The sequence below is a fragment of the Dickeya chrysanthemi NCPPB 402 genome (genome assembly GCF_000406105.1).
GTDB classification, from domain to species: Bacteria; Pseudomonadota; Gammaproteobacteria; order Enterobacterales; family Enterobacteriaceae; genus Dickeya; species Dickeya chrysanthemi.
Genome location: NZ_CM001974.1, coordinates 4,255,635 through 4,300,468, shown reverse-complemented (window position 1 = coordinate 4,300,468; position 44,834 = coordinate 4,255,635). Strand labels below are relative to the sequence as shown.

Annotated in this window: 43 protein-coding genes and 1 pseudogene (1 of these 44 only partly in view); 15 read left to right on the top strand and 29 right to left on the bottom strand. The window is 56.0% G+C overall.

Translation table 11 applies throughout. The features are described from left to right. Nucleotides 1-79: 79 nt before the first annotated feature. The 7 genes from DCH402_RS19035 to DCH402_RS19005 all read right to left on the bottom strand — a co-directional run bounded on the left by DCH402_RS19035 (nucleotide 80) and on the right by DCH402_RS19005 (nucleotide 6,539). The gene (locus tag DCH402_RS19035; protein WP_071604745.1) at nucleotides 80-301 is read right to left on the bottom strand and encodes a P-loop NTPase family protein; all 222 of its coding nucleotides are present in this window, start codon (nucleotides 299-301) and stop codon (nucleotides 80-82) included. 109 nt (nucleotides 302-410) lie between these two features. Then, nucleotides 411-1,172: an amino acid ABC transporter ATP-binding protein gene (locus DCH402_RS19030; RefSeq protein ID WP_040002840.1), complete on the bottom strand. Its 762-nt coding sequence runs from the start codon at nucleotides 1,170-1,172 to the stop codon at nucleotides 411-413. Between the two features lie 8 nt (nucleotides 1,173-1,180). Beyond that, nucleotides 1,181-2,275: an amino acid ABC transporter permease gene (locus DCH402_RS19025; RefSeq protein ID WP_040002839.1), complete on the bottom strand. Its 1,095-nt coding sequence runs from the start codon at nucleotides 2,273-2,275 to the stop codon at nucleotides 1,181-1,183. Between the two features lie 9 nt (nucleotides 2,276-2,284). Next, the gene (locus DCH402_RS19020; protein WP_040002838.1) at nucleotides 2,285-3,463 is read right to left on the bottom strand and encodes an amino acid ABC transporter permease; all 1,179 of its coding nucleotides are present in this window, start codon (nucleotides 3,461-3,463) and stop codon (nucleotides 2,285-2,287) included. Nucleotides 3,464-3,535: 72 nt separating this feature from the next. Beyond that, nucleotides 3,536-4,561, bottom strand: coding sequence for an amino acid ABC transporter substrate-binding protein (locus DCH402_RS19015; RefSeq protein ID WP_040003749.1), 1,026 nt, complete (start codon nucleotides 4,559-4,561; stop codon nucleotides 3,536-3,538). A gap of 514 nt (nucleotides 4,562-5,075) precedes the next feature. Then, nucleotides 5,076-5,741, bottom strand: coding sequence for an amino acid ABC transporter permease (locus DCH402_RS19010; protein WP_040002836.1), 666 nt, complete (start codon nucleotides 5,739-5,741; stop codon nucleotides 5,076-5,078). Between the two features lie 27 nt (nucleotides 5,742-5,768). After that, on the bottom strand, nucleotides 5,769-6,539 hold the full coding sequence (locus DCH402_RS19005) for an amino acid ABC transporter substrate-binding protein (protein WP_015848158.1): 771 nt from the start codon (nucleotides 6,537-6,539) through the stop codon (nucleotides 5,769-5,771). Between the two features lie 250 nt (nucleotides 6,540-6,789). Between DCH402_RS19005 and DCH402_RS19000 the strand changes: the two genes are divergently transcribed. Beyond that, nucleotides 6,790-7,932 (top strand): endonuclease/exonuclease/phosphatase family protein, encoded by a 1,143-nt coding sequence (locus tag DCH402_RS19000; RefSeq protein ID WP_040002835.1) that lies wholly within the window; start codon nucleotides 6,790-6,792, stop codon nucleotides 7,930-7,932. 77 nt (nucleotides 7,933-8,009) lie between these two features. On the opposite strand, the gene DCH402_RS18995 is transcribed toward DCH402_RS19000, so the two are convergent. Continuing rightward, nucleotides 8,010-8,903, bottom strand: coding sequence for a LysR family transcriptional regulator (locus DCH402_RS18995; protein ID WP_040002833.1), 894 nt, complete (start codon nucleotides 8,901-8,903; stop codon nucleotides 8,010-8,012). Nucleotides 8,904-9,182: 279 nt separating this feature from the next. On the opposite strand from DCH402_RS18995, the gene DCH402_RS18990 reads away from it, so the two are divergent. Together DCH402_RS18990 and DCH402_RS20810 are read left to right on the top strand one after the other, a co-directional pair. After that, complete coding sequence (locus DCH402_RS18990) at nucleotides 9,183-9,578, top strand: (R)-mandelonitrile lyase (RefSeq protein ID WP_040003748.1); 396 nt, start codon at nucleotides 9,183-9,185, stop codon at nucleotides 9,576-9,578. Between the two features lie 86 nt (nucleotides 9,579-9,664). Beyond that, a pseudogene (locus DCH402_RS20810) lies at nucleotides 9,665-9,984 on the top strand (terminase TerL endonuclease subunit); the annotation flags it as partial. A 381-nt stretch (nucleotides 9,985-10,365) separates the two neighbouring features. Here the strand turns inward: DCH402_RS20810 and fis are convergent. From fis to acuI, 11 genes are all read right to left on the bottom strand, one after another. Further along, nucleotides 10,366-10,662, bottom strand: a complete 297-nt coding sequence (gene fis, locus DCH402_RS18980) for a DNA-binding transcriptional regulator Fis (RefSeq protein WP_012883002.1) — start codon at nucleotides 10,660-10,662, stop codon at nucleotides 10,366-10,368. A gap of 23 nt (nucleotides 10,663-10,685) precedes the next feature. Continuing rightward, nucleotides 10,686-11,651 carry a tRNA dihydrouridine synthase DusB gene (gene dusB / locus DCH402_RS18975; RefSeq protein WP_040002831.1) on the bottom strand — a complete coding sequence of 322 codons (966 nt, stop codon included), beginning with the start codon at nucleotides 11,649-11,651 and terminating at the stop codon, nucleotides 10,686-10,688. A 332-nt stretch (nucleotides 11,652-11,983) separates the two neighbouring features. Continuing rightward, nucleotides 11,984-12,871, bottom strand: coding sequence for a 50S ribosomal protein L11 methyltransferase (gene prmA / locus DCH402_RS18965; RefSeq protein ID WP_040002828.1), 888 nt, complete (start codon nucleotides 12,869-12,871; stop codon nucleotides 11,984-11,986). Nucleotides 12,872-12,885: 14 nt separating this feature from the next. Then, a complete protein-coding gene (gene panF, locus DCH402_RS18960) occupies nucleotides 12,886-14,337 on the bottom strand; it encodes a sodium/pantothenate symporter (RefSeq protein WP_040002826.1) in 1,452 nt (483 codons plus the stop codon). Beyond that, nucleotides 14,327-14,569 (bottom strand): YhdT family protein, encoded by a 243-nt coding sequence (locus DCH402_RS18955; RefSeq protein WP_040002825.1) that lies wholly within the window; start codon nucleotides 14,567-14,569, stop codon nucleotides 14,327-14,329. Before DCH402_RS18955 ends, panF begins: the two co-directional genes overlap by 11 nt. 375 nt (nucleotides 14,570-14,944) lie before the next feature. Beyond that, the gene (accC, locus tag DCH402_RS18950) at nucleotides 14,945-16,288 is read right to left on the bottom strand and encodes an acetyl-CoA carboxylase biotin carboxylase subunit (RefSeq protein WP_038900061.1); all 1,344 of its coding nucleotides are present in this window, start codon (nucleotides 16,286-16,288) and stop codon (nucleotides 14,945-14,947) included. Between the two features lie 11 nt (nucleotides 16,289-16,299). After that, the gene (gene accB, locus DCH402_RS18945; protein WP_033577514.1) at nucleotides 16,300-16,764 is read right to left on the bottom strand and encodes an acetyl-CoA carboxylase biotin carboxyl carrier protein; all 465 of its coding nucleotides are present in this window, start codon (nucleotides 16,762-16,764) and stop codon (nucleotides 16,300-16,302) included. A gap of 35 nt (nucleotides 16,765-16,799) precedes the next feature. After that, nucleotides 16,800-17,252, bottom strand: coding sequence for a type II 3-dehydroquinate dehydratase (aroQ, locus tag DCH402_RS18940; RefSeq protein WP_040002822.1), 453 nt, complete (start codon nucleotides 17,250-17,252; stop codon nucleotides 16,800-16,802). Between the two features lie 239 nt (nucleotides 17,253-17,491). Next, nucleotides 17,492-18,091, bottom strand: coding sequence for a protein-methionine-sulfoxide reductase heme-binding subunit MsrQ (gene msrQ / locus DCH402_RS18935; protein WP_040002821.1), 600 nt, complete (start codon nucleotides 18,089-18,091; stop codon nucleotides 17,492-17,494). A gap of 67 nt (nucleotides 18,092-18,158) precedes the next feature. Further along, a complete protein-coding gene (msrP, locus tag DCH402_RS18930; protein WP_040002820.1) occupies nucleotides 18,159-19,160 on the bottom strand; it encodes a protein-methionine-sulfoxide reductase catalytic subunit MsrP in 1,002 nt (333 codons plus the stop codon). 185 nt (nucleotides 19,161-19,345) lie between these two features. Continuing rightward, the gene (gene acuI / locus DCH402_RS18925) at nucleotides 19,346-20,332 is read right to left on the bottom strand and encodes an acrylyl-CoA reductase (NADPH) (RefSeq protein ID WP_040002818.1); all 987 of its coding nucleotides are present in this window, start codon (nucleotides 20,330-20,332) and stop codon (nucleotides 19,346-19,348) included. A 152-nt stretch (nucleotides 20,333-20,484) separates the two neighbouring features. On the opposite strand from acuI, the gene csrD reads away from it, so the two are divergent. The 8 genes from csrD to tldD all read left to right on the top strand — a co-directional run bounded on the left by csrD (nucleotide 20,485) and on the right by tldD (nucleotide 33,042). Continuing rightward, nucleotides 20,485-22,431, top strand: a complete 1,947-nt coding sequence (gene csrD, locus DCH402_RS18920) for an RNase E specificity factor CsrD (protein WP_040002816.1) — start codon at nucleotides 20,485-20,487, stop codon at nucleotides 22,429-22,431. 314 nt (nucleotides 22,432-22,745) lie between these two features. Next, nucleotides 22,746-23,789: a rod shape-determining protein MreB gene (gene mreB / locus DCH402_RS18915; protein ID WP_012883014.1), complete on the top strand. Its 1,044-nt coding sequence runs from the start codon at nucleotides 22,746-22,748 to the stop codon at nucleotides 23,787-23,789. 101 nt (nucleotides 23,790-23,890) lie between these two features. After that, nucleotides 23,891-25,042 (top strand): rod shape-determining protein MreC, encoded by a 1,152-nt coding sequence (gene mreC / locus DCH402_RS18910; protein WP_040002814.1) that lies wholly within the window; start codon nucleotides 23,891-23,893, stop codon nucleotides 25,040-25,042. Then, complete coding sequence (gene mreD / locus DCH402_RS18905) at nucleotides 25,039-25,527, top strand: rod shape-determining protein MreD (protein WP_040002813.1); 489 nt, start codon at nucleotides 25,039-25,041, stop codon at nucleotides 25,525-25,527. Before mreC ends, mreD begins: the two co-directional genes overlap by 4 nt. Before the next feature lie 24 nt (nucleotides 25,528-25,551). Beyond that, nucleotides 25,552-26,145, top strand: a complete 594-nt coding sequence (locus tag DCH402_RS18900; protein WP_040002812.1) for a Maf family protein — start codon at nucleotides 25,552-25,554, stop codon at nucleotides 26,143-26,145. Next, on the top strand, nucleotides 26,135-27,604 hold the full coding sequence (rng, locus tag DCH402_RS18895) for a ribonuclease G (protein WP_040002810.1): 1,470 nt from the start codon (nucleotides 26,135-26,137) through the stop codon (nucleotides 27,602-27,604). Before DCH402_RS18900 ends, rng begins: the two co-directional genes overlap by 11 nt. Nucleotides 27,605-27,713: 109 nt before the next feature. Beyond that, nucleotides 27,714-31,550, top strand: coding sequence for an AsmA2 domain-containing protein YhdP (gene yhdP, locus DCH402_RS18890; RefSeq protein ID WP_040003745.1), 3,837 nt, complete (start codon nucleotides 27,714-27,716; stop codon nucleotides 31,548-31,550). Nucleotides 31,551-31,596: 46 nt separating this feature from the next. Further along, nucleotides 31,597-33,042 carry a metalloprotease TldD gene (gene tldD, locus DCH402_RS18885; RefSeq protein WP_040002809.1) on the top strand — a complete coding sequence of 482 codons (1,446 nt, stop codon included), beginning with the start codon at nucleotides 31,597-31,599 and terminating at the stop codon, nucleotides 33,040-33,042. Nucleotides 33,043-33,088: 46 nt separating this feature from the next. Here the strand turns inward: tldD and aaeR are convergent, their stop codons facing one another. After that, nucleotides 33,089-34,033 (bottom strand): HTH-type transcriptional activator AaeR, encoded by a 945-nt coding sequence (gene aaeR, locus DCH402_RS18880; RefSeq protein ID WP_040002807.1) that lies wholly within the window; start codon nucleotides 34,031-34,033, stop codon nucleotides 33,089-33,091. Nucleotides 34,034-34,368: 335 nt separating this feature from the next. Here aaeR and aaeX point away from each other — a divergent pair, with 335 nt between their 5' ends. From aaeX to aaeB, 3 genes are read left to right on the top strand one after another with little or no spacing between them, the layout of a single operon-like run. Further along, a complete protein-coding gene (gene aaeX, locus DCH402_RS18875) occupies nucleotides 34,369-34,572 on the top strand; it encodes a p-hydroxybenzoic acid efflux pump operon protein AaeX (RefSeq protein ID WP_015848132.1) in 204 nt (67 codons plus the stop codon). Then, nucleotides 34,547-35,527, top strand: coding sequence for a p-hydroxybenzoic acid efflux pump subunit AaeA (aaeA, locus tag DCH402_RS18870; RefSeq protein ID WP_081642190.1), 981 nt, complete (start codon nucleotides 34,547-34,549; stop codon nucleotides 35,525-35,527). The genes aaeX and aaeA overlap by 26 nt, the downstream gene beginning before the upstream one ends. Nucleotides 35,528-35,540: 13 nt before the next feature. Then, nucleotides 35,541-37,490: a p-hydroxybenzoic acid efflux pump subunit AaeB gene (gene aaeB, locus DCH402_RS18865; protein ID WP_040002804.1), complete on the top strand. Its 1,950-nt coding sequence runs from the start codon at nucleotides 35,541-35,543 to the stop codon at nucleotides 37,488-37,490. A gap of 6 nt (nucleotides 37,491-37,496) precedes the next feature. On the opposite strand, the gene DCH402_RS18860 is transcribed toward aaeB, so the two are convergent. Both DCH402_RS18860 and yjgA read right to left on the bottom strand, forming a co-directional pair. After that, on the bottom strand, nucleotides 37,497-37,997 hold the full coding sequence (locus tag DCH402_RS18860; protein ID WP_027713364.1) for a DUF1543 domain-containing protein: 501 nt from the start codon (nucleotides 37,995-37,997) through the stop codon (nucleotides 37,497-37,499). Nucleotides 37,998-38,091: 94 nt separating this feature from the next. Further along, the gene (gene yjgA, locus DCH402_RS18855) at nucleotides 38,092-38,640 is read right to left on the bottom strand and encodes a ribosome biogenesis factor YjgA (protein WP_040002802.1); all 549 of its coding nucleotides are present in this window, start codon (nucleotides 38,638-38,640) and stop codon (nucleotides 38,092-38,094) included. 190 nt (nucleotides 38,641-38,830) lie between these two features. On the opposite strand from yjgA, the gene pmbA reads away from it, so the two are divergent. Further along, nucleotides 38,831-40,171 carry a metalloprotease PmbA gene (pmbA, locus tag DCH402_RS18850; RefSeq protein ID WP_040002801.1) on the top strand — a complete coding sequence of 447 codons (1,341 nt, stop codon included), beginning with the start codon at nucleotides 38,831-38,833 and terminating at the stop codon, nucleotides 40,169-40,171. Between the two features lie 73 nt (nucleotides 40,172-40,244). Here pmbA and rnk read toward each other — a convergent pair whose 3' ends face one another. The 7 genes from rnk to lptB all read right to left on the bottom strand — a co-directional run. Further along, nucleotides 40,245-40,655, bottom strand: coding sequence for a nucleoside diphosphate kinase regulator (rnk, locus tag DCH402_RS18845; RefSeq protein ID WP_040002799.1), 411 nt, complete (start codon nucleotides 40,653-40,655; stop codon nucleotides 40,245-40,247). 179 nt (nucleotides 40,656-40,834) lie between these two features. Then, entirely contained in the window at nucleotides 40,835-41,107 is a 273-nt protein-coding gene (gene npr / locus DCH402_RS18840; protein WP_040002797.1) for a PTS phosphocarrier protein NPr, read from the bottom strand. Then, nucleotides 41,104-41,958 (bottom strand): RNase adapter RapZ, encoded by an 855-nt coding sequence (rapZ, locus tag DCH402_RS18835; protein ID WP_033570459.1) that lies wholly within the window; start codon nucleotides 41,956-41,958, stop codon nucleotides 41,104-41,106. The genes npr and rapZ overlap by 4 nt, the downstream gene beginning before the upstream one ends. A 191-nt stretch (nucleotides 41,959-42,149) precedes the next feature. Then, nucleotides 42,150-42,638, bottom strand: a complete 489-nt coding sequence (gene ptsN / locus DCH402_RS18830) for a PTS IIA-like nitrogen regulatory protein PtsN (protein ID WP_040002794.1) — start codon at nucleotides 42,636-42,638, stop codon at nucleotides 42,150-42,152. Nucleotides 42,639-42,727: 89 nt separating this feature from the next. Then, a complete protein-coding gene (gene hpf, locus DCH402_RS18825) occupies nucleotides 42,728-43,015 on the bottom strand; it encodes a ribosome hibernation promoting factor (protein ID WP_033577504.1) in 288 nt (95 codons plus the stop codon). Between the two features lie 24 nt (nucleotides 43,016-43,039). Further along, nucleotides 43,040-44,473, bottom strand: coding sequence for an RNA polymerase factor sigma-54 (gene rpoN, locus DCH402_RS18820; RefSeq protein WP_040002792.1), 1,434 nt, complete (start codon nucleotides 44,471-44,473; stop codon nucleotides 43,040-43,042). 48 nt (nucleotides 44,474-44,521) lie between these two features. Continuing rightward, nucleotides 44,522-44,834 carry the 3' portion of an LPS export ABC transporter ATP-binding protein gene (gene lptB, locus DCH402_RS18815; protein WP_040002790.1) on the bottom strand. 413 nt of this gene lie beyond the right edge of the window, so 313 of the gene's 726 nt are visible here — the last part of the coding sequence; its start codon lies beyond the right edge, outside the window — the gene reads right to left on this strand; the stop codon is at nucleotides 44,522-44,524.

The window sequence follows — 44,834 nt, the reverse complement described above, 5'->3', positions numbered from 1 at the left end:
CCATGGTCTCTCCTGCGGTGGCGGCATGCCGCGGCCGCGACAGTTCCCGCATCCACATTTTCTACATTCCCCCAGCCTCTCAGCCTCCGGCACCGGTGCTGCGGTGCAGCCAGTCGCGGATAAAGGCGGCAATCTGTGCCGGCTGATTGAGGTCCAGACAGGGCAGGGCGAGCGTCAACGGTCTGTCGCTGGCCACGGCCAGCGTGCAGGCATCGATGTCCGGCTCCTGATGATGTCCGGGCCGGTGGCGGTAAAGCAGGATTTTATCGACGGGTTCTTGTGGTTCTGGTGTCTCTGTCATTAATGCCCAGCGAGTATTGTGATGCCGTTATTCTTATGTTGATGTTGGAAAAAGTATTATGGACGTAAAAAAGCCCGCAATTAGCGGGCTGTAGAAACATTGGATGTGTTTAATGCAGAATTTGCGCCAGAAACGTTTGCGTACGCTCTGAACGTGGGCTGCTGAAGAAAATATCCGGCGGCGCCTGTTCGACGATCTCACCCTGATCCATAAAGATCACCCGGTTGGCAACAGTGCGGGCGAAACCCATTTCATGGGTTACACACAGCATGGTCATACCATCTTCCGCCAGACCCAGCATGGTATCCAGCACCTCTTTCACCATCTCTGGATCCAACGCCGATGTCGGTTCGTCAAACAACATAATTTTCGGCTTCATGCACAGTGAGCGGGCAATCGCGACACGCTGCTGCTGGCCACCGGAAAGCTGGCCTGGGTATTTGTGGGCGTGGGCGGCGATACGGACTCGCTCCAGATAATGCATTGCCAATGCTTCCGCTTCTTTTTTCGGCATGTTACGCACCCAGCTAGGCGCCAGCGTGCAGTTTTGCAGAACCGTAAGATGCGGGAACAGGTTGAAGTGCTGGAACACCATACCGACTTCGGTTCTGATTTTTTCGATGTTGCGGCTGTCATGATTAAGCTCAATGCCATCAACCACGATACGACCCTGCTGATGTTCTTCCAGGTGATTGATGCAGCGGATCGTGGTTGATTTACCGGAGCCTGACGGCCCACATAACACAATACGCTCGCCTTGCTTAACTTGCAGGTTGATGTCTTTCAGTACATGGAACTGCCCATACCACTTATTCACACTTTCCAGCGTGATCATGTAGTCGGAAGAAGATGCTAATGTGTCCTGGTTCATGGATAACCTCAATGGGACTTATGTCCAGTATCAAAACGTTTTTCTAAGTGCTGGCTATAGCGCGACATGCTAAAGCAGAAGATCCAATAGATAATGGCGGCAAAGACATAGCCTTCTGTGGACATACCCAGCCAGGCTGGATCAACCGTTGCCTGCTGGATACTGCTAAACAGGTCGAACAGGCCGATGATGATCACCAGACTGGTGTCCTTGAACAGGGCGATAATGGTGTTGACCAGGCCGGGGATCACCATTTTCAGCGCCTGAGGCAGAATCACCAATCCTTGCATGCGCCAGTAACCCAGAGCCAGAGACTGCGACGCTTCATATTGCCCTTTTGGCAATGCTTGCAAGCCGCCGCGCACCACTTCCGCCACATACGCCGACTGGAACAGGATGACCCCAACCAACGCGCGCAGCAGCTTGTCGATATTGGTGCCTTCCGTCAGGAATAGCGGCAACATCACGGAGGACATAAACAACACTGTAATCAGCGGTACGCCACGCCAGAACTCGATAAAAATCACGCATAGCGCACGAAGTACCGGCATGTTGGAGCGGCGTCCCAGCGCCAGCAGGATCCCCAACGGCAACGCACCGGCGATGCCGATGGCCGCGATAATGATGGTTAGCGTCAGGCCGCCCCACTGGCGTGTTTCCACGCGGGTCAGACCGCCAAAGCCACCGAACAGCAACCACCAGGCGATCAACGGATAGACGATACACCAGATGGCGATATAACGGCCGCGACGCGGTATGTTGCGCCAGAACATCGGCAGAATGCTGATCAGCGCCAGCACCAGTGCGAAGTTGATGCGCCAGAGTTCTTCCCGTGGATACAACCCGTACATGAATTGTTCGAAACGGGCGTGAACGAATACCCAGCACGCGCCGTCACTGGTGCAATCCGATCGTGTTGAGCCTGTCCAGCTGGCTTTTATGATGGCCCAATTCAGCAATGGTGGGATCAGCGTCCACAGTAGCCATAAGCAAACCAACGTTAAGATGCTGTTGGATATGCTGGAGAACAGGTTCCGCCGCGCCCAGGTGATGGCATAGTTAATGGGCGTCGGATGGGATGGAGTGTGTGTCGTCATAGTCATCCTGTTCCTTTAACGCTCAATTAAGGCGATTTTCCGGTTATAGATGTTCATCAGTAATGAGATCAGCAGGCTGATAATCAGGTAAACCGACATGGTAATGGCGATGGTTTCAATCGATTGGCCGGTCTGATTCAGCACCGTGCCTGCAAATAGCGACACCATATCGGGATAGCCAATTGCGGCGGCCAGTGAAGAGTTTTTCACCACGTTTAGGTACTGACTGGTCAAGGGCGGAATAATCACGCGCAGCGCCTGCGGCAGAATAACCTTACGCAGCGTAACCGGCTTGGGCAGGCCCAACGACAACGCCGCTTCATGTTGTCCGTGGGAAACGGATTGGATACCGGAACGAATGATCTCGGCGATAAACGACGAGGTATATACCGATAATGCCAGCGCCAGCGCTGCCAGTTCGGGGATCAGTACCAGGCCGCCGTTAAAGTTAAATCCTTTCAGTACCGGAAAATCCCCATGCAGTGCCTGGCCAAAGATCAAATGAGACAGCCCCAACAGGACTATCAGCATTACCAGCGGAATAGGCCAATAACGACGCTGCTGACCAGTCAACTCATGGTAGCGTTTATTGCGGCGATGCAACGCGACGGCACATCCCAGCGTGATGAGCAGCGCGAGGAAAGACGGTAGCGCTCCCGGTCCGAACTCGGCGGCCGGAATATATAACCCCCGGTTACTCAGGAAAAAGGTATCGAACGCGTTCACAGCCTGACGAGGGCCGGGTAGGTTGCGTAATACCGCGAAATACCAAAAGAAGATTTGTAGTAACGGCGGAATATTACGAAACGTTTCGATGTAAATTGTTGATAGCTTACGCAGTAGCCAGTTATCAGACAACCGGGACAGACCGACGATAAACCCCAGCAGCGAGGCGCAGATAATACAGATAGCCGACACCAGCAGCGTGTTCAGCAAGCCGACGACAAAAACGCGGGCGTAAGTATCGCCTTGTTCATAGTCAATCAGGTGTTGAACAATACCGAAACCGGCACTGTTATTCAGAAAGGCAAAGCCTGACGTAATCCCGCGCTGTGCCAGATTCGTTACCGTGTTGTGCAGCAGGTAGCCGACGGTAGTCACAACGATAACGACCGCCAGAATTTGGTACAACCAGGCGCGCACCGCTGGATTAGTCAGTGATAAATCACCTTTCACGGTTGGGCGTTGCAGCATGTTGGAGCCTCAGTGACAGATAAAGCAAGGGCACGGCTGGTTCGCAGCGCGTGCCCGTTTTAGCATCAGGGATTAGCGAACGGTAGGAGCGTACTGGATGCCGCCTTTATTCCACAGTTCGTTCAGGCCGCGCTTGATTTTCAGCTCGCTGCCCTGACCGACGTTGCGCTCAAATACTTCGCCGTAGTTGCCTACCTGTTTGACGATTTTGAACGCCCAGTCAGCCGGCAGTTTCAGATCTTTACCGAAGTTGCCTTCTTTACCCAACAGGTGCGCCATATCCGGGGTGGCTGGCTTGGCTGCCATCTGATCGACGTTCTGAGAGGTGATGCCCATCTCTTCGGCATTCAGCATGGCAAACAGTGTCCAGCGGACAATCGCGAACCAATCTTCGTCGCCGCGGCGTACTACCGGGCCCAACGGTTCTTTAGAGATCACTTCCGGCAGTACCACGAAATCGGCCGGTTTGCCCAGCTTGATGCGCAGGGCATACAGCTGAGACTGGTCGGAAGCCAACGTATCGCAGCGGCCGGAATCCAGCGCTTTAGCGCTTTCGTCGGAGCGGTCGAAGGTCACCGGGGTGTACTTCATGTTGTGGGTCTTGAAGTAGTCGGCTACGTTCAGCTCGGTGTCGGTGCCGGCCTGGATACAAACGGTTGCGCCGTCCAGCTCTTTAGCGCTTTTCAGCCCGGCTTTGTTGTGAGTCAGGAAGCCGATACCGTCGTAGTAGGTCACGCCTGTGAACAGCAGGCCCATACCGCCATCGCGAGAGGAAGTCCAGGTAGTGTTACGGGACAGCAAGTCCACTTCGCCGGATTGCAGCGCGGTGAAACGCTCTTTGGCGGTCAGCGGGGTGTATTTGACTTTGTTGGCATCGCCAAAAATGGCTGCAGCGACACCACGGCAGACGTCAACGTCGATACCGGAGTATTTGCCGTTGGCATCGGCATACGAGAAACCAGGAAGTCCATCGCTGATACCGCACTGCACGAACCCTTTCTTTTGAATGGCATCAAGGGTTGCGCCCGCGTGTGCCTGGTTGATGAAGGCAAACAGTGAAGCGCTGGCAACCAGCGTAGACATAATCACTTTTTTCATAATCATCGTATGTGCCTAATGTAATAGTAATGTGCTGTTGTGTGTTGGCGCAGTCATGGCCGCGCCTGCTCTGTCTGTCGATGGGTGACTTCGGCGCTGTATGCCGGACACCGTCATGTTAAGAAAGCAAAAACGATGCCAGCTTGTGATCACAGCGATACAGGCAGGAAACTAAATCGCCTGCGTAGTAAATCGGGATAAATGAGGGGTATAGCGGGATAAAGCAAAGGCATAGGGCGCACCAAAATGGCGTGATTGTTATTCGGTTGATCCAATTTGGTGCAACTCAGGTAAAAAACGGCGGTTAATGCGTTGATGCTGCCTCAAGGAGAGTAATGACCAGCGGCGGCGCTATCTGTTTTAGTGCAGCGCGTTCCGGTGAGCGGTAGCAGCCTTGTAAAGCCAATAACGGCGGTACAGCAGGGTTTTCGGGGGGATTAATCCGGAAGGAATGTAAGAAGGCAGACCATTCGGACTAGTCTGCCTGCCGGTTATCTGGTCTGTCGACCGGTCATCAATGTACCGTGTGGCGCTGGTAGTATTTTTCCAGTCGCGCCTGTAGTTTGCTCAGCACGGTGCTGAACATCAGGTAGATGAGTGCGGCTTCGATGTACAGGATCAGTGGTTCATAAGTGACCGATACGATGCGTTGCGCCGCCAGAAACATTTCAGGCACGGTGATGACGGCGGCCAGCGAGGTGTCCTTGACCAGTGAAATAAAGGTATTCGCCAGCGGCGGCAACGAGACAAAAACGGATTGCGGTACGATCACCCAGCGAATAGCCTGCGCGCCGCTCATGCCGAGCGAATAGGCGGCGTTCCACTGGCCTTTAGGGACGGAAAGAATAGCGCCGCGTACGATTTCCGAACTGTACGCACCGACGTTCAGGCTAAATCCAATCAGTGCCGCCGGGAAGGCATCCAGCGTAATACCGGCGTTAGGCAAGCCATAGAAAATCAGAAATAGCTGGACCAGCAGCGGTGTACCGCGAATCATCCACACGTAAAAGTCGCAGATCTTTTTCAGCGGTTTGGGGCCATACAGGCGCAATAACGCCACCAGTACGCCGATCATCAGCCCAAGAGCAAAGGAAAGAATCGCGAGAGGAACGGTGAAGGTCAGTCCGGCGGAAAGCAGACTCCAGAAGGAGTCTGCCATAAGTTGTAGCCATGATGGCATATCTACAATAGCTCCGATATCAATGCATTATTTGGAAACGTCTTGTCCAAAGTATCGCACAGAAATCGTCTTATAGGTGCCGTCGGCTTTGATTTGATCCAACGCTTTGTTCAGCGCGTCAACCAGTTGCGGCTGGTTCTTACGTACCAGAATGGCCGACGGATCGCCGCTTTCAGCGGTAGCAACCACTTTTACCTTGGCGTCAGGTTTGTGTTTTTTGAAGTCCAGGAACGACAGGTTATCGTTCAGGGTGGCTTCGGCACGGCCGCTCAGCACCAGCTCCAGCGACTGGTTGAAGCCGTCGGTCGGCACGATCTCCGCACCGTAGCTGGTAGCCAGCTTGGAGTAGTTGCTGGTCAGGCTCTGAGCGGATTTGTGGCCTTTCAGGTCGTTGAACGATTTGATGCTGGTGTTATCGCTACGTACGATCAATACCGATTTGGCATCGATATACGGGTTGGAAAAGTCATACTTTGCCTGACGCTCTTTGGTCACGCCCACCTGGTTGATGACGGCATCATAGCGTTTGGCGTCTACGCCGGCGATCAACCCGTCCCAACGGCCTTCGACGAACTCAGCTTTCACACCCAGTTTTTCCGCCACCGCGCGGCCGACATCTACATCGAACCCGACCAGTTTGCCGGAGGCATCATGGTAGGTATAAGGCGCGTAAGTGCCTTCAGTGCCGAATTTAATCACACCGGCTGCCTTGATGGCGCTGAGATCGTCCTGTGCATGAGCCAGTACGCTGGTAACCAGTAAGGCGCCGGTCAGTAATGCTAAGCGAGATTTTTTCATCATTGTTCCTGCCAGAGATGGCTGTTGCCGTTGTGAGTCAGAAATGCTGCGAATTTACGTGATGTCATGATGTTTGCCAAGTCCATAACGACATGGCTTATATCTGCTATGAATATAGTGAGCGCCGGTATTTTTTACCAATGAGCATCGCGGGACAGTGTGATATACGGTGGTAACAATCGGTAGCCAGACTAGAGGGTGTCCCGTAACTAGTTATTTCCCGCCATAGCCTGTCGCCTGAGGAGGAGCCATGAAGCTCAGACTTGCCAGCTATAACGTTGAAAACTTGTTTCACCGTACTGCGATTCTTAACCTGCCTGACCCGCAACAAAGCAGTGAATTACTGGAGAAGGTTCGCCAGTTACAAACGCTGCTGGATGATGATAAGTATGACGATGTCCTGAAAGACCGGGTTTTTACCCTGACCAGCAATCTCCAGCCGTATATCGACTTGCGGGTTGACGGCGGCTCGCTGGGAAGCTGGAAAAACGAAGCGGGCAAGACCGGATTTCGGATTAACAAGAGTTGCCGTGGGCGACGTGACTGGCTGGGCGAGCTGGTTTTTCGTGCCGAACCCTTTGGCGATCAGCAGCGGCAAAATACCGGGTTGGTCATCAAGGCGCTGAAAGCCGATATTCTGTGCGCAGTCGAGGTGGAGAATATGGCGGTGCTGCGTGATTTCAATCGGCAGATTCTGGCGGATCAGGTGTTTGCTCAGTATGTCATGATCGATAGCCCGAACGATCCGCGCGGTATCGATGTTGCCTGCCTGACTCGTCATCGCATTACCCAGTTGCGTACCCATATTTTTGATGCGAGCGCATCGTTTACTCCGCTGTTCAGCCGTGATTGCCTGGAGGTGACGATAGACGTCGGCCTGCTGCAGCCGGTGCATGTGCTGTGTAATCATTTCAAAAGCCAGAACGGCCGTAACGATGAAGAGCGCGAGCGGGCGGCCAAACGTCGGCTCGCTCAGGCGGAACGCGTTGCCGAGATTGTGCGCGGGTACAATTTGCAGCAGGAGTATGTCGTGGTGATGGGCGACCTGAACGAGGATGCCGCTAATCCCTGGCACAGTCTGACTCCGTTGTTTTCCATACCTGACTTACACCCGGCGATTGATCCTTCCCTGCCGGAAACGGCGCGTTATACCTATTATTTCTCCGGCGGAAAACCCCAGGAGCGATTAAACCAACTGGACTATATCTTCATATCTACGCCGCTACATCGCGCGAAGGTCACCTGCGGCATCGAGCGACGCGGTATCTATAACATTGATAAGATCGCCGCTAAAGAGGGCGCAGAACCGGTGACGCCGTTCCCGACGGTCACTTCCTGGGATACCGGCGCTTCGGACCACGCGGCAGTATGGGTCGAGCTGGATATCCGCTGAACACGCCCGGCATTCTGTGGCAGTGGCGAAGCAACGGCACTGCTGTGAACGAGACGGGCACCGCCTCGTTTCAGTCATCAGCCGCGATAGCGCAGCGCGTCGATAAACAGAGAAAAGGCGGCGGTGTGCTGTTTCCGGCTGGGATAGTACAGGTAATAGCCGGGAAACGGTTCACACCACGTATCCAGTACCTGAATAAGACGCCCTTCTGACACCGCCGACCGGATAGTGTCTTCCGGGACGTAAGCCAGCCCCAGCCCGGACAGTGCCGCGTCGATACGGTGCTGGAGGTTGTTGAATGTCAGTTGCCCGTCGACCCGCACACGGATTTCCCGCCCGTCTCTGGAAAATTCCCAGGCGAATAGTCCCCCCAATGTGGGAAGGCGCATGTTGATGCAGCGGTGCTGTTGCAGTGACTGCGGCGTGTCGGGACGGGGGTGGTGGGCGAAATACGCCGGTGAACCGACTACGGCCATACGCATATCCGGGCCGATGCGCACGGCAATCATGTCTTTGGCGACCTGCTCGCCCAATCGCACACCGGCGTCAAAGCGCTCGTGGACAATGTCCGTCAGCGTATTGTCGACGGTAATTTCCAGATGGATATCCGGATACTGGCTGAGAAAGGGTTTCAGTACCGGCCAAAGAACAAAATTCACTGCGTGCTCTCCGGCCGTCAAACGAATGTTGCCCGCCGCTTTATCGCGCATCTCCCCCAGATCTTCCAATGCGTGCTCAAGCTCGTTTAGCGATGGTGAGATGTTGCCGAGCAGGCGCTCACCGGCTTCGGTTAACGACACGCTGCGCGTAGTACGCGTTAACAGGCGAACGCCCAACCGCTCTTCCAGGCTGCGCATGGCATGGCTCAGCGCCGACTGAGAGATACCCAGCTTTGCGGCCGCCCGAGTAAAGCTCTTTTCCTGCGCAACCATACGAAACGAAATAAGATCGCTGAAATTTTCTTTAAGCACTGACCTGTCTCCCTAACGGCACAACGCGTGACACTATACTGAATAAATATATGAATTTAACTCATAGCTCCATGCGGATTTCCTTGTCTAGTCACTGGTTATCGGGCGCGATAGGTTTTTATCAGCGTTCTGCACCGGTGAGGGTACCGGCAATGGGCGAGGGCGATGTTGGCTGGCGCCAACCATACTGATAGCGACCTATGGCGCACAGGTTTTATGCCATATCCCATCGCTCTGTTGAGGTTAATGCCGGCAATCAGGCCGGAAGTAGAGGAAAAAATGAAGATTATTCGTAATGGTTCGCAGCCTTCCCGGCAGGGCCCGGAAGCGTGGTTTACCGGTCAGGTACGCATTGACGCACCGTTTCAGGCGACGGAGCCTGCCCGTGTAGGCGGCGCGACCGTCACCTTTGAACCCGGTGCGCGTACCGCCTGGCACACCCATCCGCTGGGGCAAACGCTGATTGTTATTCAGGGGCGGGGCTGGGTTCAGGAGTGGGGAAAAGAGGTTAATGAGATCAATCCGGGGGATATCGTCTGGATCCCTGAAGGGGCAAAACATTGGCACGGCGCAACGGCAGAAACTGCGATGACGCATATCGCGATTGCCGAGTCGCTTGACGGCAGCGTCGTCGAATGGCTGGAGCACGTCAGTGATGAGCAATATTCGAAATAATCCAGCAAATCTTGATATGGTTGCTATGTTGATACTACATCAAAGTTAAGAAGGTTATGACGATCACCTGCACCAGTAGCGGCCTTGGCGCAGAGCTGGTCGTTGAGCCACTCCCGCAAACCTACCTTAAATTCAGTCCGGTGGCGAAATCAGCAGAGGTATTCGTTAACCGTCGTGTTATCAGGCACAACGGCGATCCGGTGCTGGCGTGGGCGATGAGCAATGTGGTGATGGAGACCGACGCCAACGCCAACATTAAGCCGAACAAGAAGAAATCCGCCAATAAGATAGACCCTGCCGTCGCGTTCCGGATGTCGTTTGGTTCGTGGCAGGTAGAGCGTGAAGGGTTTTGCGTTTGATATGAGCGAAGAACAATAGCAGACTTGCAGAATTTACGGGTATTTAATGGGGCAGGGAAGCCCCATATAGTATTTACTAACCCCCAGCCGCCGAAACCCCGGCTTTAAAACCTTCTTCATAGGGAGCAGAGTCTAGTGGAGTCATTGGCCCAATTGGGGCTATAGGCGGTATTACATTCTCCTGGACAGATTTATAACCATCGCTGTAGCCGCGTGCGTACTCATCTTGATGACTCATAATCTCTATTTTCCTTAATAGTGGTGTGAACTATCAGGGCAAAACAGTTCAGCCTCATCCTCACGAAGTTTGTTCCCGTGTTTTTGCCACTGTGTAGTAACCTGTGGGGTACTCAGTGGGGTACAAATAACAAAAAACGCCTGCCATTTCTGACAAGCGTTTTTTAAAAACAATCGGTTATGAATTTAGATTAATTCATGCCGTATTTTTTCAGTTTCTTACGCAGCGTGCCGCGGTTGATGCCCATCATCAGGGCAGCGCGGGTCTGGTTGCCGCGGGTGTACTGCATCACCATGTCCAACAGCGGCTGCTCTACTTCAGCCAGTACCAGCTCATACAAGTCATTCACGTCCTGACCATTCAGTTGAGCGAAATAGTTCTTCAGTGCCTGTTTAACCGAGTCGCGCAGGGGTTTTTGGGTTACCTGAGCCTGAGAGTTTACAGTGGAAACGGTCAGTACGTCAGAATTCACGCGTTGTTCGAACATAGTTCTGTCAGCTCTTTTTCTGTTTACGCAAGATTTTCAAAATATGCCTTCAACGCCTCCAGCTGTTCGCTGGCGTCCTCTATGGCGTTGAATGTGCGCCTAAACTGGTCGTTTGGGGCGTGCTCCTGGAGATACCAGGACACGTGCTTACGTGCTATACGAAATCCCTTGCCTGGACCATAAAAGTCGTGCAATTCCCGTATATGCCCGATCAACAAGCGCTTGACCTCTGCCAGTGGCAGGGGCGGCAGCAACTCCCCTGTGTCCAGATAATGCTGGATTTCCCGAAAGATCCAGGGTCTTCCCTGAGCGGCTCGTCCTATCATCAAGGCATCAGCCCCGGTGTAATCAAGAACCGCTCTGGCTTTGCGCGGGTCAGTAATGTCGCCATTCGCAATGATGGGAATGGAAACACTCTGCTTAACTGTCCGAATGCTGTCGTATTCCGCCTCGCCATTGAACAGACACGCACGCGTGCGTCCATGAACGGTCAGCGCCTGAATACCACAATCTTCAGCCAATTGGGCAATCTCTACACAGTTACGGTGCTCCGGCGCCCAGCCGGTACGGATTTTTAGCGTCACCGGTACGTCTACCGCTTTCACCACCGCCGTCAGGATCTGTTTCACCAACTCCGGGTACTGCAACAGCGCCGAACCGGCCATCTTGCGGTTAACCTTTTTGGCCGGACATCCCATGTTGATGTCAATGACCTGCGCGCCGTTTTCCGCGTTGATTCTGGCGGCTTCCGCCATCTCATCCGGATCGCCGCCGGCTATCTGTACCGCCCGGATACCGGGCTCATCGCTATGTACCATGCGCAAGCGCGACTTGTCCGAACGCCACACTTCCGGATTGGAAGAGAGCATCTCGGAAACCGTCATTCCAGCACCCATCGCGTAACAGAGAGCCCGGAAAGGGCGATCGCTTACGCCCGCCATCGGGGCGGCAATCAAACGATTGGGAAGCTGAAATTGTCCAATGCGCATAGACAAAGAGTGACCATACTGTGCCTGCAAGGGCGCGTATATTACGCATTTTTTACGCGATAGGAAAGGCCAAACTTTGAGCAATTGAGCGGAACAGATCAAGGAAATGCTGCATTGCTTCTGCGCGGTTTTTATTTTCCCTTTGTTTACAGAGTGTTATTCCTACGCTGCCGATTTTGTGTACATGCCGGGGAAATTAAACATCCGCCTGAATATGCTGTTTCACCGCATAGAAATAGTGATTGATGGTAACAGTAGTCGGTTTGCCCAACGAAATATCGGCGTGGATCACCGGCCGAAACGGCGATGTTTCGGCTGGTGAAGGTAACGGATCACGCTGGTTTACGGATACCGGTAATACGGCACCACTCTTCTTTTTCCGCCACCGGGTCGAGCTGGAATCGCTCTGCATAGGCTTGCGCTACACTCTGCGCCTGTGAAGCCAGAATGCCGGACAGGCCGAGATGGCCGCCGGTTTTCGGCAGCACGCTGATCAGCGGCGCCAGCTCGCGCAGCGGGCCGGCCAGAATATTGGCTACTACCACATCGGCAGACAGATCGTTTGGCTGATCCTTCGGCAGATACAGATCCAGACGTTCAGACACGCCGTTACGCTGGGCATTATCGCGACTGGCCTGGATCGCTTGCGGATCGATATCGATACCGATGGCGCGGGCGGCGCCGAGTTTCAGGGCGGCGATCGCCAGAATGCCGGAGCCGCAGCCGAAATCGATGACGGTTTTGCCGTCCAGATCCAACCCGTCGAGCCATTGCAGGCACAGCGAGGTGGTGGGGTGGGTGCCGGTGCCGAATGCCAGGCCGGGGTCCAGCATCACGTTGACCGCGTTCGGGTCCGGTACGTCACGCCAGCTTGGGCAAATCCACAGCCGCTTGCCGAACTGCATCGGATGGAAGTTTTCCATCCATTCCCGCTCCCAGTCTTTGTCTTCCAACTGCTCGATTTTGTGTTGGAAACCGGCGCCGAGCAGCGGTTCCTGCTCCAGTATGGCAACGACCTCGGCCATATCGGTTTCGGCGTCGTACAGGCCGATGACATCGGTATCGCCCCACAGGCGGGTTTCGCCCGGCAGGGGTTCGAACACCGGCGTGTCATGCGTGTCCTGAAACGTGACCGAGACGGCGCCGCTTTCAGACAGCGCATCGCCCAGTTGCTCCGCATGTGCGCCGGACGTATTGATTTTCAGTTGAATCCACGGCATAGCAGCCTCTGACCTCAAAGTGATGAAGATGCGGTAACCGCAGGCGCGGGTTGACGCCCAACGCGATTACCCAGAATAAACGCCACCAGGCTTAACAGCAGCGATGGCACAATCGGATGAAAGCCGGCCAGTTGGAGATTGAAGCTGGCGAGCAGTGTATAGCTGACGGCGCCGCTGAACATCGAACTCAGCGCGCCGGCGGCGTTGGCGCGTTCCCAATAGAGGCCGAGTACCAATGGCCACAGGAACACCGCTTCCAGCCCGCCGAACGCCAGCAGATTCAGCCAGATAATCATTTCCGGCGGCCGCCATGACGCCAGCAGCACCAGCAGGCCGAGCATCAGGGTGGTAAAACTGGATAAATGCCGGATATAGCGCTCATCGCTTATTTTCTGAGGATAGACGCTCAGGTAAAGATCTTTCACGATCGTGGCGGAAGCCTGAAGTAAATGGGCGTTAATGTTCGACATGATGGCGGCAGTCGGTGCGGCCAGGAAGATCCCGGCGGCCAGTGGCGGCAGCACGGTGAGCATCAGTTCCGGCAACACCTGGTCCGGAATGGTCAGGTTAGGCAGAATGGCGCGCCCTAGCGCCCCGGCCAGATGCATACCCAGCATCAGCACGCTGATGACAATCGTCCCGATCAAGATGCCGCGGTGCAGCGCTTTGCTGTCACGGTAGGAAATGCAGCGCACGGCGGTATTGGGCAGGCCGATCACACCGAAACACACCAGTACCCAGAATGAGGCCATGAACGGTGCGGACAGGATCTGATTGCTGCCGTGCGGATCGACCAGCGCCGGGTTGATCTGCGCCAGTTTGTCGACGGCGGACGATAGCCCGCCTGCTGCGTAGATAACGCCTGCCAGCAGCAGCACGGTGCCGATCAGCATCACGATGCCTTGCAGCGCATCGTTCAGTACGCTGGCGCGAAAGCCGCCGAATGCGGTATAGAGCAAGATGGTAATACCGAAAATCAGCAGTCCGACGTTATAAGGCACATGCGCCACGGTTTCCAGCAACCGGGCTCCGCCGATGAACTGCACCGCCATTGCGCCGATAAACGCCACCAGCAAGCTCAGGCTGGCAAACCACACCAGCAAACGGCTGCCGTAGCGGGCGTACAACATGTCATTGAGGGTAATAGCGTTGTAACGGCGCGCCAGAATCGCGAATTTCTTACCGAGGATGCTGAGCGACAACAGCATCGTCGGCACCTGAATCATCGACAACAGTACCCAGCCCAGCCCGTATTTATAGGCAGCGCCGGGGCCGCCTATAAACGAGCTGGCGCTGACATACGTGCCGATTAACGTCATAGCCAGCACAAAGCCGCCCATCGAGCGATTGCCGATAAAGTACTCGGTGAGAAAATTACCTTGTTGGCGACGCCGCCAGGCATAGACCGACAGACCAAACACCAGTAACAGATAAGCAATCAGCGGCAGGATGACATCACTCTGCATCGTGATTCTCCAGTGAAATATCGCGGAAGATGACGCGCACCATCAGCCAGCACAAGCCGACGAACAGCAGCGGCAGTAAAAGACAGGCCAGTTCGAACCAGTGTGGCAAACCGGTCAGGCCGGGACGGTTGTCGGGTAGATAGGCAAAGAGCACCCAGGCCACCAGATAGGCCAGCGTCAACATCAGTGACCAGCGGGCTTCGCGGTGAGCCTGTAGAAAGCGTTTATCCATGATTTCCCCCTAAATCCAGCAGGAATCAGTGTGTATATCCGTCATACTTCAAGTTGCAGGTGCGTTGGCTTTATTACTCGGCCCATCCCTGGGCCTCGCCCTTTTAGGGCCGCAGCAAGCTGCGTTCAAATCTGCTCCCGGCAGATTTGTCGCTCACCCCAGTCACTTACTTGAGTAAGCTCCTGGGGATTCGCTGCGTTGCCGCCTTCCTGCAACTCGAATTATTTTGGGTTATAGATGACACAAAACAGGGGATTTTACGGCATGCCAGCCAATTGCCCAGCGAAAAATCGAGATATCGCACCAGAAAGCGGCGAATAGCGCAGAAATAAAAACGGGCCGGCATGGGCCGGCCCGTTTCATCGGTGCGGAAGATTACTGCAGGCCGAGTTTCTTCTCCAGATAGTGGATGTTGGTGCCACCATGCTGGAAGTTTTCGTCGGACATGATGCGCATCTGCAATTCCACGTTGGTCTTGATGCCATCAATGATCAGCTCAGCCAACGCATTCTTCATGCGAGAAATGGCGATGTCGCGGCTTTCGCCGTAGGTGATAAGCTTGCCTATCATGGAATCGTAATGCGGCGGTACGGTATAACCGGCATAAATGTGCGATTCCCAGCGAACGCCAAAACCGCCTGGCGCGTGGAAGCGGGTGATCTTGCCTGGGCTCGGCAGGAAGGTGTTCGGGTCTTCGGCGTTGATACGGCATTCCACCGCGTGACCGCGTACTTTCACTTCTTCCTGCTTGATGGACAGCGGCTGACCGGCAGCGATACGCAGCTGTTCTTTGATCAGGTCAACACCAGTGATCATCTCGGTTACCGGGTGTTCTACCTGAATACGGGTGTTCATTTCGATGAAATAGAACTCGCCATTCTCGAACAGGAATTCGAACGTGCCCGCACCGCGGTAGTTGATGTCTACGCACGCTTTGGCGCAACGTTCACCGATGTAACGCCGCAGATCGGCGGTGATGCCCGGTGCCGGCGCTTCTTCCACCACTTTCTGATGACGGCGCTGCATGGAACAGTCACGCTCCGCCAGATAAATGGCGTTGCCCTGACCGTCGGCTAATACCTGGATTTCCACATGGCGTGGGTTTTCCAGATATTTTTCCATGTAGACCATATCGTTGTTGAACGCCGCTTTGGCTTCTGCGCGGGTCATCGCGATGGATTGTTCCAGCTCTTTTTCGCTACGTACGACGCGCATACCGCGACCGCCGCCGCCGCCGGAAGCTTTGATAATGACCGGATAACCGATGCGCTTGCCGATGGCGCGGTTCTTATCCATGTCGTCGCCCAACGGGCCGTCAGAACCGGGTACGCAGGGAACGCCGGCTTTCTTCATGGCGCTGATGGCAGACACTTTGTCGCCCATCAGGCGGATGGTGTCGGCGCGCGGACCGATGAAGATAAAACCGGAACGCTCTACCTGCTCGGCGAAGTCGGCGTTTTCAGACAGGAAACCGTAACCGGGGTGGATGGCCACTGCACCGGTGATTTCCGCTGCTGCGATGATCGCCGGGATATTCAGATAGCTTTTTGGCGACGGAGCCGGACCGATACACACGGTTTCGTCCGCCAGCAATACGTGTTTCAGGTCGCGGTCCGCCGTGGAGTGCACCGCGACGGTTTTGATGCCCAGCTCTTTGCAGGCACGCAAAATGCGCAACGCAATCTCACCGCGGTTGGCGATGACAATTTTATCTAGCATGGTAAGCCTCGTTATTCGATGACAACCAGTGGCTCGTCAAACTCGACCGGCTGGCCGCTTTCAACCAGAATGGCTTTCACCACGCCTGCTTTGTCCGCTTCGATCTGGTTCATCATTTTCATTGCTTCAACGATGCACAGGGTATCACCCACTTTCACCTGCTGGCCGACTTCCACGAAAGGTTTGGCATCCGGGCTTGGCGTGCGATAGAACGTACCGACCATCGGCGAACGCACCACATGACCGCTGATGGCGGCCGGAGCGGCGGCTTCAGCAGCAGCGGCTGGCGCTGCCGCCGGTGCGGCGGCCGGAGCGAACTGCGGCATCGGCGCGTAAGCCTGTTGCATCATCGGATAACTGCCCGGTGCCGGAGTACGACTGATGCGTACCGACTCTTCGCCTTCGGAGATTTCCAGTTCGGCGATGCCGGATTCTTCAACCAGTTCGATCAGCTTCTTGATTTTACGAATATCCATGAATGTGGTTCCGTACTCTTGTTAATTGGAAACGATTAATTGGACGTAGACAGGCGTTTGACTGCCGTCTGTAAACCATAATGGTATCCATCTGCGCCCAGACCGCAGATCACCCCAGCCGACACATCAGACAGGTAGGAGTGGTGACGGAAGGGCTCACGTGCGTACACGTTACTCAGGTGGATTTCGATAAACGGGATGGAGACCGCCAACAGAGCATCCCGCAACGCCACACTGGTGTGGGTAAACGCTGCCGGGTTAATCAGAATGAAATCGGTATTTCCTCTGGCCTGATGGATTCGGTCAATCAGCTCATGTTCTGCATTCGACTGCAGGTGGGAAAGCCGCACGTTCAGCGCTGCCGCATCTTGTTCCAGCCGGCTCACGATCTCCGCCAGCGTCGTATGGCCGTATTTCTCCGGCTCACGGGTTCCCAGCAGATTCAGGTTTGGACCGTTAAGGAGCAAAATGTGAAACTTGTCTGCCATTGTGCTGCTATCTCCCTCGATTGGCTCAGTGGCGCACAACATAACGCGAAGCTATCCGTTTGTCACCCTTTGCGGAGCGAAAATGTCCCTTTTCATCCGCGCGGTTTGAACATTATAGCCATATCGTAGCAGTTAGCAGCCAAATACTGGTCTTATCTGCGGAGTTACCCGCGGCGTTATTGACAAAGTTTTACGAAATCTTGCTGAAAAATCCGTTCGGCGCGTGTCGAAATGGCGGATTAACGACGCCATCGACGCAGCTTCTGGTAGCGAAAAAGCAGCAATATGACGGCAACTAAAGCGTAAATGATCGGCAATGGCGACAGCGATTTTACCGACCACAGGTAATGAACCGGCGCGAAGATCGCGACCAGATAAATCAGATTGTGCAGTGTTTGCCAGCCTGACCCCAGTTTTCGCTGCGCGGACTGCGTAGAGGTGAATGTCAGCGCCAGCAGTATCAGCCAACTTACCATCCCGAGTGTCAGGTAAGGACGCAGGAGAATCTCTTTTCCCAGCAAATCGAGGTGATTAACCCCCAACTCGAGCAAGGTATAACTGAGCAGGTGCAGGCTGGCCCAGGCAAAACACCACAGACCCAGTAATCGTCGGCAGCGAATCAGTAACGGTTGTTTGCCGTAGCGCGCCAGCGGCGTCACCATCAGTGTCGCCAGCAGCAGCTTCAGCGCCATTCTGCCGGTAAAATGCTGGATATCTTTGGCCGGATCGGCGCTGAACTCGCCCTGATTAACGGCGAACACCAGCCAAATCAACGGCAGGAACGCTGCCAGATGAAGCACGACTTTCAGGGCGATGATGTGTCGGGAGGTCAGACGCATACCGTCATGTTCCTATCTATATAGGGATGAACGCCCGCAACGCGGCGGGAGTCATAGGTTGAGTCGATTAAAAGTTAGCCCGTAAATCCAGCCCCTGATACAACGACGCCACCTGATCGGCGTAACCGTTGAACAATAACGTCGGCTGACGCTGGACGTTCAGTAGCCCACCGGCACCGATGACCCGTTCGCTGGCTTGCGACCAGCGAGGATGATCGACATTAGGGTTCACATTGGCGTAGAACCCGTACTCATTAGGCGCGGTCAGGTTCCAGGTGGAGGGCGGCTGTTGTCGCGTCAGGGTGATATGCACGATGGATTTGATGTTCTTGAAACCGTATTTCCACGGCGTGACCAGCCGTATCGGCGCGCCGTTTTGCGGCGGCAAGGTCTTGCCGTAAACACCGACCGCCAGTAAGGCCAGCGGGTGCATGGCTTCATCCAGACGCAGCCCTTCGACATAGGGGTAATCGAGGCCGCCGCCGATAAAACCGTCTTTCTGGCCGGGCATTTGCGCCGGGTCATACAGGGTCTGGAAAGCGACGTAACGCGCATTACCGGTCGGTTCGGCCAGTTTTATCAATTGCGCCAGTTCGAACCCGACCCATGGCACCACCATCGACCAGGCTTCGACGCAGCGAAAGCGATAGATGCGTTCTTCCAGCGGGAAACGGCGCCGAATGTCGTCGATGTCCAGCGTGATGGGGTTGGCGACTTCACCGTCAATCCGCACCTTCCAGCCTTCGGTCTTGAGGCCACCCGCGTTAGCGGCAGGGTCGGCTTTATCCAGACCAAATTCATAGAAATTGTTATAGCCGGTGACTTTGTCTTCCGGCGTTAACGCCAGATCAGGGTGCCACTGCGGCGGCTGACTGTACGTCAGCGGTTTGCCGGGTGGGGCTAGAGGGGCCGGCTTTCCCTTGAACCAGTTGAGCAGGTCGGCGCGGGCGCCGGACGGCAGGCTCAGTGTGGCGGCGGTAAGACCCAGCGCCTTGAGAACGGTGCGGCGCTGATGGAACAGTGATTCCGGCGTCACGTCGGCGTCGGTTAGTTTGCGATGTCTGGACATGGTGAACTCCCGCTTTTGATTATTGGTGTCAGGCTGGGGGATTCGGGTTGAATACACGCTTTGGTCTTGATGGCGTTGTCATCAGTATGCGGTGAAATAATGTGCCGGGGAATCGTTCTTTTTTTACCGGGTGTTACCAAAAAGATGGAGGAACAGGTCGTTATCGACCTGTTCTGACGGAGGTATCAATCTGCGGTGCCGATGCGTACCAGCGTACGGCCGGTCACCCGGTTTTCCAGCAGTGCGGCGGCGGCGGCGGGAACCTGCTCCAGCGTAATTTCCTGTGCGACCTGTTCATAGAAAGCGGAAGGCAGCAGTGCCGCCAGGCGATGCCAGGCTTCCTCACGCCGGGCGCGCGGCGTCATCACCGAATCCACGCCTTGCAGGCGTACGTTGCGCAGGATAAATGGCATTACCGTGGTTGGCAGAGCGACGCCGCCCGCCAGCCCACAAGCGGCGACGGTCGCGCCGTAATGCATTTGGGCCAGCAGCGTCGCCAGTACCTGATCGCCCACTGTGTCGATAGCGCCTGCCCAGCGTTGTTTTTCCAGCGGACGACCGGCAGCGGCAAATTCCCGGCGATCCAGCACCTGATGAGCGCCAAGTTGTTGCAAATAGGCGCTGTTATCCGCCCGGCCGCTGACAGCCGTTACCTGATACCCCAGCGCGTGTAAGAGTGCAATGGCGGTACTGCCGACGCCGCCGCTGGCGCCGCTAACGACCACCTCGCCGCTTGCAGGCGTCACGCCGCCTTCTTCCAGCGCCATCACGCACAGCATGGCGGTAAACCCGGCGGTACCGATGATCATCGCCTGACGTGGCGTCAACCCTTGCGGCAACGGCACCAGCCAGTCAGCCCGGACTCGCGCCTGTTCCGCCAGTCCGCCCCAATGAGTTTCACCCACGCCCCATCCGGTCAGCACCACGGGCTGCCCGGTCTTGAAGTCGGGGTGGTCGCTATGGCGCACGGTGCCGGCGAAATCGATGCCCGGCACCATCGGAAATTGACGAATGATTTTTCCTTTGCCGGTGATGGCTAGTGCATCTTTATAGTTGATACCGGACCAATTCACATCGACAGTGACATCGCCATCAGGTAATTGTGATGGTTCGATGGTGTTGATGTCGGCCACAGTCCGGTTATCTTGTTGCCCGAGTACTAATGCGCGCATAAAAATCTTCCTTATCGGGGACAAAAATAGAGGTAAATCATTTAAGGACTATATTTGTAACAGGTAGTATGCGAACTGATAAATCGCAAAGAACACACAAAGTATCTCATGAAAGCATTTTTCAATTCTTTGATACGGAGTTAGGCGCAGGGATGGGGTTGACTGCCAGAATATCAATCGTAATGACGTTGCTGACGACATTGGCCGTGGTGCTGATGTTGGTCAGCAGCATTTTCAGTTTTGTGTGTTACAGCCAGCAACGGATGGAGCATCAGCTCAGGGCTGTGGCGGCGAGTATCGATCAGGCGCTGTTGGTACAGCCGCCCGACAATATCCAGTTCTGGTTGCCGGCGGTGATGAAAGCCGCCGGCATTGTGGAACTGGAAATCCGCGATAATCATGAACGCCTCTTTTTATTACGTTTGCCGGAAATGTTGTCCGATGCGGATGAACGGGCGCTGTTTTATCGTCACACCGCGTTGTCGCTGCTGCATCACACTGATGTGCGGGTCAATGTCACCTATGCCGACCCGTTTTTTGGCGTACCGCGCTATCTCAAGGCCATGTTTTCGATGGTACTGGCGATACTGATGAGCGCTGTCGGCGTTTTTCATGGCGTGCGTTGGCTGCGGCGTCAGATGGCAGGCCAGGAACAACTGGAGAAACGGGCCCGACGGATTTTAGCGGGCGAACGCGATACCGTAATGCATGGTTCGGTACACGAATGGCCGGCCATGGCCAGCGGTGCTCTTGATCAGTTGCTGCTGGATCTGGTCGAGGCGCGTGAGGCTCGTAGTCGGGTGGACACCCTCATTCGCTCATTCGCGGCCCAGGATGCGCAAACCGGTCTGAATAATCGGCTGTTTTTCGAAAATCAGCTCGCCACACAATTGGAAGACCCGGAAGACGTCGGCACGCATGGCGTGGTGATGATGATCCGCCTGCCGGACTTCGACACCTTGCAGGAAACGCATGGCTACGGCGGTGTGCTTGAAGAATATCGCAATACGCTGATCAGCCTGTTGTCTACGTTTGTCCTGCGCTATCCCTCTGCGCTGTTGGCACGTTACTACCACAGTGATTTTACGGTGCTTTTGCCGCATCGGACGCTGAAAGAAGCGGACAGTATCGCCAGTCAACTGGTGAAAGCCATCGACATTCTGCCAATGACGCCGCTCATCGATCGGGAAGATATTCTGCACATCGGTATTTGCGCGTATCACAGCGGGCAGACCACCGAACAGGTGATGGAAAGCGTGGAAGACGCCACCCGTAACGCGGTATTGCAGGGCGGTAACGGCTGGTGCGTTTATGACCGGCGGGTGCCGGAGAAAGGGCGAGGCAGCGTCAAATGGCGCACATTGCTGGAACACACCCTGTTGCGCGGCGGGCCGCGCTTGTATCAGAAACCGGCGATTACCTGCGATGGCGAGGTGCACCATCGGGAAATGTTTAGCCGAATTTATGATGGCACCCAGGAGTTGCTGGAGGCGGAGTACATGCCGCTGGTGCGTCAGCTCGGCCTGACTTCCGGTTATGACCGCCAGTTGATCAATCGGGTGATCGCTCTCACCGTCAGTTGGCAGGATTCGGTGCTGGCTTTCCCCATCACGGTGGATTCGCTGCTGCAACGGCCGTTCCTGCGCTGGCTGCGTGAAACACTGCTCCAGTGTCCGAAAAAACAGCGCCAGCGATTGTTGTTTGAGCTTGCAGAGGCCGATGTGTGTCAATATATCGGCCGTTTGCGTCCGATTCTGGCCATGATTACCGGCTTAGGTTGTCGGCTGGCGGTGACGCAGGCCGGGCTGACGCTGGTCAGCACCGCCTATATCAAGTCGCTGCATGTGGAGGTGATCAAACTCCACCCGGGATTGGTGCGTAGTCTGGATAAGCGGCCGGAGAATCAGCTGTTTGTCAGCAGCCTGACCGAAGCCTGCAAGGGCACGCACGCTCAGGTGTTCGCCTCGGGCGTGCGGACGCGTGAAGAATGGCAGACATTGCTGGACAAAGGCGTTTGCGGCGGGCAGGGGGATCTGTTCGCCGCCTCCGAGCCGGTAAGCAACACGCTGAAAAAATATTCACCGCGCACGTATGTTTGATGTCAAAATCCAAACAAACTAGCGTAGAATACCGGCGCCATGGCGTAGCTGACCGGTTTGCTGAACGGTATGGCGCGCACGAAAATGTTAGATTTTATGTCGGTGGTTCGCGCAATTTTCGGGGACAACTCGCAACAATCCCTGTCGCTGCCAGAAGGGTAGCCGTTCTGCAGGCATTCATTGTCATGGTAATTTGCGCAAACATCATTTTTTCACCGTAGCAGAGCCGGTTAGCGCCTTGTCGCTGTTGCGTGTGGTTGGTACAGTAAGCGGATTTCATTTCCGCCCCCAGCTTGCAGGATTATCCTTTAGTTATGTTTAAGAAATTTCGTGGCATGTTTTCCAACGACTTGTCCATCGACCTGGGTACCGCCAATACCCTGATTTACGTAAAAGGACAAGGCATTGTACTGAATGAGCCTTCCGTGGTGGCTATTCGCCAGGATCGTGCCGGTTCCCCGAAAAGCGTGGCCGCCGTGGGTCATGAAGCCAAACAGATGTTGGGCCGTACGCCGGGTAATATCGCTGCCATTCGCCCGATGAAAGACGGCGTGATCGCCGACTTCTTCGTCACTGAAAAAATGTTGCAGCATTTTATCAAACAGGTACACAGCAACAGCTTTATGCGCCCGAGTCCGCGTGTGCTGGTGTGTGTGCCGGTAGGCGCGACCCAGGTTGAACGCCGTGCTATCCGTGAGTCTGCTCAGGGTGCCGGCGCCCGCGAAGTGTTCCTGATCGAGGAACCGATGGCCGCTGCGATCGGCGCCGGCCTGCCGGTATCTGAAGCAACCGGCTCCATGGTGGTGGATATCGGTGGTGGTACGACCGAAGTGGCGGTGATTTCGCTGAACGGCGTGGTGTACTCCTCTTCCGTACGTATCGGCGGCGACCGTTTTGACGAAGCCATCATCAACTATGTGCGTCGTAACTATGGCTCGCTGATCGGTGAAGCGACCGCCGAGCGTATCAAACATGAAATCGGTTCTGCCTACCCGGGCGACGAAGTGCGCGAAATCGAAGTGCGCGGTCGTAATCTGGCGGAGGGTGTGCCGCGTGGTTTCAATCTCAATTCCAATGAGATTCTGGAAGCGTTGCAGGAACCGCTGACCGGTATCGTCAGCGCCGTGATGGTGGCACTAGAGCAGTGCCCGCCGGAACTGGCGTCCGATATTTCTGAGCGCGGCATGGTGTTGACCGGCGGTGGCGCACTGCTGCGCAACCTTGATCGCCTGCTGATGGAAGAAACCGGTATTCCGGTTGTGGTGGCCGAAGATCCGTTGACTTGCGTAGCACGTGGCGGCGGTAAAGCGTTGGAAATGATCGACATGCATGGCGGCGATTTGTTCAGCGAAGAATAATCCAGCCAGAACAAAGAGGGGGACCGATCGCATGGATGAAAATCTGTTGGATTCATCCCGCGTGGTAGCCCCCTTTTTATTGTCGAGGAATACGCAATTTTATGAAGCCGATTTTTAGCCGGGGCCCCTCCCTGCAACTGCGCCTTTTTCTTGCTGTCATTACCGCAATTGTCATTATTTTTGCCGACAGTCGGCTCGGTACGTTCGTCAAAATCAGAACGTACATGGATACCGCCGTCAGCCCTTTCTATTTTCTGGCGAATGGCCCGCGCGCCATGCTGGATAACCTGTCCGCCAATCTGACCTCCCGCGAGCAACTGGAACGGGAAAATACCGCTTTGCGTCAGGAACTGTTGTTGAAAAACAGCGATCTGTTGCTGTTGGGGCAATTCCGTCAGGAAAACGCCCGTCTGCGTGAACTGCTGGGCTCGCCGTTGCGTCAGGAAGAGCAGAAGATGGTCACACAGGTGCTGTCCTCCGGGTCCGACCCGTACAGCGATCAAGTGGTGATCGACAAAGGCAACGTCAACGGCGTGTACGAAGGACAACCGGTCATCAGCGATAAAGGCGTGGTGGGGCAGGTTGTCGCGGTGGGGCAGTTTACCAGCCGTGTGCTGTTGATTTGCGATGCCTCTCATGCGCTGCCGATTCAGGTGCTGCGTAACGACATCCGCGTGATTGCCGCCGGTAACGGCTGCACCGAAGATTTACAACTGGAGCACTTGCCTAACAATACGGATATCCGGGTCGGCGATGTGCTGGTTACGTCCGGTCTGGGCGGGCGTTTCCCTGAAGGGTATCCGGTGGCGGTCGTCTCGTCGGTGAAAGTGGATACCCAGCGCGCCTACACCGTTATTCAGGCTCGCCCTACCGCCGAGCTGCAGCGTTTGCGCTATCTGCTGTTGATGTGGGGTGTGGACAGTAATTCCCGTACTGCGTTACCGCAGGACGAGGTACATCGGGTGGCGAATGAGCGCCTGATGCAAATGATGCCGCACGTACTGCCGTCGCCGGAGGAAATGGGCCCGCCTGCTCCGGCCTCGGCCAATACCTCGTCGCCTGATTTTGTCGGCCCGCCGGCACCGCCGGCTAAAGCGGCTCCGGTAAAAGCCACACCGCCGAAAACGAACGGTGCGGCGCAGTCTAAGCCTGCCAATACGGCGCCGCCTCGCAATACGACATCGCCGGCTGTGAATCAGACGGCGCCATCACCGCAGGGAACGTCACCCGCAGCGCCGGGAGGTAGCCGATGAACAGCTATCACCGACACGGTCACTGGATTATCTGGCTCTCTTTTTTGGTGGCGATGGTGCTGCAAATCATGCCCTGGCCGGATAAGCTTTATATGTATCGTCCTTCCTGGCTGACCTTGATCCTGATTTATTGGGTGATGGCGCTGCCGCACCGGGTTAATGTCGGCACCGGGTTTGTGTTGGGGATGATCACCGACCTGATTCTCGGTTCTACGCTGGGGGTTCGGGCGTTGGGGCTGAGTATTGTCGCCTATCTGGTGGCGTTCAAATTCCAGTTGTTCCGTAACATGGCGTTGTGGCAGCAGGCGCTGGTCGTCATGTTGCTGTCGCTGGTATTGGATTTACTGGTGTTTTGGGCCGAGTTCCTGGTGATCAATGTCTCTTTACGACCGGAAATTTTCTGGAATAGTGTTGTCGACGGCGTGCTATGGCCGTGGCTGTTCCTGCTGATGCGCAAGATTCGCCGTCAGTTTGCCGTTCAATAACAAGAACATGATGAGAGAAATGTGATGACCGATCTGTATCTGGCGTCAGCGTCGCCCCGCCGTCGTGAACTGTTAACCCTGCTGGAGCTGTCGTTCGATGTCGTGAAGATTGACGTCGCGGAACAGCGTCAGCCGGGCGAATCGCCGGAGCAGTATGTCAGCCGTCTGGCGCACGACAAAGCGTCGGCCGGCGTCGCGGCGGCACCGATGGATCTGCCGGTGCTGGGGGCGGATACCATTGTCGTGTTGAACGGCCAGGTACTGGAAAAACCGCGCGATGAAGACGATGCCGTTCGCATTCTTCGCGCATTGTCGGGCCACCGCCATCAGGTGATGACGGCGGTGACGCTGGCCGACCGCCGCGAGAGCGTATCGACACGAGTGGTGACCGAGGTGCAGTTCCGACCCCTTTCCGATGATGATATTACAGCGTATATCGCCAGCGGCGAGCCGATGGATAAAGCGGGCGCTTACGGCATTCAGGGAAAAGGCGGATGTTTCGTTAAATCGATTTTCGGGAGTTATCATGCCGTGGTAGGGTTGCCATTGGTGGAAACGCTTGAATTGTTCACACATTTTTCTGCACAGCGTAAAGAACGAGGAACCCATGACCGCTGAATTGCTGGTAAATATTACCCCTTCAGAGACGCGTGTTGCCTATATCGACGGCGGCATTTTGCAGGAAATTCATATTGAACGTGAAGCCCGGCGCGGGATTGTCGGCAATATCTATAAAGGCCGCGTCAGCCGTGTGCTGCCGGGAATGCAGGCGGCGTTCGTTGATATCGGCCTGGACAAGGCGGCGTTTCTGCACGCGTCCGATATCATGCCGCATACCGAGTGCGTGGCGGGCGACGAGCAGAAAAACTTTCATGTGCGCGATATCGCCGAGCTGGTGCGTCAGGGTCAGGATTTGATGGTGCAGGTGGTGAAAGACCCGCTTGGCACCAAGGGCGCACGTCTGACCACCGATATCACGCTGCCGTCGCGTTATCTGGTTTTCATGCCCGGAGCCTCGCACGTCGGGGTTTCTCAACGTATTGAAAGCGAGGCCGAGCGTGAGCGCCTGAAAAAAACGGTGGCCGACTATTGCGACGAGCAAGGCGGCTTCATCATCCGTACCGCGGCCGAAGGCGTGGGAGAGGAAGAGCTGGCGCAGGACGCCGCTTTTCTTAAGCGCTTATGGACCAAGGTGATGGAGCGCAAAAAGCGCAACCAGACCAAGTGCAAACTGTATGGCGAGTTGGCGCTGGCGCACCGTATTTTGCGGGATTTTGCCGACGCGTCGCTGGATCGCATTCGCGTTGATTCGAAGCTGACTTACGACTCCCTGCTGGAGTTCACCGCCGAATACATCCCTGAAATGACCAGTAAGCTGGAGCATTACAGCGGCAAACAGCCGATTTTCGACCTGTACGACGTGGAAAACGAAATTCAGCGGGCGCTGGATCGCAAAGTTGAACTGAAATCCGGCGGCTATCTGATTATCGACCAGACGGAAGCGATGACCACCATCGATATCAACACCGGTGCGTTTGTCGGCCATCGTAATCTGGACGAAACCATTTTTAATACCAACATCGAAGCGACGCAGGCGATTGCCCGTCAGCTGCGTTTGCGCAATCTGGGCGGCATCATCATCATCGATTTCATCGATATGGCGAATGAGGATCACCGCCGTCGCGTACTGCATTCGTTGGAACAGGCGTTAAGCAAAGATCGGGTCAAAACCGGCATCAGCGGCTTCTCTCAATTGGGACTGGTGGAGATGACGCGCAAGCGTACCCGTGAGAGCATAGAACACGTGTTATGCAGCGAGTGCCCAACCTGTCACGGCCGCGGGTCGGTGAAAACCGTGGAAACCGTGTGCTATGAAATCATGCGTGAAATCGTGCGAGTACACCACGCTTATGACTCCGATCGTTTCCTGGTCTACGCATCGCCGGCGGTGGGCGAAGCATTGAAAAGCGACGAGTCGCACGCGCTGGCGGAAGTGGAGATTTTCGTCGGCAAGCAGGTTAAGGTGCAGATCGAACCGCTGTACAGTCAGGAACAGTTTGATGTGGTCATGATGTAACGTCATGCCGCCCGTCGCCGGATGTCGGCCGGCGGGCTTTCTCTGTTAAGGTTTTCGCTCGTCGCCGGTGACGAACAATGAGGAGACAGGTGTGAGGCGACTGCCCGGCATAAAGCGATTGCCCGGAATAGCAGCAGCGACGTGTGCCATTTTGGTTGTGCTGGCCGCGTTGCTGGTCAGCGGCCTGAGAATGGTGCTGCCGACGCTGGATACTTTCCGGCCACAGATCGTGGCCTGGGCGCAGTCCGTTACCGGCCTGCCGATGGAGGTGGATAGCCTCAGCGGCAGTTGGGAAACGTTTGGGCCGACGCTGGATATCACCAACCTGCGTATTCATCACCCGGATGCCGAGTGGCAATCCGAGCGCATTTCAGTAGCGCTGGATGTCTGGCAGTCGTTGCTGCATCTGAAGTGGAAGTTCCGCGATCTTACGTTTTATCACCTGCAATTAGACATCAAAAAGCCGATCGACCCCGAAAGGCAGCGTACCCGCAGTTGGGAGCCGGATCAGTTCGGCTCGCTGTTCCTGCGTCAGTTCGATCACTTCGATCTGCGTAATAGCCGCATCCGTTTTCTGACCCCATCGGGCACCCAGGCCGAATTGCACGTTCCCCAGTTGACTTGGTTAAACAGCAAAAATCGGCACCGGGCGGAAGGACAAATTAGCCTGTCGAGTTTTACCGGTCAGCACGGCGTGGTGCAGTTGCGTATGGATTTACGTGATGAACAAGGCTGGCTGAATAACGGCATGGTGTATTTGCAGGCCGACAATATCGACATGAAACCGTGGCTGGGCCGCTGGATCCGCAGCAACACCGGGCTTGAGAGCGCCAGGTTCAGCCTGGCGGCCTGGTTGCAGGTGCGGGAAGGCGATATGTACGGCGGCGATCTGCTGCTCAGTCAGGGCGATGCCAGTTGGCGCGACGGCGCGACGTTGCACCGGCTGGGCGTTAACGGCATGACGCTGCACGCCAGCCGTTATCAAAACGGCTGGCAATTGGATGTACCGTCGCTGAATTTGTCCACCGACGGCGTCGACTGGCCGAAAGGACAATTGTCTGCCCTGTGGTTGCCGGCGGATACCCAACTGTTGGGGCCGGACCGTCCGGCCGAGCTACGCATTCGCGGCCGTCACCTGGCGTTGGAACGGCTGGGGCCGCTGCTGCCGTTGCTCAGCACCACCACGCCGGAACTAAAAACCCGTTGGCAGGCATTGCAGCCGCAAGGGCAACTGACCACGCTGGCGCTGGATATCCCCTTGCAGCAGCCGGATCTGACCCGTTTTCAGGTGAACTGGCAGGATGTCGGCTGGCAAAACTGGCAACGGCTGCCGGGCGCTAATCATGTATCCGGCGAGGCAACCGGTAGCCTGACGCGCGGGCGGACGCGGGTAAATCTGGCGCAGAGTACGTTGCCGTATCAGGACATGTTCCGTGCGCCGCTGGATATTCGTCAGGCCGACGCCACGCTGGAGTGGCGCAATAGTGCGCAGGGTTGGGAACTGTGGGGGCAAGGGCTGGATGTGCGCTCCCGTTCGTTGTGGGCCAACGGTGATTTCCGCTATCGTCATCCTGTTCAGGGGGAACCCCGGCTGGATATTCTGGCCGGGATTCGGCTCGGCGATGCCGCCGACGCCTGGCGTTACTATCCTGAACCCTTTATGGGCAAAAATCTGGTGGATTATCTGACCGGCGCCATCAAGTCGGGCCAGGTGGATAATGCCACGCTGGTGTTTGCCGGTAACCCGGCTCAGTTCCCGTTCGAGCATCAGGAAGGACAATTTCAGGTCTGGGTGCCGCTGGAGAAATCTCGCTTTGAGTTCCAGCCCGGCTGGCCGGCGCTGGATAACCTGGATATTACGCTGAATTTCCTTAACAACGGCCTGTGGATGCTGGCGCCGCAGGTGATGCTGGGCGATGCTGAAGGGCGCAATATCAATGCGGTGATCCCAGATTACAGCAAAGAGAAGCTGCTGATCGATGGCGACATCAGCGGTAGCGGCAAAGAAGTGAGCGATTACTTCGATCAAACGCCGATGAAAAACTCGATCGGCGGTGCGCTCAGACAGATCCAGATTGGCGGAGAGGTTCAGGGTAATCTGCATCTGGATATCCCGCTCAATGGTGGGATGGTAAAAGCCAGCGGCGATGTGGCGCTGAATAATAATTCTTTGTTTATCAAACCATTGGATGCCTCACTCCAGGCGGTCAGCGGACAATTTCACTACGATAACGGCAACCTCGCCAGCCAAACGTTGCAGGCGCGTTGGCTGGAACAGCCCCTCACGTTCAATTTCTCGACTCAGGAACAGGAAAACGCGTTTCTGGTTGATGTGGGGTTGCAGGGAAGCTGGGCCGTATCCCGTTTGCCGTGGCTACCTAAACCCGTTGCGGCGGCGTTGAAGGGCAATGCCGGCTGGCAGAGTTCAGTGCAGGTGACGCTGCCTCACCGTGGATCATCCAGCTATGAAGTGAACTTCCAGGGTGATTTGAAGGAAGTAAGCAGTTACTTACCTTCACCGTTAAATAAGGCGGGCGGCGCGGCGTTGGGACTTCAGGCTAATGCCAAAGGCGATGTACGCGGTTTCACGCTGAGCGGCACGTTAGGGAAAAAACAGTCTTTCAACAGTCAATGGCTGCTTAAAGAGAGCAAAGTGATACTGGCGCGGGCGGCCTGGCAGGACGGCACGAAACTTCCGCCTCTGCCGGATGATTCGTCGCTGACGTTGGCGTTGCCGCCGCTGGACGGCGAACGCTGGCTGGCGTTGCTGCCCGGCGTTCGACACACGGTAACCGAGCAGACGGCGGCCAGCCGTTTCCAATGGCCGGACCGGGTAACGCTGATGACGCCGGAACTGAAGGTGCTGGGTCAACAGTGGCATGATCTGATGTTTACCAGCCGTACCCAGAACGGCGGCCGTGAAATCACGGTGGCCGGCCGGGAGATCGATGGCCGTTTGTTGATCCCCGCCGTCGGACAATGGCGTAGCGATGTTCGCTATCTGTATTACAATCCGCAGTGGCAAGGCGATGATGCGACCAACCCGGCGGCGCTGGCAGAGAAAAAGTCGCCGCTCAACGATCCGAGTATTCGCTTTGAAGACTGGCCGGCGTTGCAGTTTGATTGCCGGGAATGCTGGTTGATGGGGCAAAACATCGGTCAGGTGAAGGGGGCGCTGCAACCCGAGCCGAATAAGCTGGTGCTGGCCAATGGGGTGGTCGATAGCGGTAAAGCGAAACTCACGCTGGACGGCAGCTGGCAGGAGAGCGGCGAAGGCACTCGTACGGCGATAAAAGGCCAGTTGTCGGGCAACAGCCTGAGCGACAACGCCGACTGGCTGGGCCTGGCGACGCCGTTGCGTGCCGGTGCGTTTAAGATTGATTATGACTTGTACTGGCGCGGTTCGCCGTGGTCGCCGCATATTCCAAGCCTGAGCGGCATTTTGAAAACCGATATCGGCAAAGGTGAAATCGTTAACGTCGGCACCGGCCAGGCCGGGCAATTATTGCGTCTGGTGAGTTTCGATGCGCTGCTGCGTAAGCTACAGTTTGATTTCAGCGATACGTTCGGCAAAGGCTTTTACTTTGATTCGGTTCGCAGTACGGCGTGGATAAAAGACGGGGTGTTGCACACCGATAATTTGCTGGTGGACGGCCTGGAAGCGGATATCGCTATGAAGGGCGATGTTGACCTGGTAAAACGCGACGTTTCGATGGAAGCGGTCGTCGCGCCGGAAATTTCCGCAACGGTCGGCGTAGCCACCGCCTTTGCGGTGAACCCGGTTATCGGGGCGGCGGTGTTTGCCGCCAGTAAGGTGTTGGGCCCGCTGTGGAGTAAAATTTCCCTGATTCGTTACCATATTTCCGGTAGTGTGGATCAACCAAAGATTCAGGAAGTAGTGCGTGAACCGCAAAAAGCCAATGCCGCCGGTGCGGCAGGCCAGTAACGGCGGTCTGGTTATCTGATGACATTGACAATAAGAGTGACATTCTATGAGTCTGACATTTGTCAGTGAGCAATTACTCACAGCCAATAAACTGAGCCATCAGGATCTTCAGTCCATTTTGGGCACGTTGAGTGAACGGCGTCTTGACTACGCCGACCTGTATTTTCAGTCGAGCTATCATGAGTCCTGGGTGCTGGAAGACCGCATCATCAAGGACGGTTCTTATCATATCGATCAAGGGGTCGGGATCCGCGCCATCAGCGGTGAAAAGACCGGTTTTGCCTATGCCGACCAGATCACGCTCAATGCCTTGCAGCAAAGCGCGCAGGCGGCCCGCAGCATTGTGCGCGAGCAGGGCAACGGTGCGGTTAAAACGTTGGGTGAGGTGCCGCACCGTGGTCTCTACCCGCAGGCCAATCCGCTGGATAGCCTGAGCCGTGAAGAGAAGATCGCGTTGCTGCAACGGGTTGACGCCACCGCTCGTGCGGCGGATTCTCGCGTACAGGAAGTGACCGCCAGCCTGACTGGGGTGTACGAGTTGATTCTGGTTGCCGCCACTGACGGTACGTTGGCGGCGGATGTACGCCCGCTGGTGCGGTTGTCCGTCAGTGTGTTGGTTGAGGAAAACGGCCGTCGCGAACGCGGTTCCAGCGGCGGCGGCGCGCGCACCGGCTACGACTATTTCTGGCAGCAGGCGGAGGGTGAAGCGCGGGCGGAAGCCTGGGCTAAAGAAGCCGTGCGCATGGCGCTGGTGAATTTGTCTGCGGTCGCGGCACCGGCCGGGCCAATGCCGGTGGTGCTGGGTGCCGGCTGGCCTGGCGTGCTGCTGCACGAAGCGGTCGGGCATGGTCTGGAAGGCGATTTTAACCGTCGCGGCACCTCGGTGTTCAGCGGGCAGGTCGGCAAACTGGTGGCGTCCGAATTGTGTACGGTGGTGGATGACGGCACGCTGGAAGGGCGTCGCGGCTCGCTGGCGATGGACGACGAAGGCGTACCCGGCCAGTACAACGTGCTGATCGAGAACGGCATCCTGAAAGGTTATATGCAGGACAAGCTGAATGCCCGCTTGATGGGCGTTGCGCCGACCGGCAACGGCCGCCGCGAGTCTTACGCGCATCTGCCGATGCCGCGGATGACCAACACCTATATGCTGGCGGGCAAGTCCACCCCGGAAGAGATTATCGCCAGCGTGGAGTATGGTTTGTACGCGCCGAATTTTGGCGGCGGTCAGGTGGATATCACCTCCGGCAAATTCGTGTTCTCCACCTCGGAAGCGTATCTGATCGAGAATGGCCGTGTCACCAAACCGGTGAAAGGCGCGACGCTGATTGGCTCCGGTATTGAAGCCATGCAGCAGATCTCGATGGTCGGCAACGATCTGGCGCTGGATAGAGGCGTCGGGGTATGCGGCAAGGAAGGGCAAAGTCTGCCGGTCGGCGTCGGCCAGCCGACCCTGAAGCTGGATAGCATTACGGTGGGCGGTACCGCTTAAGCGTTTTGCCGTTATCGTAACATCAGGCCGCCTGGTGCGGCCTGATTCATTTCTGCGGTTGCTCGCTCTGCGGTTGTTCCTGCCGGTATCCCTGATAAATCAGCGCCACCTTGTTGAAATACTCGGTCAGGTAGTTGATGCACACCTGTACTTTCAGCGGCAGGTTGTCGCGGCGGGTATAGAGCGCGTACACCGGGCGTGGATCGGAGTGGTAGCGCGAAAAGAGGATCTCTATTTCGCCACGTTTGATCTCGTCAAATACCCACATTAACGGCACATAAGCGATGCCAGCGCCGTTTTTCAGCCAACGAATCAGTGTGACCGGATCATTGGTGACGAAGCGCCCTTGCGGCGTTAACCGGGTGGTGATCCCTTCCGGGGCGATCAGCTCGAATTCACTGTCCGGGCGAACGCTGTACTCCAGCCAGGACGCGTTGCTCACATCACCGGGCTTTTCCGGCGCACTGTGCTGTGCAAGATAGCTTTTGGCGGCGCACACCACCATCGGCATTGAGCCGAGGCGGGTGCTGTACAAGCTGGAATCCTGCAACGCACCGACCCGAATGACGATATCCAGCCCATCGGCAATCAGGTCCGGTGCTGGAATGCCGCATACCAGATTGACCGACAAACCCGGATATTCCTTCAGCATGTCGGTGGTCATCGTAGCCAGCACATTTTGCGCCATGGTGGAGGAACTGCCGATGCGCAGCGTACCGATAGGGGTGTTGTTGAACGCGTATAACTGCTCATGCACTTCCTGTGCTTCGTGCAGCATACGGCGACAGCCGTGGTAATAGATCCTGCCGGCTTCCGTCAGCCCGATGCTGCGGGTGCTGCGGTTGAGCAGTTTCACCTGTAGCTCATCTTCCAGCCGGGTCACCGTCTGGCTGACGGCGGATACGCTCATAGCCAACTGGCGTGCGGCGGCGGTGAACGAGCCGAATTCCACCACGCTGGCGAAGACCGACATGCTCTTTAATCGTTCCATTATTAACCCTGGCTTAAAAGTGATTTAGATCACACTGCGTAGATAACATAATAATAACGTTTCATAATATAGCCTGTATGACCACAAAGCGCGGGCCTGATTGCCTGTCTTTGCCGCCGTGGTTGTTCCGAAGGGTTAAAAACGCTGATTTAACACCGTGAACGAGATGCAGTAAATCAGCCCCCGCCATCGTGATTATTCAGTTAACGCTGTGTCTTTCACCTGCCGACGGTTGGTCGGCGGGAGAGGGTATTTTTCTGTCCTTCTCGCCACCGATACTCAGGGTTAGCGGTGCGAGCGACAAGCAGCGTGACGCAGAACATAAGGAAAAGAGGATGAATTCACTCCCGGTTATGGTGCTATTCGGCCTGTCGTTTCCACCGGTATTTTTTGTGCTGCTGGTGACGCTGGCGCTATTTTTTGTCTGTACCCGCCTGCTGCATCCCACCGGTATCTACGACCTGGTTTGGCACCCGGCTCTGTTTAATACCGCGCTGTTTGTCTGCCTGTTCTATGCGCTGTTCCATTTCGGTCTTTGAGGTTGTTGTGAAAACATCTGTTGTGAAAGTCATTTTCAAGAAATTCAGCCGCATGGCCGTGACGTTATTACTGGTACTACTGGCTGGGGTGGCGCTGGTGCGCGTCTGGTCGTTTTATACTGAATCCCCCTGGACGCGCGACGCCCGTTTTAGTGCCGATGTGGTGGCGATCGCCCCCGATGTCAGCGGCCTGTTGACCGATGTCAAAGTGCAGGATAACCAGCCGGTGAAACAGGGTGATGTGCTGTTCGTGATTGATCAGCCGCGTTATCAGCAGGCGCTGGAGCAGGCGCAGGCGGATGTCGCCTATTATCAGGCGCTGGCCGATGAGAAAAAGCGGGAATCGGCGCGCCGTCAGCGTCTTGGGGTGCAGGCGATGTCGCGGGAGGAAATTGAACAGTCCGGCAATGCGTTGCAAACCACATTACACCAACTGGCAAAGGCGCAGGCGGAGCAGGAACTGGCGAAACTCGATCTGGCGCGTACGGTGGTGCGCGCCCCGGCTGACGGCTGGATAACCAACTTACATGTCCATGCCGGCGAATACATTACCCGCGGCGCTACCGCGGTGGCGTTGGTGAAAAAGGATTCGTTCTATCTGCTGGCTTACATGGAAGAAACCAAACTGGCGGAGGTCCGGCCCGGTTACCGGGTGGAAATCACTCCGTTGGGCAGTAACAAGATTTTGTTCGGTTCGGTCGATAGTATTGCCGCCGGGGTCACCAACAGCAGCAGTACCGCGGATAACAAAGGTCTGGCAACGGTGGATTCCAATCTGGAGTGGGTGCGGTTGGCTCAGCGGGTGCCGGTAAAAATTCGTCTTGAACAACAATGGGGCGACCAGTATCCGGCCGGCACCACCGCCACCGTCGTGGTGACCGGCGAACAGACCCGCAATACCAAGTCGATGTCGCCGTTATTGCAACTATTACATCGCCTGCGCGAGTTCGGCTAAGCAGGGGCTTATGATGAACAGTCCCGCGTTTTTGCGCCTGCGGTTTGCCTTCAAACTCAGTGCGGCGATCGTGCTGTCGTTGGTTCTGGGGTTCTTTTTGCAACTGGAAACCCCGCGCTGGGCGGCATTGACCGCGGCGATCGTGGCCGCAGCACCGGCTTTTGCCGCCGGCGGCGAACCGTTCTCCGGTGCGATTCGTTACCGTGGCATGTTGCGGGTCATCGGCACCTTTATCGGCTGTATTGCGGCTCTGGTGATTATCATCGCCACGGTGCAGGCACCGGTAGTGATGCTGATGCTGTGTTGCCTGTGGGCGGGGGTCTGCGTCTGGATTTCATCACTGATCAAACTGGAAAACGCCTATGTGTTTGCGCTGGCGGGCTACACGACGCTGATCATCATCGTGACCAGTCAGAGCGCGCCGCTGCGTATTCCGCAGTTTGCCGTTGAGCGTTGCAGTGAGATTGTGCTGGGTATCGTCTGCGCCATTTTAGCCGACTTGCTGTTCTCGCCGCGTTCGGTCAAGCAGGATATCGACCGGGCGCTGGATGAGCTGTTGGTCGGGCAATATCACTTGCTGCAAGGTTGTGTGAACGGCATGTCGAAACAGGCGCTGGATGCCGCGTGGAACGCGCTGGTGCGTAAAACCCATGCTATCAACGGTATGCGCAGCGTATTGATGATGGAGTCATCTCGCTGGCAGGGTGCCGGCCGCCGGATAACCACGTTGTTGACTCAATCCTGGATTATGATCACTCAGGCGTGCGAAATCCGGTTGACGTTACAGGATCATCCTGATGCGGTTAAAGGGGCGATCGCCGTGATGTTGGAGCACCCGGCGGACAATCCGGCGGAGGTACAGCGGCGTTTGCGGCAGTTACGCCATCTGGCGGCGGCGCACGGCAGCAGCCTGCCGCCGACGCTGATAAGCTGGCTGGGGGCCGCGACGCGCTACCAGTTGTTGTCGAAAGGCGTGAAAACCAATGCGCGTATTGGTCAGAGCGAAGCCGCATTGCTGGATGCCGACGTACCGGTAAAAGCCAGCTCGGCGGAAACCCGTCATGCGATGATTAATGGCGTGCGTACCACGGTGGCGACTGGTCTGGGCTGTTTGTTCTGGTTATGGACCGGCTGGACCTCGGGCAGTTCATGCATGGTGATCATCGCGGTGGTGACATCGCTGGTGATGCGGTTACCGAATCCGGTGATGGCGGCGAAAGACTTTCTGATTGGTTCTTTGGTGGCGCTGCCGCTGGGGGCGCTGATGTTTATGCTGGTGTTGCCGTCCACCCAGCAAAGCCTGCTGCTGCTGTGTTTGAGTCTCGGCGGTATGGCGTTTGTCATCGGCATTGAGGTTCAAAAACGGCGGCTGGGATCGCTGGGCGCGCTGGCCAGTACCATCAACATTCTGGTGCTCAGCAATCCGATGAAGTTCAACCTGTCTCAGTTTCTTGATAACGCGATTGGGCAGGTGATCGGCTGTATGTTGGCTTTGCTCGTGATTTTGCTGATCCGCGACAATACCCGTGAACAAACCGGCCGTACGCTGCTGAACCGCTTTGTGTTCGGCGCGGTGTCGGCCTTGTCGACCCGTGCGACGCAACGGCGAGAGAACCACCTGCCTGCGTTGTATCAGCACCTGTTTCTGCTGCTGAACCTGTTTCCCGGTGAAATAAGTCGGTACCGGCTGGCGTTGTCACTGATCATGATGCATCAGCGTTTGCGGACGCTGGAACTGCCGGTCAGCCCTGTTTTGTCTGCGTTTCATCGCCAGATGCGGGCGACGGCGGAACAGGTGATTGCCGCTACCCGCGACCGTAGCCACCATTTCGCCCGATTGCTGGCCCAGATGGATGAGTATCAGCATCTGTTGCGCGACCATCAGGTGTCGGATGAAGCCATTAATGCGGTTGGCCGCCTGACGGTACTGTTGCATCGTCATAAACATGCGCTTGGCGACTGATCCCGTTTACAGCGGGTGATAACCCTGCCACTGCGGCGATGGAATCTGTCCGGCAGGGTTGGCGTTTAGATGGATATACCAGCGGTCCAGCAAGGTGAGCGGCAGGCAGTCGTCCACATCGCGCAGATCATCCTTATGCTGCTGAAAGACATCGGTCAGCAGCACGGCTTTGGCGCGTTGTTGCGCGAGTTCCGCATCCGCAGCGACGAACAGCCCGAACTGATGCACCTCCGCCGGGTTGTGCGGCAGATATCCTCCCATGTTGATAAACCAGAGTTTTTCCTTCCCCTGAAACGGCTGGCGGCTGAGCGTGATATCATAGCCGTCCGCCCAATGACAGGGGGTGTAGCTATCGACGTGAACCCGGTTTTTATCGCCGAACCAGTTGGCTTTTAAAAAAGGGAACCCGTCATGCGGGTGTTCCACCGCCGCGAACTGAATATCATGCAATTCGATATTGGCGCCCTGGGCGCGCCCGCCCACGTAATACATAAATAAGGTTGTCATGTGGGTTCTGCACTGGTGGCTTCAACCAAATAAAAACCGCTACACAAGGTGCCGGCGAGGCTGTTTGCCACAGCCTCACAGGCGCCGACCGACATTATTCGGCTTCCGCCAGTTCGCGCAGATATTGGAAAATCTGCCGGGCTGATTTGGGCGGTTTGTTGGCGGCTTTTTCTTTTTGGGCGTTACGCACCAGCGAGCGCAATTGCTGGCGGTCGGCCTGCGGATACAGCGCAAGAATGTCAGGAATGGCGCCGTCGCCTTCGGCTATCAACCGGTCACGCAACTGCTCCAGCTTGTGGAACAACGACACCTGTTGGTTATGGCGGTTGCGCAGCTTGTCCAGCGCGGTCTGAATCGGTTCCGGGTCGCGGGCACGCAGCATTTTGCCGATCAACTGTAACTGGCGGCGGCGGCCTTCTTTGGTGATGCGCTGCGCCAGTTCAATGGCGGCGCGCAGATCGTCGTCCAGCGGAATGCGTTCCAGCGCGTTCTTGCCCAGCTCGACCAGCTCGGTGCCTAACGCTTTGAGGGCCTCGGCATCGCGTTTAATCTCGCTTTTGCTGACCCAGATTATCTCTTCGTCTTCATCGTCCTGACTGGCGTCAGGGATCTCGTCCTGCCAGTCTTCGGGATGTTTGTTCATGGTAGCTCCCCAATAAAAGAGGCTGATCCTATCAGGTTATGGGCTGAGTGCGAAATTGTCCGCCGATCCTGTTAGACTCAATCACAGGCTACCTCGTGGTAAAACCGAGGTAAGGTAACGAATAGCAGGCGGACGGCATTCGTTGCATCATAGATTATCTGAATGTTTTCTTACTCATTATGGCAAATCGATGACAATAATCACTCAGGTTGCAGAACAGCGTAAAGTGCTGGAACAGGCGGTATCGCAGGCGCTGGAGCTGGCCCGTGCCGGTTCTGATGCGGCGGAAGTCGCCGTCACGAAAACAACGGGGATAAGCGTCAGCTCCCGGTATGGTGAAGTTGAAAACGTCGAATTCAACAGTGACGGCGCACTCGGCATCACCGTCTACTATCAACAGCGCAAAGGCAGCGCGTCATCCACCGACATGAGCCCGGACGCCATCGCGCGTACGGTACAGGCGGCGCTGGATATTGCCCGCTACACGTCGGTTGACCCGTATTCCGGTCCGGCCGATAAAGACCTGCTGGCGTTTGATGCTCCGGATCTGGATTTATTCCACCCGGCGGAGCTGGACGCCGATCGCGGTATCGAGCTGGCCGCCGCCGCTGAACAGGCGGCGCTGAAAGCCGATAAACGCATCACCAACACCGAAGGCGGCAGTTTTAACAGTCATTATGGCATCAAGGTGTTCGGCAATAGCCACGGTATGTTGCAGAGCTACTGCTCCAGCCGCCATTCCATGTCGGTCAGCGTGATTGCCGAACATAACGGCGATATGGAGCGCGATTACGCCTACACCATCGGCCGTGCGCTCGACGACCTGCAAGCGCCGTCGTGGGTCGGTGAGGAGTGCGCCCGGCGCACGCTGGCGCGCCTGGCGCCGCGCAAATTAGCCACTATGGAAGCGCCGGTGATGTTCGCCGCCGAGGTGGCGACCGGGTTATTCGGGCATTTGGTCGGCGCCATCAGCGGCAGCAGTGTTTACCGGAAATCCACCTTCCTGCTGGATAGCCTGGGTAAGCAGATTCTACCGGAATGGCTGACCATTCAGGAGTTGCCGCATTTGCGCAAAGGGCTGGCGTCCACGCCGTTTGATAGCGAAGGCGTACGTACCGCACAGCGCGATATCGTCAAAGACGGTGTGCTGCAAACCTGGTTATTGACCACCTATGCCAGCCGAAAACTGGGCATGAAGAGCACCGGCCATGCGGGTGGCATTCATAACTGGCGCATTGCCGGACGCGGGCTGGATTTTGACGGTATGCTGAAGGAAATGGGGACTGGGTTGCTGGTCACCAGCCTGATGGGGCAAGGCGTGAGTGCGGTTACCGGCGACTATTCACGCGGCGCGGCGGGTTTTTGGGTTGAAAACGGCGAGATTCAGTACCCGGTGAGTGAAATCACCATCGCCGGTAACCTGAAAGATATGCTGCGCAATATGGTCACCGTCGGCGATGATATTGAAACGCGCAGTAATATTCAGTGCGGATCGGTGTTGCTGCCGTCGATGAAAATCGCCGGCGCATAACGTTCTCTGCCACGGCATTCGCCGACATGGCTGCCCTCGGTCTGTTGGGCAGCCATGGGAGGATGCCGTCGCGTCAGCGGTGATACTCGCCCGCCGCCTCCGGTTGGTAGAGCAGTTCCATGACTTCAATTCTCGTTTCGTCGCCATTCGGCAGCGGCCAGGCAATGCTGTTGCCGACGTGCATACCGAGCAGCGCAGCCCCCAGCGGCGCCATCACTGAAATTTGCTCCCGGCTGTCTTTGAGACCGGCCGGATAGACCAACGTGCGAATATGTTCTTCCACCGTAAGCAGATCGCGGAACCGAACCCTGCTGTTCATGGTGACCACATCGGCCGGAATCTCAATCGGCTGGACGATATCAGCCCGATCGAGTTCCTCGCTCAGAGCCTGCGCTACCGCTGTATCGGCAAAAGCAGGTTGCTCCAGCAGCGCATCCAGGCGTTCGGCATCCAGCTCGCTAATCGTCAGGTGCGGTTTATCCATATGTTTCTCCAGTTTTTGCAATAGCAGATAACAACACCCCCGCCGTAAGGGCAGGGGTATAAGTTAATCCGATGGTAACAGGGATGCGGGGAAGTTACCGCATAAAAACTTACCGCATAAACAGGAATAGACCGGGATCACAGACGGCGGCTTGCACCAGGATGAGGTAAGATACCGGATTAATCTTCGTCAAATCCAGCTTCAAACAGTTGAATGACCGCCGCCAGCGCGTGTTCTTCATCCGGCCCGGAGACTTCCACTTCGATATGGCGGCCTTTGGCTGAATCCAGCATCAGCATGGCGATGACGCTGCTGGCATCAGCTTCAGTACCGCTTTCGTTGCGTAGCAACACCTCAGCGTCAAAACTTTGCACCAGCTCGAACAGCTTCATGGCCGGGCGAGCGTGCATCCCTAAGCGGTTTTTTACTTCAACGGTCTGCCTGACGGTCATGATTTACGTTTTTCCAGCGTACGGTGGCGCGACTGTACATTTTTGCCACGGGAGCGAAAGTAATCCGCCAGTTGTTCGGCGATGTAGACGGAACGGTGTTTCCCGCCGGTACAGCCGATAGCGACGGTAAGATAGCTACGGTTGTTGGTTTCCAGCATCGGCAACCACAGTTCCAGATAGCTGCGGGTCTGATAGATGAAATTGTGGACTTCGGTATGCCGGTCAAGAAATGCCGCCACCGGTTTATCCAGCCCTGTCATCGGGCGTAATTTCGGGTCCCAGTGCGGGTTCGGCAGGAAGCGCACGTCAAATACATAGTCGGCATCAATCGGGATGCCGTGTTTATAGCCGAATGATTCGAACACCATAGTCAGTTCACGTTCGCGTTTACCCAGTAAACGGGTACGCAGCATTTCCGCCAGCTCGTGCACCGACATTTCCGAGGTATCGATGATCAGATCGGCACGGGAACGCAGCGGTTCGAGCAGATCGTTTTCTTCATCAATAGCGCTTTCCAGCGACAGGTTCTTGCTGGAGAGCGGATGCAGGCGCCGGGTATCGCTGTAGCGCCGGATCAACGTATTACGATCGGTGTCTAGAAACAGCAATTGGGGCGAAAAGCTTTGAGGCAGGCGGGTCAGGGCATGTTCCAGCACTTCCGGCGTTTCCGGCAGGTTACGCACGTCAATGCTGACCGCCGCGGAGATGTTCCGTTCCGCCAGCGTGTGCGCCAGTTCGGGCAGCAATACCACCGGCAGGTTATCTACACAATAGAAACCCATGTCTTCCAGCGCGCGCAGTGCTACGGATTTTCCCGAACCTGAACGACCACTGACAATCATCAGCACCATCTGACGACTCCCCCCTGGCAGCAGGATGGTGAATGTCCACCGCCACAGTTAGCTAACTTCATTTTCCCGGCTAAGCCGGCATTCTGTCAGGCTTGCGCCTGACGTCGCACGTATTGTCATGACATAGTGTTGTTATATGCGCTGTTCCCGCTCATACGCCGGATAGCGCTTAAAACGGGCGCCACCAGCCATCAGGGTTGGTCGGGCAGATCCGCTTCCGTCATGATCTGATACAGTTCATCATCATCTTGCGCTGCGCGCAGGCGCTTACATACGGTTTTATCCGCCAGCCGTTTGGCGACGAGCGATAAGGTATGTAAATGGGTTTTACATTGTTCAGCAGGAACCAGCAAGGCAAAAAGCAGGTCGACCGGTTGGTTGTCGATGGCGTCAAACGCTATCGGCTGTTCCAACTGGATAAAGACGCCGACTGCGCCGAGCGTATTTTCGTCCTCCAGCTTGCCATGCGGAATGGCGATGCCGTTGCCGATACCGGTACTGCCCATGCGCTCACGGGTCAGAATGGCTTCAAACACCATCTGCGGCGGCAAGTTGAGCTGTCTGGCGGCCAGTTCACTGATGATTTCCAGTGCACGCTTTTTGCTCTGACAGTGGACAGCGCTACGCGTGCACTCCTTACGGAGGACGGCGCTAAGTTGCATAACGGGCTCGTTGTTCATGATACGTTCACTTAACGACACTGTTGCCTTCGGTTACCAGCCTGCCATGCGGCAGGCTGGTCGCTGTCCCTGCACCTGAAACGGCGAAATCAGTGCTGTTTCAGTTTATCCTTATGTTTGTTTAACTGTCTCGCCAGCTTATCGATCAGCAGATCGATGGCGGCGTACATATCACCCGCTTCCGATGTGGCATGCAGCTCACCTCCGTTGACGTGGATCGTGGCATCTGCAATGTGCAGGATCTTTTCCACTTTCAATACCACGTACACCTGATTGATACGATCAAAGTATTGCTCAAGTTTGGCGAATTTTGAGGTTACGAATTCGCGCAGAGCATCCGTAATTTCGACATGGTGTCCGGTAATGTTAAGCTGCATATCGTCTTCCTTCTCATGTAGGGGTCAAACCAGCTGTTTGCGTTGGTTTGACGGCGGGATAGATAAAGACTCTCGATACTTGGCGACAGTTCGGCGAGCCACAATGATTCCCTGTTCGGAAAGCAGTGAGGTCAGTTTGCTGTCGCTTAGCGGTTTAGCGGGATTTTCCGCTGCAATGAGTTTTCTCACCAGCGCACGGATGGCGGTGGATGATGCCTCGCCGCCGCTGTCGGTGTTGACGTGACTGGAAAAGAAATACTTCAGCTCAAAAATACCGCGCGGACTGTGCAGAAATTTCTGGGTCGTTACGCGGGAAATGGTGGACTCGTGCATCTCCACGGCCTGAGCGATATCCGCCAGCACCATGGGTTTCATAAATTCTTCACCGTGTTCGAAGAACGCCTGTTGTTGCTCCACAATGCAACGGGTGACTTTCAACAGGGTATCGTTACGGCTTTCCAGACTCTTGATGAGCCAGCGGGCTTCCTGCAGGTGGCTGCGGATGAATTGCCCGTCGCTGTCGTTGCGCGCACTGTTGCCGAGGGCGGCGTACTGCTGGTTGATCTGCAACCGGGGTACGCTGTCGGTATTGAGCTCCACCGTCCACTGTCCCTGTATCTTGCGCACCAGTACGTCCGGAATCACATACTCGGATTCGCCGGTATTGATCGACTGACCTGGGCGCGGATCGAGCGATTGAATCAGCGCCAGCGCTTCTTTCAATACCTCTTCTTTGAGGCGGCTGGTACGAATGAGGGTGCGGAAGTCATGGTTGGCGAGCAGATCAAGGTATTCGCTAACGATAAGTTTGGCTTCAGCCAGACGGGGAATGCCGCTGTCGAACTGGGACAGCTGTACCAGCAGGCATTCGCGTAAATCGCGGGCGGCCACGCCGACAGGGTCAAAACGCTGTACGCGTTTGAGCACCGCTTCCACCTCTTCCAGCGTCACCTCGTCATTACCGATACTGTCGCGGATATCGTCCAGCGACACCGTCAGGTAACCGGTGCTGTCCACCGCATCCACGATGGACGTGGCGATGGCGGCGTCGGTATCGGAAAACGGCGTCAACTCCACCTGCCACATCAGGTAATCCTGCAGCGTCTGTGTGGTTTCACCCTGATAGACCGGCAGCTCTTCGTCACGGTAGTCGGTGCTGGTGCCGGACGGCGTACCGGCGGTGTAGATTTCATCCCAGGCGGCGTCGAGCGGCAACTCGTCGGGCATCTCTTTTTGCTCCAGCGCCTCGCGGGTGTCCAGCGTTTCGCTGTCGCTGCTTTCCTGGGTTTCCACTTCGTCATGAATATCGGCCTGCTCCAGCAACGGGTTGCTTTCCAGCGCCTGTTGGATTTCCTGCTGGAGTTCAAGCGTGGACAACTGCAGCAGGCGGATGGCCTGCTGTAACTGCGGTGTCATAGCCAGTTGCTGGCTGAGCCTGAGTTGCAAACCTTGCTTCATAACGTGGGTTAACTTCCTTTTGAATTATCAACCTAATACATGACGTTATCAGAGTCGGAAGCCTTCGCCCAGATAGACTCGTTTTACCTGCTCATTCGCCAGTATATCCATCGGAGAGCCGTGGGCAATAAGCTGGCCCTGACTAACGATATAAGCACGCTCACAGACATCGAGCGTTTCGCGGACATTATGGTCGGTAATCAGTACCCCCAGCCCGCTATCGCGCAGATGTTCAATGATTTTTTTGATGTCGATAACCGAGATAGGGTCTACCCCGGCAAAGGGTTCGTCCAGCAGGATGAATTTGGGGTTGGCAGCCAGCGCCCGGGCGATCTCCACCCGACGACGTTCACCGCCGGAC

Excerpts from the sequence above, each read along its gene's own strand:
- DCH402_RS19035 (WP_071604745.1), bottom strand. The coding sequence starts at position 301 with ATGACAGAGACACCAGAACCACAAGAACCCGTCGATAAAATCCTGCTT.
- DCH402_RS19030 (WP_040002840.1), bottom strand. The coding sequence starts at position 1,172 with ATGAACCAGGACACATTAGCATCTTCTTCCGACTACATGATCACGCTG.
- DCH402_RS19025 (WP_040002839.1), bottom strand. The coding sequence starts at position 2,275 with ATGACTATGACGACACACACTCCATCCCATCCGACGCCCATTAACTAT.
- DCH402_RS19020 (WP_040002838.1), bottom strand. The coding sequence starts at position 3,463 with ATGCTGCAACGCCCAACCGTGAAAGGTGATTTATCACTGACTAATCCA.
- DCH402_RS19015 (WP_040003749.1), bottom strand. The coding sequence starts at position 4,561 with ATGAAAAAAGTGATTATGTCTACGCTGGTTGCCAGCGCTTCACTGTTT.
- DCH402_RS19010 (WP_040002836.1), bottom strand. The coding sequence starts at position 5,741 with ATGCCATCATGGCTACAACTTATGGCAGACTCCTTCTGGAGTCTGCTT.
- DCH402_RS19005 (WP_015848158.1), bottom strand. The coding sequence starts at position 6,539 with ATGAAAAAATCTCGCTTAGCATTACTGACCGGCGCCTTACTGGTTACC.
- DCH402_RS19000 (WP_040002835.1), top strand. The coding sequence starts at position 6,790 with ATGAAGCTCAGACTTGCCAGCTATAACGTTGAAAACTTGTTTCACCGT.
- DCH402_RS18990 (WP_040003748.1), top strand. The coding sequence starts at position 9,183 with ATGAAGATTATTCGTAATGGTTCGCAGCCTTCCCGGCAGGGCCCGGAA.
- fis (WP_012883002.1), bottom strand. The coding sequence starts at position 10,662 with ATGTTCGAACAACGCGTGAATTCTGACGTACTGACCGTTTCCACTGTA.
- dusB (WP_040002831.1), bottom strand. The coding sequence starts at position 11,651 with ATGCGCATTGGACAATTTCAGCTTCCCAATCGTTTGATTGCCGCCCCG.
- prmA (WP_040002828.1), bottom strand. The coding sequence starts at position 12,871 with ATGCCGTGGATTCAACTGAAAATCAATACGTCCGGCGCACATGCGGAG.
- panF (WP_040002826.1), bottom strand. The coding sequence starts at position 14,337 with ATGCAGAGTGATGTCATCCTGCCGCTGATTGCTTATCTGTTACTGGTG.
- DCH402_RS18955 (WP_040002825.1), bottom strand. The coding sequence starts at position 14,569 with ATGGATAAACGCTTTCTACAGGCTCACCGCGAAGCCCGCTGGTCACTG.
- accC (WP_038900061.1), bottom strand. The coding sequence starts at position 16,288 with ATGCTAGATAAAATTGTCATCGCCAACCGCGGTGAGATTGCGTTGCGC.
- accB (WP_033577514.1), bottom strand. The coding sequence starts at position 16,764 with ATGGATATTCGTAAAATCAAGAAGCTGATCGAACTGGTTGAAGAATCC.
- aroQ (WP_040002822.1), bottom strand. The coding sequence starts at position 17,252 with ATGGCAGACAAGTTTCACATTTTGCTCCTTAACGGTCCAAACCTGAAT.
- msrQ (WP_040002821.1), bottom strand. The coding sequence starts at position 18,091 with ATGCGTCTGACCTCCCGACACATCATCGCCCTGAAAGTCGTGCTTCAT.
- msrP (WP_040002820.1), bottom strand. The coding sequence starts at position 19,160 with ATGTCCAGACATCGCAAACTAACCGACGCCGACGTGACGCCGGAATCA.
- acuI (WP_040002818.1), bottom strand. The coding sequence starts at position 20,332 with ATGCGCGCATTAGTACTCGGGCAACAAGATAACCGGACTGTGGCCGAC.
- csrD (WP_040002816.1), top strand. The coding sequence starts at position 20,485 with ATGGGGTTGACTGCCAGAATATCAATCGTAATGACGTTGCTGACGACA.
- mreB (WP_012883014.1), top strand. The coding sequence starts at position 22,746 with ATGTTTAAGAAATTTCGTGGCATGTTTTCCAACGACTTGTCCATCGAC.
- mreC (WP_040002814.1), top strand. The coding sequence starts at position 23,891 with ATGAAGCCGATTTTTAGCCGGGGCCCCTCCCTGCAACTGCGCCTTTTT.
- mreD (WP_040002813.1), top strand. The coding sequence starts at position 25,039 with ATGAACAGCTATCACCGACACGGTCACTGGATTATCTGGCTCTCTTTT.
- DCH402_RS18900 (WP_040002812.1), top strand. The coding sequence starts at position 25,552 with ATGACCGATCTGTATCTGGCGTCAGCGTCGCCCCGCCGTCGTGAACTG.
- rng (WP_040002810.1), top strand. The coding sequence starts at position 26,135 with ATGACCGCTGAATTGCTGGTAAATATTACCCCTTCAGAGACGCGTGTT.
- tldD (WP_040002809.1), top strand. The coding sequence starts at position 31,597 with ATGAGTCTGACATTTGTCAGTGAGCAATTACTCACAGCCAATAAACTG.
- aaeR (WP_040002807.1), bottom strand. The coding sequence starts at position 34,033 with ATGGAACGATTAAAGAGCATGTCGGTCTTCGCCAGCGTGGTGGAATTC.
- aaeX (WP_015848132.1), top strand. The coding sequence starts at position 34,369 with ATGAATTCACTCCCGGTTATGGTGCTATTCGGCCTGTCGTTTCCACCG.
- aaeA (WP_081642190.1), top strand. The coding sequence starts at position 34,547 with ATGCGCTGTTCCATTTCGGTCTTTGAGGTTGTTGTGAAAACATCTGTT.
- aaeB (WP_040002804.1), top strand. The coding sequence starts at position 35,541 with ATGAACAGTCCCGCGTTTTTGCGCCTGCGGTTTGCCTTCAAACTCAGT.
- DCH402_RS18860 (WP_027713364.1), bottom strand. The coding sequence starts at position 37,997 with ATGACAACCTTATTTATGTATTACGTGGGCGGGCGCGCCCAGGGCGCC.
- yjgA (WP_040002802.1), bottom strand. The coding sequence starts at position 38,640 with ATGAACAAACATCCCGAAGACTGGCAGGACGAGATCCCTGACGCCAGT.
- pmbA (WP_040002801.1), top strand. The coding sequence starts at position 38,831 with ATGACAATAATCACTCAGGTTGCAGAACAGCGTAAAGTGCTGGAACAG.
- rnk (WP_040002799.1), bottom strand. The coding sequence starts at position 40,655 with ATGGATAAACCGCACCTGACGATTAGCGAGCTGGATGCCGAACGCCTG.
- npr (WP_040002797.1), bottom strand. The coding sequence starts at position 41,107 with ATGACCGTCAGGCAGACCGTTGAAGTAAAAAACCGCTTAGGGATGCAC.
- rapZ (WP_033570459.1), bottom strand. The coding sequence starts at position 41,958 with ATGGTGCTGATGATTGTCAGTGGTCGTTCAGGTTCGGGAAAATCCGTA.
- ptsN (WP_040002794.1), bottom strand. The coding sequence starts at position 42,638 with ATGAACAACGAGCCCGTTATGCAACTTAGCGCCGTCCTCCGTAAGGAG.
- hpf (WP_033577504.1), bottom strand. The coding sequence starts at position 43,015 with ATGCAGCTTAACATTACCGGACACCATGTCGAAATTACGGATGCTCTG.
- rpoN (WP_040002792.1), bottom strand. The coding sequence starts at position 44,473 with ATGAAGCAAGGTTTGCAACTCAGGCTCAGCCAGCAACTGGCTATGACA.